Origin of the sequence: Micromonospora sp. CA-248212 (genome assembly GCF_050948405.1) — a bacterium.
Taxonomy (GTDB): domain Bacteria; phylum Actinomycetota; class Actinomycetes; order Mycobacteriales; family Micromonosporaceae; genus Micromonospora.
Window position 1 is genome coordinate 2,822,672 of record NZ_CP192023.1, and the last position, 57,030, is coordinate 2,879,701.

A 57,030-nucleotide genomic window follows, 5' to 3' on the forward strand; every position below is an offset into this window, starting at 1 on the left:
CCGCCGGTCCTGGCCGCCGGCCCGCGCCTGCCGGCCGGGCACACCGAGGTATGCCGGCTCGCCCAGGTCCTGCCCGGGGCGCGGCGGCTCACCGGGCCCGACGCCACCGCCGCGGCGTTGACCGCCGCGCTGGACGGGGCGGGGCTGGTGCACATCGCCGCCCACGGCACGTTCCGCGCGGACAACCCACAGTTCTCCACCCTGGAACTGGCCGACGGGCCGCTGTTCGCTTACGAGTGGGAGGCGGTCGCCCGGCCGCCCGGCTGCGTGGTGCTCTCCGCCTGTGACTCCGGCCTGACCGGGCTGCGCCCCGGCGACGAGGTCATGGGGTTCACCGCGGTGCTCCTGGCGCTCGGCACCCGGTGCCTGATCGCGACCGTGTTGCCCGTGCCGGCCGAGCCCACCACGGCACTGATGCTGGACCTGCACGCGCGGATGCGGGCGGGTGCCGGCCCGGCGCGAGCCCTCGCCGACGCGCAGTGGGCGTTCGGTGCGGCGGGCGACGGTCCGGCCCGGGCCACCGCGGCGGCGTTCGTCTGCTTCGGGGCTGGCTGACCGGAGCGGGAGCGGTCGCTCAGCCGGCCATGACCAGCCGCAGCGCGGCGGTGCGCGGTGCGGGCAGACGCAGCGGGCCGGCGCCGGGCACGATGGCGCCGAGCACCCGGACCCCGACCTGTACTGTGCCGGAACTCGTTCAACGCAACACTTAATGGCAGACCGCGCGCCAGGCGGGAGAGCGCAGGGTGCGCCGTTCACCGCGATACTCGCCGTCGACGGCCGGGACATTGGGGCGTCGCCGAGGCTGACCTGGTCCCCCTCGGAGGAGGGATCGCAACTGGCGACCGTTCCGGGCGCCCGGCGGGAGAGACGATGACAACACCACCAACGCCCCCGAAATCTGGCCGGCAACGTCGCTTGTGGCGGGCTCTGGCCGTGCTCATCACCGTCGTGGTGGTGGTTTGCGCCGGTGCCGTTGGCTGGGTACGACAGTTCGGCGTTCCGATGATGGATACCGACAGTAGTGCGGAAACGTTCGTAGTGGAGAACCATCTGGCGAGCAAGCTGACGGTTGAGGAGACGGGTGGCGTCCCCATCACCCATAGCGTGTCTGCCACGAGCTCGGCATTGATTCCGCTGCGAAGCAGTTGCGCGCGTTCGATGCGGCTGGTGGCCCGAGATCCAGCCGGTCGAGAGATCGCCAGTCTGGATGACCCGCTGTGTGAGCCGCGTACCTGGGTGATCGAGGCCGACGGTTCGACGCAACTGCTGCCTGAACGCCGCTGGCCCTACCCTGGATAGTGCGCGCTCAACCCGGCCGCGCTGGCCGCGAGTTCCGTCTGGAGCGATTGATGATGTGCCGTGGGCTCGCAGGGCTTCACGGGTTGTCGCCGACGAAACCTGGCTGTAGATCTCCGTCGTGATCAAGGCGGCCCGCTTCGCAGGCCGCCCGCGCCGCCGACCAGGGGCCGACCGACCGGTCGCCGATCGGGGACCCCGCGCCTCTTAGCGCAATCGCACGAGGCGCACCCCGAACGGTTGCAGCCCCGCTGGCGACGCGACATACGAAGAAGCCCCGGGCCGCCATGGTGAGTGGCAGATCCGGGGCTCCGATGTTGAAGGCGACGACCAGGGCGAGCCTCCGGCGGGGTCCTCAGGCACTCCAGGATGGTTGGCGCCATCCCGACACCGTCCGTCCGGGCAGGCCCCACCCACTCCACCAAGGTGCGGCCGAAGGCCGACGGGCTGGCTAGCAGGCGGAACTTGCCTCGGTGTGCCAACATCGGGGTCCGTCGGAGCAGTGTTGCAGGACTTAACCGCCGGGGTTTGGGGCTAATGACGTCGTCTTGGTGGGCGGTGCCGGCGTTATCCGGTGCTATGGCTCTTGCCGGTGTCCTCGTCGGCCAGGTTGTGGTCACGGCCAACGAACGGTGGAAGGCGAAACGCGAGGATCTGCATCGCTGGCACGCCGAACGCCTCAAGCTCTACTTAGAGTTCACAGACGCATTCGAGACGTTCCGGAATGAGCTTTCCGACTTCCTGAAGTACGGGCCTAAACAGGTGGATCTAGGTTTCGAGCATGGCAGGCCCATGTATGACATGACCAACAGGACAAGGCTGATCTCGACCACGCTCGTGCATGATGCCGCCGTGGGCGCATGGGCGGCCGCATTTTGTTGTCTTGGTGATGTCCTCAAAGAGTTTAGTGCACATGTCGAGTCACTTGACGCGGAGGACCGCGAAGCCTTTGTTGCATCACTGGAGGACGAACCCGAAGAGGCGCTGGCTTTTTTGAGAGAGGTCGTTTCTGCTCACAGCGATGCCTTGAGCAAGGCCAGTGTGATCTTCAACGACGCGGTGCGGGCTGAGCTCGGTGTGCCCGGGCGCACGGCACCGCGCGAGTGGAAACAGCGCAAGAGGCCTGCACTGAAACGCATCCTCCCTAGGAGTGCGAGAGGTGTTTGAGCGCGCGCCGGGGCGTAGCCCCTACGGCGCCAGCGTCCAGCAGGAGGGTCCGGCTGACCCAAGCGGCATATTCGTCCGAACTCATCACGATCGGCACGGCCGCGATCACGAGTTTCTGCCAAGGGTGATGGTCTTGGAGGAAGGCTCGTAGATCCTCGAAGCGCTGGGCGTGCGTCTTCAGGAGGAGCTGCCACTCTTCGCCGGTGAAGGGACTGTCCAGGGCTGCCCGCTGCCAACGTCAGCGGCGCGACTTCCGAGCCGGGGCCGACCCTCATGCCAGGACGTAATCGTTCGCGGACGCCACAGATGGGTCCGGCCGAGGGTCTTGTCAGGCTCCGGCATCTGGCGCGGTTCCGGTAGGAACTCACGGTGCCGACTTGGACGCCGAGGTACTCAGCGACCTCCGACGTCGTCCACCACTCCGCGTCTGGATCAGGGTTCGTCACGTAAGCCATTCTGCCTGCGTTGAACGAGCGCACCTCACCATCCCTCAGCCTCAGGACGTCGATGGCATGCCAGACGATCGCCGGAGGATGCACATCGCCAGCACCCGTGCACGGGTTGGCACGGGCTATCCAGCCGAGAAGATTTGGCTACGATGCCGTCGTGGATGACGATTCGATTGGCACCGTAGCGAACAAGCGCCGAAAAGAGCTTGCCAAGTTCGGCCGTGATGTTTTGGTCAATGTCCTAGGCGGCATTATTGCAGCGCCTGCGATTTACCTTGCTGGCGCGGCTGTGGGTCTCTTTCGCCGAACGCCAGCCGCCCTAACTCTATCGGCATCGATACTCGCGGCGGTGCTCACGGCGACGTCCTTTGTGGCAATGTTCTTTGCTTCCCGGACGTCGGGTTTTGCCAGGAAGGTTCCTAGAGTCTTCTTTGCTGCGGGCATGTCCGCGCTCGCTCCAGGCATCCTATTCTTGACGCTCGGCTTGGATAGAATTCATCGCACGCCTGTTGGTGCAACAATCTTTATAATCCCCGGCGTTTCCTTTGTGGTGATTGCGGCCGGGCTGCTGCATTCTGGTTTAAGAAATCGCCAAAACCCCGTTGAGTAGAGTGAATGCCGCAGATCACCTGGCGGACGCGTGCCGCACATCAGCCGACGGAGGACGCGCTGCTGCGTTTTGCCTGGTCTCCCACGATGGTTGACGAAGCGGCGTCGCAGGACCCTTCACGCAGGGCCTTGATCGAATAGGTCTGGTGCCTGCTGTCGACGGTAAGGCTGGTCAGCGCCGGGAGGCAGAAAGGCTAGGTTTTGCGTGTGCCTGAGGAACCTGACGGAGACCTACTGATGCACGAGGAGTCGGTGTTGGCCGGTTTGGTCGAGCTGTCCGGCGTCGAGATTCTGTGGTGCGACGACTTCTACGACGGAGCGATCGACGGGCTGGCCCGGTGGGATGGGCGGGAGTTCTGGTTCGCGGGGGTCTATCCACTCGACCGTCGTCCCCGGCGGTATGTCCTGCACGAGATCAGCGCAATGGACGTCGAGGCGGCGTCGGCGCTGCACCGCTTGCTGGGCGAAAACGCTGACGCCGCCCGGCACGGACGTCTCGACTCGACGCAGGAGCGAGCGTGGAGCCAGGCGTGGGCGAGCCGGCCGGATTACCGCCGCGCCTCGGCCGTGGGGTGGTTCTCCGCCTAACCTCAGGCTCATGTCTCAGCCAGTCGGGTGATGTGGTGGTGCGCCTTGGTGCGGTTCAGGTTGGTGGTGCTGCGGCGGGGGACGGCCGCGACCGGAGTGTTGGCGTCGTAGACGGTGATGGTGTGCCCGTCGAGGGCGACGGATACCAACTTGCGGGCGTGGACCTTGCCGACCTAGATGCGTTGCCCCGCGACCTGGATGCTGCCGTTGCTGGACACGACCCGTTCCACCTCAGGGATGGCCGCTGGCGGCGGGACTGCGGACGCTGGGCGGGCGTCGCGGATGCGGCCGAGCGCGGTGGGCGGTAGTGGACAGCGCAAGGTGCGGCGCAGCTGCCCGGCCTCGTCGATGACGTGCAGGAGTATGCCGTCGAGGCGGATCCGGACCCGTTGACCGGCGAGTGGCATGCCGACGCTGATCTGCCGGCCGGCGATGCTGATGCCGCCGCAGGCGTTGACGATCCGGTCGACCTCGACGGCGGTGGTCCGTGGTTCGGGCTGCGGCAACGGAGGCGGTCCGGCCGGTGCACCGCCCTCGGCCAGGAGCCGGGCGAGATCGCGTTGGGACAGCCTTGATGGGCTGGACTTGATGCGGGCGCCGTCGGCGGTCAGGACGTGCAGCCGGTCGGTGTCGACCCAGATTGTGACCGGGGTGCCGGCGAGGGTGGGACCGAGCCACACCTGCTGCTGGGCCACGGTCAGGTTGCCCGACGGTGGCACAACCCGGACCAGCTGCACCGGCCGGGAGTCACAGGCCGGCGAGGAACAGTGCGCCGGCGGCGAGTAGCCCGATTTCTACCAATAGGACGAACAGCCGATCGCTGATGCGGCCGACGACCTTCTTGCCGACCCAGGCGCCGGCGAGGGTGGCGGGGATGAGGGCGGCACCGTAGAGCAGCACGGTGCGGGTGAGCAGGTCGCTGGCGCCATAGGCGGCGATTTTGGAGAGGTGCATGGTGAGTGCGCTGGCGGCTTCGGTGCCGATGTAAGTGGCGCGGGTGAGGCCGTAGGCGAGAAAGAACGGGGCGGTCAGCGGGCCGACTGAGCCGAGGAGGGCGGATCCCAGGCCGGAGGCCGCGCCCACGGCGGCGAATGTCCGGTCGCGGGGTTTGCGGGGGTGTGGGGTGAGGCCCCGCCAGATGACCACGCCGATGAGGAACACGCCGAGCAGGCGCTTGAGGGGGCCGAGGGGGGCGTGGGCCAGCAGCAGCCCGCCGGCGATGGACAAGGGGACGGTGCCGACGGCGAACCAGCCGATCAAGGGCCAGCGCAGGTGGTGGCGGTTGAGCCAGACCCGGGAGGCGTTGCTGGACAGTTGGGTGAGGGTCAGCATCGGCACGGCCACGCGCAGCCCGAACAGGGCGGTGAACACCGGTAACAGCAGCACCCCACCGCCGAAACCGGCCACCGCGGACAGCACGGCCAGGATGAACGCGGCGGCGGACGCGGTGGTCAGGACCAACAGCTCGTGCACCAGCTGAGCCTGCCATCCTCATCGTCGTCGGCTATGGCTCCTGCATCTGGGCGTGGAGTCTGGCCATCGCGAGGGATCGGCCCGGTGCCCGCCTGTACCGCGCCAAAACCCGCACTGGCCCGGGCGGCCCGGTCGCCGGCCGGCGGGAATAGGCGTTGCCGGGGTCGGCGGGGCGCGTCACGGTGCCGAGGCCGGCGCACGCTTCGCCCGCTGGATCTGCGCGTAGACGTGGGTCCGCAGCTCGGTGAAGCGGGGCAGCGCCCGGGTGGTGAGCTGATCGCGCTCTGGCGGGAGGTCGATCACGAGGTCTTCCTGCACCCGGGTCGGCGAGTGGGACAGGACGAGCACGCGCTGGCCCAGATACACGGACTCGTCGATGTCGTGCGTCACGAAGACAGTGGAGATGCGGCGGTTCAGGTGCAGGTCGCGTACGAGGTCCTCCAGGTCCGCGCGGGTCTGTGCGTCCACCGCCGCGAACGGCTCGTCCATGATCAGCACTTCGGGTCGGTACGCGATGGCGCGCGCGATGGCCACCCGTTGCTGCATCCCGCCGGAGAGCTGCCACGGATGGCTGCGTGCCGACTGCGGCAGTCCGACCGCGTCAAGGGCGTCGGCGACCCTCCGGTCGCGTTCGGCGCGGGAGAGCTTCTGGTGTCGAAGGGGAAGCTCCACATTGCCCCGGACCGTGAGCCAGGGATAGAGGCTGCGGCCGTACTCCTGGAACACCACTGCCATCGCCGGGCTCGGGCCCGTCACCGGAGATCCCTCCATCGTGACGAGGCCGCTGGTGGGCCGGAGCAGTCCGGCGAGGCATTTCAGGAGGGTGGTCTTTCCGCAGCCCGACGGGCCGACGACGCACAGCAGTTCGCCGGGCATCATGGTGAAACTGAGATCCCCGATCGCCTCGACCTCGCCCCGGCCGGAGGCGTAGACCTTGCGCAGGTGCTCGACCCGCAGCAGCGGACTCGCGTCAGGCACGGGTGACCTCCCTCATTCCGTGGTACCAGCGCAGGACGCGGCGTTCGACGACGCCGAAGGCCACGGCGAGGAGGACGCCGATGAGGCCGAGCAGGAGGATGCCGCTCCACATCTCGGCGATGAGGTAGTTCCGCTGGAAGTAGGCGATCCGGTAGCCGAGGCCGGCCGAGGACGCGAACATCTCCGAGATGACCATGAGGATCAGGGCCACCGAGAGCGCCTGCCGTACGCCGGTCATGATGCGCGGACTCGCCGCCGGGAGGATCAGCAGCCACACCCGCTCCCACCGGGAGATCCGGTACGAGTCGGCGGTCTCCAGCAGCACGCTGTCGGTCGCCCGGACGCCCTCGATCGTGTTCAGCAGGATCGGCCAGATCGCGCCGGAGGAGATGACGACGACCTTCATGGTGTCGGTGATGCCGAGCAGGAGCATCGCGACCGGAATCAGCACCGGTGGCGGAATCGCGCGGAAGAACTCCAGCAGCGGTTCGAGGATCTCGCGTAGCGGGCGGAACCGGCCGATGAGGACACCCCCGGCGACGCCGAGCACGATCGACGCGAGCAGGCCGGCCAGCAGCCGGTACACGCTCGGCAGCACGTCGTCGACGAACGCCGGGCCGATCCAGGTCTGCCGGAACGCGTCGAGGAGCGGGCGGGGGCCGACGAGGAACCGGTTGGCCGACCGGGTGGACCAGACGGCCCAGAGCCCCACGGCCAGGACGGGAAGCCCGACCGCGTACAGGACGTCCTCGGCGACCCGGACGCCGAGGCCGCGCCGGGCGGCCCTGCCCGCCCCGAGGGCGGTCATCGGGTTGCCTCGTCCGCGAGCACCGACTGGTGCCAGGCCAACGAGCGGCGTTCGGCGAAGCGGAACACGACGTTCACCACCACGCCGAGAAGCCCGGTGACCACGACGAGGCCGTAGAGGCCGACGGCGTCCCCGGCGGAGCGCGACAGCTCGATCATGCGTCCGAGGCCGGGGTTACCGATCACCATCTCCGCGGTGACGGCCAGGATGAGCGCGACCGTCGCGGCGAGGCGCAGGCCGGTCATCAGGTACGGCAGAGCGGTCGGAAGGACGAGATACCGCAGCCGCTCGTAGCGGGTGAGGCCGAAGCTCCGCGCGGTGTCCCGGGCGACCGTGTCGACGTCGGCGACGCCGTAGATCACCTGCACGAACACCTGCCAGAACGCCGCGTAGACGATGATGACGAGTGCGGCGCGCATCTGCAGGCCGAACATCAGCACGGCGAGGGGGATCAGCGCGACCGACGGCACCGGCCGCAGGAACTCGACTGTCGTGTGCGTGGCGCGACGCAGGAACGGCACCATCCCGACCACGGTCCCCAGCGCGACGGCGGCGAGCGTCGCCACCGTCAGGCCGATTGCCCAGGACGTCATGGTGAGCCGGAGCCGCCGCCAGAACGCCAGGTCTCGGACCTCCTGGAACAGCCACCCGAACACGTCCGTCGCGTACGGCAGGTCGTGCGGGTCGGCCAGTCCCAGTGTCGGGATCAGTTGCCAGACGACGAGGAACCCCAGCAGACCCACGGCGCCCAGCAGGATCTTGCGCATCGGTCGGCTACTGCTGCTGAATGAGGCGGTCGAAGTCGGGTCGCCGGTCGAGGACGCGGTACTTCTGGGCCAGCGTCGCCAGCTGCTCCAGGCCGGCCCGGTCGAGCTCCCACCCGAATGCCGGGAGCCGTACCGAGTCCGCCACCGGCTCCGGCAGTTCGAGGTTGTCCTTGATGGCCTGGCGGAGGTCCTTCTCGTTCGCCGGATCCTTGGCCCAGGTGAGCGTCTTTTTCATCGCCGCCGAGAAGTCCGCGATCAGCTCGGCGTCGGAGTCCTTCAGTTTGTTCGACGTGATCGTGGTCAGGGTGGTGAGCCCGGGAACGGTGGCCTGGTACGGAGCGACCACGAGGACGTCACCGCGCTTGCGCATCTGGGTGATGAACGGTTCGGTCACCCAGGCGGCGTCGATGGTGCCGGCGGCGAGCTGGGCCGGTGCGTCCGGGAAAGCCACCTCGACGAACTTGACCTTGGTGGGATCGCCGCCGTCCTTCTCGACCGCTGCCATGATCGTGACATCGCCGGCGGCGCCCAGGCTGTTCACCGACACCTTGCGTCCGGCGAGCTGGGCCGGCCGGGTGATACCGGACTTCGCGGACGCCACCACGGCGTTGATGTCGTCGCCGTCGGCGTAGGACGACGCGTAGTTCCCGATGATCACCACGCCGAGGTTCTGCAGATCGGCGCGGAACGGGCCGAACGGCTGGCCGATGGCGAAGTCGATGTCGCCGTTGATCAGGGCCGGGATGGCCTGGGCGCCGCCCTGTGCCGGCACCACCTCCACGTCGAGGCCCTGCTCCCGGAAGATGCCCGCCTTGATGCCGCCCCACAGCGCGGCGGTCTCGCTGATCGGCAGCGCCGCCACGCGGACCTTCCGCAGGTCGCCGCTCGCCCCGGGGGACGGATCGGTGGCATCGGAATCCGTGCAGCCGGTCAGGGCGATCACGACGCCGGCGAGAACAGCGAGGGCGGTGACCTTCTTCATGGACGGGCCCTTCCGTGCGCAGCGCTTGTGCAGCCTGACAAGTGGGGTCGACGGAGTGCCGGAAGCATCCGACCGCGTCGATCAGCGTCATGCAGCAGCGATTGATTGTCAAGAATTCTTAAAGGCCGAATCGCAGAGCGGTGCGAGTGGTCCGATGGCGATGTGAACACGTCTTGACGGCCGACGATTTTGTCACCAAACTGTGCGGTTGGTGGCGTGGGGCGGAGAGGGCGACGACGTGGCAATCGTGATCGTGGGAGCTGGCATCGGAGGCCTCGCCACCGCGCTCAGCCTGCACCGGGCCGGCTTCCGTGAGATCACCGTCTACGAGCGCGCCGCCGCGCTGCGCCCACTCGGCGTCGGAATCAATCTGCTCCCGCACGCCGTCCGCGAGCTGGCCGAATTGGGTCTCGGGGAACGCATGGAAAGGCTGGGCGCCGCACCCGGCACGCTTGCCTACTACAACCGCTACGGTCAGCAGATCTGGAGCGAGCCACGCGGACTGGACGCCGGATATCGCTGGCCGCAGCTTTCCGTGCACCGCGGCCGGTTCCAGATGGAACTGCTCGCCGTGGTACGGGAACGGCTGGGCGCCGACGCGGTGCGCACCGGGCACCGGCTCGTCGGCGTCCGCGACGGCGTCGCGCACTTCGAGACGGCGGCGGGGGAGGTGGGCGTCGCTGGTGACCTGATCGTCGGAGCGGACGGCATCCACTCCGCGCTGCGCCGCCACCATCGGCCCGGCGAGGGGGCGCCACTGTGGAACGGGCTGACCCTGTGGCGGGGGACGGCACGGGCACCCGGATTCCTGGACGGGCGAACCATGATCATGGCCGGGGACGCGGAGCAGAAGTTCGTGGCGTACCCGATCGGCTCCGGTCTTATCAACGTCGTCGCCGAGCGGCGCGGGCCCGGTTTCGCCGGGCCCAACGCGGACTGGAACCGGACGGTCGACCCCGCGCCGGTCGTCTCGCTCTTCGCGGACTGGCGTTTCGCGTGGCTCAACGTGCCGGAACTGCTGGCCGCCGCCGACGAGATCCTCGAATACCCCATGGTGGACCGCAATCCGATCGACACGTGGACCCACGGCAACACCACGCTGCTCGGCGACGCGGCCCACCCGATGTATCCGAACGGTTCCAACGGGGCGTCGCAGGCGATCCTGGACGCACGTACCCTCGCCTTCCACCTCGCCACCGCGCCGACGGTCCGGGCGGCGCTCGACGCCTACGAGGCGGCCCGGCGGCCCGCGACCACCGCGCTGGTGCTGAGCAACCGGCGGCAGGGCCCGGAACAGGTGATGGTGCTCGCCCACGAGCGCGCGCCGGACGGGTTCACGCACATCCACGACGTCATCCCGCCGGAGGAGCTCACCGCCATCGCCACCGGCTACAAGAAGGCGGCCGGTTTCCTCCCCGCCGACCTCAACGAACGAGCCTCCCTGACGCCGACGGCCGTCCCGGGCGTCCTGTCGTGACCGGCCCGGAGCCGACCGAACTGGACGCGGCGCGACTGGCGTCGGTGATCTCGCCGCTGCGCCGCACGCTGCTGGCCGCAGCCCGGGCCGCCGAGCACCTGCCGGAGATCCCGGACGCGCAGATCGAGATCGTGCGGGCCCTGCCCCGAGGCACCGTGGCCGGCCCCGGTGAACTGGCCGAGCGGCTGCGCCTGAGCCGATCCACGGTCAGCAACCTGCTCACCGCGATGGAGGGCAACGGTCTCGTCGAGCGTCGCCCCCGTCCCGGCAACCACCGCCACGTCGACGTCCTCGCCACCGCGAAGGCCCGCGACCTGTTCGACCGCTTCGACCTCGCGAGCGGAGACCTGGTCGCCCGCGCCGCGGCGACCCTGCCGGCGGCGGACCGCGCGGCCCTCGCCGCGGCGGTGCCCGCGCTGGAACGCCTCCGCGACGCCCTCGCGCACGTCAAGGACACTCCATGAGTACGCGCCGATCCGCCGGTCGGGACCCCGTGACCGCCCCGCCGGTTCCCGGGCTCGAGTCCGCGTTCGAGGTGGAGGTGCGCCTCGGCGCGCTGGAGGACCACGGGATGACCCGTGCCGGTCACCGTCGCGTGGTGCCTGTTGTCGGCGGCCGGGTCACCGGTCTCTTCGAGGCCGACATCCTGCCCGGCGGCGCCGACTGGCAGGTCGTTCGCCCCGACGGCGCGATCGAGATCGACACGCGCTACTCGGCGCGTACCGCCGACGGCGGTCACGTCTACCTGCGGACGTTCGGCGTCCGCAGCGGCCGCGCGGAGGTCCTCGAGGCGTTGCTGCGCGGCGACGCCGTCGAGGTGTCCGAGTACTACTTCCGCCTGGGCGTACGACTGGAGACGTCCGTGCCCGCGCTGGCCGTCCTGGAGCAGTCCGTCTTCGTGGCATCGGCGATCCGCGAGGCCGACCAGGTCCGCTACACCGCCTACCGCGTCACGTAGCTGTTCCCGCCCGGCCGTGCCCGAGTACTGACGCTGCACCCGGCGGACTTGATCCCCTTCTTCAGCAAGCCGGTCTCGTCGACGATGAGCACCCCGTCGTCGTCGCCGAGGTGCTCGGCCACGTAGACGAACAGGTCATCGCGGACCGCGTCCATTTCCCACGCGGACCGGTTGAGCAGCCGCTGCATCCGATCCGGGGTGGTGTCGCCGGCGCTTCGGCCAGGGTCCAGCCATTCTTGCTCGCCAGCGGCGCTGCCGCAGCCCGCCTCCGAACCGTGAGAGAACGGCGGGGCCCCGTGGCACCCGCCGTTCTCACCGTGATCGTCCTCGTGTTGGGGCTAGTTACCCGCGACCGGGTAGCCGTGCCAAGCGCCGTAGTAGTTGGTGCTGCTGGCGGGGTTGTCCTCGACGACCCTGAGGTTCGTCAGCACGCTGTCGAAGTAGTACTGGCCGCACTGGTTGAAGCCATTGACCGATTCCGTCGAGCGCATGCTGGTCGACGCGTCGGTGTAGTAGTTGACCCACACCGAGTGGCCGTCGGACTCGTAGTCGCAGTACTCCAAGAAGGTTCCGTCGTAGGAGTGCGTCGCCTCGTCGCTCCCCTGATTGACCGGATGCGCGCTCGCCGGCGCGGCCCACAGCCCCGTGAAGACTGCGCTGATGGCCAGGGCTCCAAGCCCGGCCTTGAGGATACGTCGCATGTCAGGTCCTCTCTTCCCTCGCGGATGGTGCTGTCTTGTTCTGTTGCTCTCACGCGGAGCTATCCCGCTGGCCTTCCGCCTGGTGAAGGGTCCATCGGTTCCGCGGAGAGCGCTTCGGCGACGTTCCGTGCCCGGGTGTCCTCCGAGTGCTTCAGTCGGCCGAGTTCGGTGGCGTGGCGGCTGATCAGCTCGCGCTGGTGCTCAGCCGTCACGTCGATGAGAGTGGGCAGGTAGCCGGTCTTGTTCTGGCATCGGACGTCTGCCAGCGCCACGGCGCGCTCCGCCTCGGTGGGGTTGCCGGTGCCTGTCCACCGGGGGTCGTTGGCGGCAGTCCTGGGCGAGGCGTAGCGGTGGCCGGCGAGCTCCATACACGACGCCCAGGCAGCTATGGCCGGAGCAAGCCGGGGATCCCGGGTGCTCGCCGCCGCTGCTTGCTGCTCCAACTGGACCGGAAGGTTCCGGTCTGCCCTGGGCGCTCCCGTCATCAGCCGGGCGGCCGCCTCGGCTCGGCACCCGCCCGTAGGGACGCGCTTACCGCCGTACTGGGACGCGAGGCCGTAGAGCACCTCGTTCAGCTCGCTTGGCGTGTCGTGGTGGTGCTCGGTCAGGGCCGCGCGTACCTCGGGGTCGTGGGTGCTCCAGGGCGGCGCCTCGTATCCGCGCTGCGCGGCCTGGTCCTCGTCGACCACCCCGAACCGCGCGGCACGCTCCGACGCGATCGACCGTTGGCCGAAGTCCAACTCGGACTCGTCTGGTCCTTCCCAACGCAGCCCGAACTGGATCAGACAGGTGCGCTCCAGCGCCGCTTGGGCGCGGTCCGACCGAGCCTGCTCGTCGGGCGATGGCAGGTACTCGTCCAGGGGCAGTGCGGTCCCCGGCCTGGGCGGCGGTATGGCGGGCAGGGAACGCGGTGCGGCCGCTGGCTTCTGCTGGGTACCGCACCCCGCGACCAGACACAGCAGGATCACCGCCGTCCCCGCCACGCCGACACTGATTCGTCGCATGACGTCCCCTCTCTTGTCCGTCGGAATCCGTGGCGCCGGCCCTACCGCACGAGCGTCGGCCCTACCGCACGAGCGATGGCCGTGTCGCCGATCCCGCCGTCGGACCGCTGCTCGCCACCGACCGGGTCCGACACCGCGACCCGGAGGGCCGGTCTGCAATCGATGGTGAGGGCCGGGTTGTCCGGTGCGGTCCAGACTGGATGGAGTTGCAAACTGGACGGAGCTGGAAATCGGACATACGAATCATGGTTGGGTGGTTTCGGTACACGTTGTTCTTGTGGTCCTGTGAAGGACGTGACAAGCGACGATGGTGTTGGCGGTGGCCCGGTCGAAGCGTTCCGGGCAGATCTTCAACAGCTGTTCTTCCTGGTCCGCCGGCCCACGTACCGGGCGCTGGTCGCTCACGCAGACCGGGCGGGTCTGGTGTTGCGGACCTCGACGGTCGGCAATCTGTTGAATGGGCCGGGTGTCCCGCGGTGGGCAACTGTCGAGGCGTTCGTGAGCGCCTGTGCCCGCCAGGCTCAGGTGCATCGGATCGACGTACCCGCTGAGTCGTTCGATCTCGACAGGTGGCACGCCCGCTACCAGCGCCTGGAGCGGCCGGTCGTCGTGCGGCGCGCCGATGCCGAGCACGACGATGAGGCGGACCCGGAGGAGGCGTCCGCTCGTCAGGGCCGGGGTGGGCGGGCGGTCGTGCCTGCGCAGCTACCCGCCGACGTCACCGTCTTCGCCGGCCGCCGCCACGACCTCGACCAGTTGGACAGGCTTCTCTCCGTGCCCTCGTCTGCTGCGCCCGCCGGCTCTGTGCCCGTGGACCACGCCAACGCGCTCCCTGACGGCCTGAGCAGGGGCGCGGGCGCAGAGCCGTCCGCGGTGGTGATCGCCGCGGTGTCCGGCACCGCCGGGGTCGGGAAGACCGCCCTCGCGGTGCACTGGGCGCATACCGTCGCGCATCGCTTCCCCGACGGGCAGCTCTACGTCAACCTGCGCGGCTTCGATCCGAGCGGGCAGGTGATGGACCCGGCCGAGGCGATCCGCGGGATCGTCGACGCCCTTGGCGTGCCCGGCGAACGCATCCCACAGGGGTTGGACGCCCAGGCCGGGCTGTACCGCAGCCTGATCGCCGACAAGAACCTGTTGATCGTGCTCGACAATGCCCGCGACGTCGAGCAGGTCCGCCTGCTGCTGCCAGCCGCCGGCAGTTGCCTGGCCCTCGTGACGAGCCGTAACCCGCTGACCGGCCTGATCGCCGCCCATGGCGCACACCCGCTGATGCTCGATGTGCTGACCTACGACGAAGCCCGTGAGATCCTCGTCCGCCGCATCGGCGCCGACCGGGTCAACGCCGACCCGACCGCCACCGACCACATCATCACCGCGTGCGCCCGGCTACCGCTGGCATTGGCGATCGCCGCGGCCCGCGCCCAACAGACCCGCTTCCCACTCGCCGCGTTGGCCGCCGAGCTACGCGACGCCGAACAACGCCTCGACACCCTCGACACCGGAGACCCCACCCACCAGGTCCGGGCGGTGTTCTCCTGGTCCTACGCCACCCTCACCCCGGACGCCGCCCGACTCTTCCGCCTGCTCGGCCTGCACCCCGGCCCCGACACCGACGCCACCGCGGCGGCCAACCTCGCCGGGCACACCACCGCGCAGACCCGCCGGCTGCTGGCCGAGCTGATCCGGGCGAGCCTGCTCACCGAACACGCCCCCGGCCGATACACCTTCCACGACCTGCTACGCGCCTACGCCACCGAACAGACCCACACCCTCGACACCGACCAGCATCGCCGCAGTGCCACCGCCCGACTCCTGGACCACTATCTGCATACCGCGCACGCCGGTGACCGGCTGCTGTATTCGACCCGGCACCCGATCGACCTCATCCCGGCGGATCCGCAGGTCTCCCCGCATCTGCTCACCGACGACCGGCAGGCGATGCACTGGTTCAGCGTCGAACGCCTGGTGCTGCTCGCCGCCATCGAACACGCCGCGACCACCGGCTTCGACGCCCACGCCTGGCAACTCACGTGGACCCTGCGCACCTTCCTCCTCCGCCGGGGCCACTGGCACGACCTGGCTGCCGCCGGACGCACCGCGGTCGCCGCCGCCCGCCGACTCGGCGATCCGGTCGCACGGCTGAACACCCACAGCCTGCTCGCCGACACCTATATCGCTCTGCGACGTTTCGACGACGCTCATTCCCAGCTACGACACGCGCTCGAGATGGGCGTCCAGACCGGCGACCGTGCCGGGCAGGGGCACACCCACCTCAGCCTGGGGCGGATGTGGGATCGGCAGGGAGATGCCCGCCAAGCCCTCCACCACGCCAGCCTCGCCCTCGCCCTGTTCCAGGCAGCCGGGGACCTGGTCGGAGAGGGCAGGGCACTTAACGGAATCGGTTGGTGCCACACCCTGCTCGGCGAGAATGAGCAGGCCCTCACCGCCGCCCGCCAAGCCCTCACCCTGAACCAGAAGCTGGACAACCAGACCGGACAGGCCAACACCTGGGACACCCTCGGCCACGCCCACCACCAACTGGGGCACCACACCGAGGCCATCACCTGCTACCACAACGCCCGCACCCTGTTCCACGACCTCGGCAACCGTCTCCACGAGGCCCAGACCCTCACCCGCCTCGGCGACACCCACCACACCATCGGCGACACCGCTGCCGCCCACGAAGCCTGGCAACACGCCCTGGCCATCCTCGACGAACTCCAGCACCCCGACGCCGCCGCCATCCGCACCAGACTCGGCCCTCAAGCCGAACCCCGCGCCTCGACGAGGTGAGGAGCGCCGTCCGGATCTCATCGCAGGGACATCCTCAACGCTTCCTGACGGGTTCCTGACACTCGATCCGTAGGTTGTCGCGCATGACGACACCAGAACGCCGCCGGCTGGGCGCGGGCCGACGCGCCCCGATCATGCTCACGTCGGCCATGCTTGTCCTCGGCACCGCCATCTCCGTACCGAGCGCGGCCGCCGCCGCGCCTGTCTCATCGACGGTTGCCAAGGCGACGAGCGTGGCGACCCACGAGCAGGCGATGACCGTCGCCGAGCGACAGGCGGTCCTCGACTACTGGACGTCGGAGCGGCTCGCGGCGCTGAACGAGCCGCTGTCGGGCAGTCCTTCGACGAGTGGACCGGACGGTGCTCCCTGGACCCGGTCCAACGCCGTGGTGCCGACGGTGGGCCGGCTCTTCTTCACCAGCCAGGGCGAAGACTCCAGTTGCACGGCGACCGTTGTCGACAGCGCCAACCGGAGCGCCGTCGTGACGGCGGGGCACTGCGTCCACAGCACCGACCTCCTCGGCGAGAACGGCGAGTGGGCGACGCATGTGATGTTCGTACCCGGCTATCGGGAGGGCCGGGCACCGTACGGCAGGTTCGTCGGGCGCGTCGGGGTCGTCGACTCAGCCTGGACGCAGAACGATGGCCAGGACCCGAGATTCGACTCGTACGACCAGGCCTTCGTGGTCCTCAACAAGGACGAGCGTGGCCGGCGCGTGCAGGACGTGGTCGGGGTCGCGCAGAGCGTCGGCTTCGACCTGCCCGGCGGGCAGGTCGTTTACCAGTTCGGCTACCCACGCTCCGCCTCGGACCCGGCCAGGAAGGGTCTTGCGGAGTACACCGGTCGGCGGCTCGCCTACTGCACGGGTCCGGCGTGGGAGCATCCCGGTACCGCCGACTGGCCCACTCCGAAGGGCCAGTGGGGTGCTGCCTGCGTGATGGGCGGCGGCTCCAGTGGCGGTCCTCGCCTGGCGAGATTCGATCCCCTGTCCGGCCTGGGGGCCGTCGTGGGCGTCAACACCTGGGCCGACTACTTCGACGCCGCACACCAGGCGTGCGAGTTCGATGACGAGGGATGCACCCGCCATCTGATCGGCCCCCAGTTCACCTCGGCGATCACCAAGCCGCTCTACGACCGTGCCCAGCGGGCCCAGGTCAACGCCTGAATCTCCCGGTTGTGCCGACTCCGGGCAGGTCGATCGTCGAGACGGATCGACCTGCCCGGAGTCGGCACGTACGGCCGAGCCTTCCGGCATATCGCCCCGGGGACCCTCCACATACGGAGATGCTCGTGGCGCACGACAAGTTCGGTGCTGACGCGATGATCCGGATCACCTTCGGTGTCGCACCCGCCGATGCCCCGTGACGACCGCCCAGCGCCGGCTCCGGCCGTCGACGATCCTCGTACTCTTAAGGTTCTTTGAAGTTCTTCCGCTCCGCTTGATGCTCGGCAAACCGGCTCACTAACCTCATCTCGTCCGGATCACCCTCAGCTCCACGATCCGGGCGAAACGTCCCCTGAGGAAAGTGGCCACTGTCATGAGGCTGTCCCGCCGTACCCTGCTCGGCTCCGCGATGGCCGGCACCGCGGCCACCGTCGCCGGCGTCTCGCTCGACGCCCTGACGGCCGGTCCCGCCGCCGCCGCGGTCAGCCCGCCCGGCGACGTGGTCGGAAAGATCACCGTCGGCTACCAGGGGTGGTTCACCGGGGCCGGCGACGGAAGCCCGCTGTCGGGCTGGTGGCACTACGGCCAGGACTGGCAGAAGACCCCCTCGCCCGTCAACGAGGCGCTCAAGTCGTGGCCGGACGTGCGCGACTACGACCGGGTGTACAAGACCGGATACCAGAACCTGGGCAACGGGCAGCCCGCCTCGCTGTTCTCGTCCTACGACCAGCAGACCGTGGACACCCACTTCCGCTGGATGCGGGAGAACGGGCTGGACACCGCCGCGCTGCAGCGCTTCAACCCGGTCGGCGGAGAGGGCCCGATCCGCGACGCCGTCACGATCAAGGTCCGCAACGCGGCCGAGGAGTTCGGCCGCAAGTTCTACATCATGTACGACGTCAGCGGCTGGACGGACATGCAGCAGCAGATCAAGGACGACTGGACGAGCAAGATGAAGGCGTACACGGTCTCCCCGGCGTACGCCAGGCAGAACGGCAAGCCCGTCGTCGGCATCTGGGGATTCGGCTTCAACGACAGCAACCATCCGTGGAGCGCCCCGGTCTGCCTGGACGTCATCAACTGGTTCAAGGCGCAGGGCGTGTACGTCATGGGTGGTACGCCGACGCACTGGCGCAGCGGCGACAGCAACGGCGACTCGCGGTCCGGCTTCTCCGACGTCTACCACGCGTACGACATGATCTCGCCGTGGATGGTGGGCCGGATCGGCGACGTGGCCGGGTCGGACTGGTTCTACACGAACGTCACGCTGCCCGACGTGCAGGACTGCGTGGCGCACGGCATCGACTACCAGCCCTGCGTGCTCCCCGGTGACCTGCAGGAGCGTCAGCGTGCGCACGGCGACTTCATGTGGCGGCAGTTCTACAACGTGATCAGGGCCGGCGCGCCGGCGATCTACATCTCGATGTTCGACGAGTACAACGAGGGCAACCAGATCGCCAAGACGGCCGAGACCGCCGCGTTCGTCCCGGTCGGCTCGAAGTTCCTGCCGTTGGACGAGGACGGCACGAAGTGCTCGGCGGACTACTACCTGCGGCTCAGCGGTGACGGTGGTCGGATGCTCAAGGGCGCGATCGCGCTGACCCCCACCCGGCCGACCGCACCGGTGCTCGGCTCCACTCCGACCGCGCCCGCCGCCGTCGGCATCCGGTCCCGGGCCAACGGCCGCTTCGTCGGGGGCTCGCCGTTGGTCGCCTCGCTGACCTCGGCGTCGGAGACGTTCACCGTCGTCGACGCCGGTGGCGGACTGGTGGCCCTTCGATCCAGCAGGACCGGCAGGTACGTCTGCGCGGAGCAGGCCGGCGCGGCGGCGTTGGTGGCCGACCGCGACGCGATCGGCGGCTGGGAGACGTTCACGAAGGTGACGAACCCGGACGGCAGCGTCAGTTTCCGCAGCGCCGCGAACGGCAGGTACGTCTGCGCGGAGGACGCCGGCGCCGGGGCGCTGATCGCGAATCGCACGGCGATCGGCCCGTGGGAGTCCTTCGACCTCGTCTAGGGGCGCGGTCCTGGCCTGTGGCAGAGCGGGTGTCGCGGGCCAGGACCGTCGTTACGGCTGCCTCGTCAGGCTGGCACGTGTCCGGCCGTCCAGCACGCCGAGTGTGCAGGCCTTCGGCGAACGCCGTGGATCTGTCGGGGCATGGATGGTCCGGGAGCCCGGGGTGGGCGGCACCCGGCCCGCCGTCCGGGAGGACTGTTCCGGAACACCAAAGTGCCACGGCTCGGGCCCGGTTGTCGCGGACGGTAACGCTCAGGTTCGTATCAGTTGACATCCGGATTCATGATGACCCGGATGCGACGAGTAGCGAAAGCGATGATCAACCGTCATTGGGGCCTGACGGAGATGGTCGGCGCCGTGCTCGGGTCGATGGTTGGTGGCGTGGCCGGTTGGGTGTTCGGCAGCGGCGCGGGCTATGCCGGCTGGGTCGGCGTCACGCTCGCCGCGTACTTTCTGGGACTGGGGCCCGTCGTCGTCGCGATCGAGCACGAGCGGGGCGTTCTACGTGGCCTGGGGGTCGCTGTCTCGCGCGTCGCCTGGTCTGTCGCCGGCGCGGCGGTGGTGGCGGTGCTCATGACAATCGTCGCCATGCCGCTGGCCGCGATCCTGGTCGCCCCGGTGGGCGGTTGGCTACTGGAGCGCTTTCCCAACGCAACGGACGCTCTGGTCCAGGGGGTGCTCGTGGCGGTCAGCGTCGCCATCGTCGGACTGCTGGTCAAGACGAAGATCGGGTCTGTGGTCCTGGGCTTCGCGTTCCGCGGAATGGGCAACGGCGCTTTCATGATCGTTCCAGTGGTGTGGCTGGTGTTCATGGCGCTGCCGACCTACCCGATCGTCCTGTTGATCGTCTGGCTGCACGGGTGGATCGGAGGGCTCTTCGGTCTGACGCTGGGCGCCGCAGTCGGTGGCTTCCACGGATATCGGTCCGCGGGCGACATATCCATCGAGGCGGGGCAGGACTGGTGACGGCGTCGCGATGCCAGGGGCGGCGATCCCGCGCAACCGGGCCGTGATCACCGTTCGCGAAACGCCATCTGTGCTTCTCACTGCTTGATACTCCGGGCGCGCAGTGTCTGCTCATCCCCCCGGGCGACCAAGGTCGGGCTCGAACCACCTACTTCCGTCCACGATGGACCGGCCCGGTCGAATCCGCTGGGTGGTTGAACCTCCCGGACGCCGCTGCGTAGAAGGGGGCCGGGACGGAAGGATGGCGATGATGCGAGGGCGTGGAGGGCAGCGGTGTTGATGCGGAAAGCGCTGGCGACGGTGCTGCTGATGGTCGGTCTGGTGCTGACCGCGCCGACGGTACCGGCGGTTGCGGCACCGGACGAGACAGGAAGGTACTACGTGGTCGGACCGCCGGTGAACGGCCAGCGGGAGTACCTGTACGACATCGCCCTGCGTACCCTTGGTAACGGCAACCGGTTCCGGGAGATCACGCAGCTCAACATCGGCAGAAAGCAGCCCGACGGCGGCACCTTCACCGACGGCGTCGAGTTGCGACCCGGCTGGCTTCTCGTGCTGCCGCGCGACGCCAGGGGATCCGGGGTGCGCAGTGGAGCGCTGCCGACGATCGGGGTGAAGTCCTCGCCACCCGGCGGGAGCGCTGCGGCGCCCAAGCCGAGCACCACTGCGGTGAAACCCAGTTCTACGGCGTCCAGCGCCGTCGCCCGGTCCCCGACGCCGGCCCCGGCGGTGACGGAGAGCGCCGCCGCCCCACGGGCCTCCGGCAACCCCGACGCTGGTCGGTTCGCGCCCCTCCTGGTCAGGGGTGGTGCCGGCATCCTCGCGATAGTGCTCGCCATGTTCGCCGTGCTGACGCTGCGTCGGGGCGGGTACCGGTTGCGCACGGCTGCCCTCGACGACACCGGCCCGTGGCCGCCGGAGCGACACCACACCCCGGCCCCCGCCGAGGTCGCTACCGACACCGTTGACGGCGCGACTGCCGCAGCCCTGCTACCGCAGGAAACGCCCGCGCCGCCTCGTGCGTCCCCGCCGTCCAGCCCGTCGTGGCCCCTGCCGCCATCGCGAACCGTGCCGCCGCCACGTACTCCGACGCCAACCGCCTTGCCGTCAGAGCCGCAGGCACTGGAGCCGCTGCCGGCAGAGTCGCTGCCGGCAGAGCCGCGGGCAGCGGGGTCGCGGGCAGCAGAGCCGCTACGAGCAGAGCCGCTGCCAGCAGAGCCGCTACGAGCAGAGCCGCTGCCGGCAGAGCCGCGGGCGGTGGGGTCGCGGCCGGCGGCTCTGGCCCCGGGCGAGGTGCCCTATCTGCGGGCCGATCTGCTCAGCGAGGAAGGTCCCGTGCACGTCCGACTGGTCGGAGCAGCGAAGCGTCGGGAGACACCCGCCTACGCCTGGCTCGGCGAAACGGAACCGGCGCCCCCGGCAACCGTGCCGCTGGTGCTGGGCAGGCAGGGCCCGTGGCGGCTCCACGTCGATCTCGGCCAGGTGCCCGACGTCCTCACGGTTGTCGGGGCCCTCGACGTTTGCCAGCGGCTGGCCACCGCACTCGCCCGACGACTCCACTCCGAGGGCGTCCGGGTCGCCGTGGTCGGTGAAGCGCTCGGCGCGGTGGACCTGAACGGCTACGAGACGCTGCCCGGCCTGCCGTCACCGCCACCTCCGGGCGAGGGGCCGCCGGATCCGTGCGTGATCTTCGTCGCTGGCCTGCCGGCAGGCGCGGCGGACGACATGCGCGGGCTCGCCGCAGCGACAGGCGGTCGCTACGTGCCGGTCGTGGTCGGTCCGATCCCCGGCGGCCGGTGGTCGGTTCGGGTGGGGGACGGAGGCTGAACCTGGCTGAGTACGGCCGGGAGCGGCCCGGTCACGGTCCCCGGCACGCGCCGCCAGGCGTGCTCCTCTGCGCGGTACACGCGGCGGACCTGGACACGCTCGTACGAGCGGCTGCCCACGATCAGCTCCACCCCGGCGGCCCGGAGCCGCTCGGCCTGGCTCCGCAGCCGGGTGAGCGGGGCGAGCATCTCGGCCGTCGACGTGACGTCGATCGTGCGGCCCCGGGGCACCCGGACCTCCAGCAGGAGCCGGCCCGGCCGGGCCGGCGGGGCCTTGCGGTGCAGACGCAGCCAGCCGCGTGGCAGGCGGTTGCCCGACGCCGGTACGAGGGCGTACGCCCGCCGGCTGCCGACACCGGGCCAGCGGCGGACATCGTTGGGCAGGCCGGCGATCGTCCGGTACCGGGAAGAGCAGTGGATTCGCAGCGGTCCGTCTGCGCAGTCGGTCGTTGGAAGGAGCCGGCCGAACCGGTAGGTGCGGAATCCGCTGAGCGGGGACACCCGGTCCAGCCGTCCCGCCGGCAGCAGATAGGCGTCGTTGACTCCGCGCAGATGCTGCAGACGCGCGGGTATGTGCGAGCGGAGCGTCGTCATGGGGATCGCGCCTCCGGGCGCGACGCGTACCCGCAGCAGGTAGGTGTCGGTCGGCACGGCACCCGGGTCCAGGAGGGCGGTCAGGAAGAGCTCGGCGCTCTGCACGCCCTCGGCGACCGCGCGGGCGGGGTCCACGGGGCAGACGACGAACGCCTCGAACTCTTCGGCGTTGACCTGCTGCCCGGGTGGAAGCCACGCGGGGCCGTACACCGGGGCCCGACGACTCTCGGTGATCAGGGCGGGGCGATCAAGGGCCGTGGCCGGTACGGTGACCGGATCGTGCGCCGAAACCGGCTGATCCGCCGGCGTGGAGGCGGGCAGCGCGAGCCGCGGGGACACCGTGATGCGGACGCGGGCCAGCGCCGGCACGAGGAGACCGTCCGGCGTCGCACGCAGTGCCAACGGGCCGGCGGCGGATCCGGGCCGGTACGCGTGCCACTCACCGGCGTTTCCGGCGGGGTCGAGCGCGCGGAGGTCGCGGCCACCGTCGACCAGCTCGGCGCTGCCGCCCGGCGCCGGTGTCCAGACCGTGGCGCCGGTCTGCTCGGCGAGGTCCCGTGCCTGCTCGGCGAGGCCCCGCTGCTCCTGCGGATCTGACGGCCAGGTGACCCAGAGCCGCAGGTCACTGCCGTACAGCGGAAGGTCGCCGAGGAGGGCGGCGAGTTGCTCACCACCGTGCACCGTCTGGGTCCCGCCGTAATCCCCGACGAGGAATCCCTCTGCCCGCGCCGTGACGGCGACGGTGACCAGTCCGTCCGATGTGGCAGTGAGCTGGTGTGCGATGGCGCGACGGGTCACGAAGTCGGCCCGGGTGGCGAGGGCGAGTCCGGCCGGCAGCGGGAGGCCGACCAGACCGGTACGGGGACGGACCACACCCCGGTCGACTGCGAACCAGCCGGGCAGCGGGGTGGCGAGGTCCGGCGGTTGGATCACGACCCAGTCCATGCTGCGGCGGGTGACCCGGTCCAGCGGTACCGCGTGCAGCGGGCCACCCTCCGCGTTCTCCTGGCGCCGGTACCGGTGTCGGACGTCGGCGCCGTCGGGGCTCACGAGCACGTCATGTCCGAGCAGGCCGGCGACCTCGCTGAACAGGTCCCTGTTGCCGGTGCCGTCGCTGGTCAGGATCCGGACGTCGTGCGCGGCCTCACCGGATCGTCGGACCAGGTCGGTGATGCCTCGCGCATTGAGCGGCACGCTGGGCTCGGTCGGCACCACCAGCCCGCCTTCGGGCCCCGGCTCCAGCCAGAGGTCGAACAGGCCGGCGATCCGCAGGTGTCTGCGCGGGTCAAACCGTCGGGTGGCCGGCAGCTCGTCGATGCCCGCGTCGATCGTCGGTGTCACCGGGTTCATGCGCTCACCACCATCCATCCACTCTGCCTTCGTGCCCGCCGGGATCGGGGCGGCCAGCCGCGATCCACCGCACACCGCGCTCTCGGTACCCTCGGTCCGCCGACACCAGATCTGCCCACACCACGAAGTTGATGAAACTTCGGTTCAGATTGATTTGAACCAACCGGCCGCTGATCCGCAATAGACGGTGACAGCCGAGGCGATCGGGCTCGGCGATTGAAGGAGGACATCAGTGCTAGCGAAGCGTCCAACCCTTGCACGCCTGATGGCGGTCGTTGCGACTGCCTGCTGCGTGCTCGTGGCGGCGGCGGGAGCGGCTGCGGCTCAGGCGCCCACCCCGGACCCGCAGGCATATGTCAAGTTCTACGTGGTCGCGGCGGAGCACCAGGGGCAGCCGGAGAACCTGACCGAGATCTCGGTGCGCTTCCTCGGTAGCGGCGAACGGTCGGCGGAGATCTACAACCTGAACGCGGGGCGTGTCCAGGCCGACGGCGCGGGGCTGACCGATCCGGCCAAGCTCAACCCCGGCTGGCGCCTGGTGCTTCCGTGGGACGCAGCAGGTGAGGGCGTGCAGTATGGCCAGCTCCCGCCCGGCCCGAAGCCCTCCCGGCCCGGCCCGAAGCCGTCCCGGACCGCCCCGAAGCCGCCGGTCACCACGTCGCCCTCGGCCGGACCCGGCCCGGGCGCTTCGCCGAGCGGGCCACCGAACGGCAGCGGCGCGCCTTCCGGGTGCACCGCCACCGCCGGGTCGAGCAGCCGATCCAACTGGGCCCAGCTGCGGCTGGCGGCCGACGGCGCCTGGGATATGAGCCGGGGCAACGGTGTCATGGTTGCCGTGGTCGACTCCGGTGTGGACGGCAAGCTCCCGCAGCTCAATGGTCGGGTTGCCGTCGGCGCGGACGTCACCGCCGGGAACGGCCGGGGTGATACCGACTGCCTCGGTACCGGCACCGCGATGGCGTCCATCATCGCCGCGAGCGCTTCCACCAGCGCCGACAAGACTCCCGTCGGCATCGCGCCCGACGCCACGATCCTGCCCATCCGGATGCTGGGGCCCTCCGCGAGCAGTCGGGCCATGGACGCCTCGAACGCCATCGAGGTGGCGGTCAGCGCCGGCGCCTCGGTCGTCGCGCTGGGCGCCGACGTCGACCTCGGAGCCCCCACGGTGGCGGCGTCCATCACCACGGCGTTGAACCACGACGTGGTCGTGGTGGCGGGGGCGCCGACGAAACCGGTCACCGCCCCATCGGGCTCTGAGCGGTCCGCGACCGGTGCGCTGCTCCTGGCCGGTGGTGTCGGCGCCGATGGGCAGCTCGCCGAGGAGTACCAGCAGGGGACAGTGGAGGTCGTCGCTCCGGGGGTCGAGGTGGCGAGTCTCGGGATCAGTGGCACCGGGGTGATGAGCAACACGGGTACCCGGTTCGCGGTGGCGTTCGTGGCCGGTCAAGCGGCGCTCGTCCGGGCGGCCTACCCCGACCTGACTGCCGTTCAGGTGAAGGAACGCATTCGGAGTACGGCCGACGCGATGGAGAACGGGGACGCCCGATATGGCGCCGGAATGATCAATCCGGCTGCCTCCGTGGCCAAGAAGCTCGACGAGGAGCGGCAGGTGTCCGGCGAGCAGAACGCGGGGGGCGGCGGTGGGACCGCGCTCGCCGTCCTCCTCGGCCTCGGGCTGGTCGCCGCGATCGGTCTTGTCTTCGCGATCCGCTTCCGGCGCCGCGCGATCGGATAGCGGAGCAGGCACGGCCCGGGTACGCGGACGAGCCGCGTACCCGGGCCGTTCGTCAGCGCCAGGCCCACTGCTGCTCGCGGTTCTCCACGAAGGTCCAGACGAGCAGCGGCTTGTTCGGCACGTTCACGTTCGCATCCAGCGCCTTGAGGATGTGCAGGTTGAGAACGCCGCCCTTGCTGTTCATCCGCCACACCTGGGTGGGGCTTCCGTTGCAGGTGGCGGCCATGACGGCCGCCCCGTCCTTATTGGCGCCCTCCTGCACGTCCATGCAGAGGCCCGAGGCGCGGAACGTTCCGTCGGCGAGTACCACCCACCACTGGGTCGGGTCGTCGTTGTCGCACGTCTTCAAGGTCAGCCGGGTCCCCCCGACGGTCCCGCCGGTGCTGACGCAGAGCTTGCTCATCGGGTGGTAGAGCTGCTTTGCGCCGACGGGACGGACGGGCCGCTTGGAGGGCGTCGGCGGGGCCGGCGGATCGCCGGCCGTCGGGGTCGGCGTGCCCGGACCGGCCGGCGTCGGCGCGGCAGGGGTCACCGACGGTGGCGCGGGCGTGGACGGGGCCGGCTTGACGCCGACCACCAGCCGCCCGTCGAGCGCGTAGAAGTCGGTGAGTGACTTGACCGACTTCAGGAAGGCCTTGGTGTCGCCGTCGAGGACGCCGCCGCTCTGCCGCACCGCGGTCGGGCCGCTGCGGTAGGCGGCGAGCGCGAGCAGGTAGGGGTCGCCCTCAAGGGGGGACAGTTCGCCGGCCATCGCGCACATGGCGGTGCCGACGGCCGGGATCGCGACGGCGGGCTCCCAGGCGGAGGCGTCGCTTGGCCCGTACGCCTGCCACACCTCGGGAAGGAACTGTGCGATTCCCCGCTGGCCGGCGGGCCCGAGCAGGTTCGGGTCGAACCTGGAGAGCGCCATCAGCTGCGCCGCGACCGCCGGGGGAGTCACGGCCGGGCAGACCGAGCCGGCCCGCAGGAGCAGATCGACGTACTCGTTCGGGACTCCCTTGGCGTCCACCTCCGGCCCGGTCGGCGCGACGCCACCGGGCCCGCCGAGATGGGTCCGCTTCCCGTAGTACGCGGCGTAGCCGCTGACCTGGTCGACGTAGTCGACCGCGTCCGGCGGCACCGCGCCGGCCGTGGTCACCGACTCCAGGCCGCTGTGGAAGGCGGCGACCGACAGCCGCCACGAGTCACCGGAGACGTTGGCGAGGCGCAGCTTGCCGCTGTAGTCGCACACCTGGTGAGCCAGTGCGACGATGTTCGCGGCCCCGTCGGAGCGTTCCGCGTCCGGCCACGGCTTCCAGAGTTTCCAGTCCTGGTTGTCGAGTCCGGCGATGCCCGTGCCTCCGGAGGCGGTCTCCGTCGCGCTCCAGGCCAGTTTCGACTCGGCCATGAGCTGGCCGGCGAGCCGGGCCGGGCTCAGCATCGGGCAGGAACGGGCGGCGGCCACGATGACCGCGGCCTGTTCATCGGAGACCGGTCCGCCGATCATCTGGTCGCGGGCCGAGGCGACGCCCCAGCCGATCGCGGCGATCGCCGCGCAGACGACGGCCAGGGCAGCTGCGGCGACGGCCACGATTCGGCGCGGTGTCCGGCCGAACCAGGGCCGGATGGTGCGGGGGTCGGTTGTCACGGGGCCATCCCTTTCGGCGGGGCGACATCACTGTCGTGACGGATCAGCTGCCGCATATGTTCACCGCACGACCACGAATCCATCAAATTTTGTCTCCTCGGCGATTGAACCGGAGGGGGGTCGGGACCGTGGACGTGGCTGTCTTCGACGGTTCGCGCCTCGCTGCGCCCCACCGTCCAGCATGCCGATCGATGGAGGTGTGTCCGTTGCTGACCAGACGAAAGATGCTCGGACTGGGGGTCGCCGGTGCGGCGGTGGTGGGTGTGCCGCTGGTGGCGACACCGTTACTGGCGCGAGCCAGGGCCGAAGGTGGACTGCCGCTGACCGTGGTCAACAGTACCGGTCGCTACGCGAACTCCTCGATCCACATGTACATCACCGGGTACGACCCCGTCACCAGGGAGATGGGCTACGTCAGGAGCCCGGGAAGGTTCACCCCCGCCTCGTTCGCGGACAACGGCACGGACGGGTTCCTGGACATCGCCGTCCCCCTCGCCGAGGAGGGCGCCACTCCGTTCGTCCTGCCGATGCTCGACGGTGGACGGATCTACTTTTCGATCGACGGGCGGCTGCGATTCAAGGTGGTCGACGGCGGCGGAAGGCCGATGTTGCAGGAGCCGGCGGGGTCCGTCGAGAGCGATCCGAACTTCGGGGTGCTCTGGGATTTCTGGGAGTTCACCTACAACCCGAACGGCATGCACTGCAACACCACGATGGTCGACATGTTCAGCATCCCGATCGCGACGCGGCTGGTCGGCGCGGGAGAACACACCGCCGGGAAGCTCACCGACGGCGGCCGAGACGCGATCTTCGCGGAGGTGGCACGGCAACCCGGGTATGAGCGGCTGATCATCGGAGACGGGCTTCGCGTCATCGCGCCGGGTCACGGCATCGTCGCGGGTCGCTTCTCGCCCACCTACTTCGACGGCTACATCGCCGAGGTGTGGGATCGGTACCGTGGCACCGACCTGCGTGTCTCCAACGAGTTCGGCGCCTTCACCGGTCGGGTGGGCGACGACGGGAGGATGCACTTCGACGGCGGGATCGGCGCCTTCGACCGGCCGACCACGATGGACGTGCTCATGTGCAACGGCACGTTCAGCAGGCCCAATGACGCGAGCGGAAAGGTGGCCGCGGCGCTGGCCGCCGGGTTCAACCGGTCGGTGCTGGACCGGCCGTTCCAACCCGTCGACGACCGAGCGGCCTTCTACCAGCACTCGGTGACCAACCACTACTCCCGGATCCTGCACAACCACTCCGCGAACGGTCGGGTGTACGGCTTCCCGTACGACGACATCGTCGGGGACGCCTCGTACATCCAGGATTCGACGCCCCGGGAGGTGACCGTCACCCTCACCCCGTTCGCCGGCGGCGAGGCGTCGTACCCGATCGCGCAGCCCCCGCCCGCAGCGGTGCCGGCCCCGGCCCCGACGGCCGCGGCGGGAGTGGCCGTCGCGGCCGGGACCGCCGGTGGTCAGGTCCGCGTCGCCGATCAGGAGATCGCCGCGTCCGGTTTCGACCGCGAGCAGGGTGTACGCCGAGAGCCCTGCGGCGAGGGCGGCGAGAACCTCTGTTCCATCGCCAACGGTGACTGGGTCGCCTACCACGGGGTCGAGTTCGGCGACCGGCCGATGACGCAGTTCGTCGTCCGGGTCGCCTCTGGCGCCGACCTGGGGCTCTCCGGGCTGATCCAGGTACGCCTGGACAGCGAGACGAGTCCGCCGATCGGAACCATCGCGGTGGCCAGCACCGGTGGTTGGCAGCGGTGGTTGACCATCCCGGGGAACATGGCGGCGGTCACCGGCCGGCACGACGTGTTCCTCACCTTCGCCAGCGGGCAGCCCCAGGAGTACCTGAACATCAGGTGGTTGCGCTTCGGACGGTGACACGGACAATCCTCTGTGGATCCCCACCGGCGGCCGGTCGCTCTCAATCGTCTCGTAGCCGAAACACGCCGACTGGCGGGTACGGCTATCCTCCCCGGAGAGCGTCCGGTCGAAAGCGGGCGAGGCGCCGGTGTGGTCGTGCGGGTCCTACCCGTGCGTCAGGGGAGGCGGTCTGTGTCGGCGGTGCACAACGAAGCGCTCGGTCCGTGGGCTGGGGACTCCGCCGCCAGTGGCCCTTCCGCCGCCGAAGCCCTGATGCGGCAGATCTTCGAGGAGCACCGGGTCCCGCTGTTGCGGTTCCTCACCCGGCTCGTCCTCGGCCAGCGGGAACTGGCCGAGGATCTGGTGCAGGAGACGTTTCTGCGTACCTGGCGGAACCTGGACATGCTCGCCACCGACCCGCAGAGGATCGCCCCGTGGTTGTACACGGTCGCCCGGCACGTGGCCATCGACGCGATCCGGTCGCGGCAGTCACGTCCGCAGGAGATCAACCTGCCGGACCTCAACCGGGTCTCCTCGGCCGAGGACGTGATGGATCGCGTGGTGAGCAACCACACCGTGCAGGTGGCCCTGAAGCAGATCAGTCCGGAGCATCGGCAGGTGCTGATCGAGATGTACTACAAGGGGGCTTCCATCGCCGAGGCGGCGGAGCGCCTCGGGATACCCGAGGGTACGGTAAAATCCCGGACGTACTATGCGGTTCGCGCGCTGCACGCGGCGATCGGCTCGACGGAGTCGTCGTGATCCCGGCCCGGCCGTTCCGAGCCTGGCCTGTCGACCAGCACGCAAGCGGTCCCGGGATGCCACCACCTGGTGCGGTGTCGACGCGTTGAGGAGAAGCGGGATGGGTCCAGGCGGTGAGCATGCCACCGACGAGCAGTCGAGGCTGGCGCTCTACCTGCTCGGCGCCCTCGACGAGGCCGACCGTGTCGCGTTCGAGGAGCATCTGGCTGGGTGTTGGCGCTGCCTGAACGAGGCGACTGAGGTCGGGGCCTCGACCAGCGGCCTGGCCGGTCTGGCGGACGTCGACTGGGAGCTGCCGGTGGCGGCGGACCCGCCGCCGAACCCCGCCGCGCGATCGGGCGGTGACCCGGCCGGGTCGGCTCGACCCACCGGCGCGCGGCCCGGCGGGGATCGGCCGGCGGGTGCCCGCCCGGATCGCGGCCCGACCAACGATCGCGGCGGCGCACGTCGTCGTCGCATCCGGATCTGGGGCGGTGCGGCCGCCGCGGTTCTGGCCCTGGCCCTGGCCGGTGGGGTCGTCGTGGTCAACGGGCGGGGCGACCCCGAGCCGACGCTGACCGCCTCGGGTGAAGCGCCCGCCTACGGCGCGAGCCTCTCCGTCCTGGTCACCGCCGACGACAGCGACCACTCCACGATCCGGATCACCGTCACGGGCCTGCGACCGGGCCTGCGCTATCGGCTCTACGCGGTGACCCGCGACGGGGTCACCCACACGGTACGGGACTGGTTGGCGTCGAACGGCCCGCAGAAGGTGACCGGCGAGACCGCGTTGCCGATCGACGAGCTGGCGTTCATCACCGTCGGGACCAGCGACGGCGTCGGCGTCGTCACCGCTCCGATCACTCGCGGCGCCGGCTCTCCCCGCTGAACGAGGTGAACCCGCGCCAGGGGTGAGCCGTAGAGCTCCGGACAACAGAACCCGAAGCTCTCCGGAGGTACCGCCATGCCCGAGGTAAACGCACCCGATCCGCGTGGCTCGCGAGCCGGTCAGCACCATGACCGGCCGCGCGACCCGATCGAGGTCGAGGTGGAAGCTCTGGCGCTCGTGACCCTCGGCAATGAGCTGCACAAGCTCTGGGCCAGGCGCGAGGCTGCTGGCCAGCCGCCGTCCGACGACGTGGTTGAGGCGATCGGGATCGTCAAGGAGCGCATGGGGCGCCTTCCATCGGAGACCCCGGCGCAGGGTGTGGCGGCGGGCGTTCCGTCCACAGTGCCGACAGCCCCGCCCGTCGGGTCGGCGGCGCACGTTCAATGGCACGACGAATTCCTCAACCTTCTCGTGCGTACCGCCCGGAAGGTGAGGCGTTGGCTGAAGGAACTGGACGCGAGATCGGACCGCTCTGACGGGCTCCCGACCGATCTGCGGAATCTGCCGGACCTGAGCAGCATCGACCCCCGCAGCGATCTCTATCGGCGTACGAGCAACCGTCTCGGTGAGCTGCTCGACCAGAGCCCGGTCCTACGGCGACTCTCGTCGAGCGGGAACCTCGACGGCGTGTCCCGGCACCTCCCGCAGCTCAGGATCGAACGTCGGGAGTACCCGATCCCATCCGCCCGGCCCGGCCCGCCGCTGGCCGACATCGCGGCCATGCCGTCGTTGCGGGCCGATCGAGCCGGCGGACCGGACCACGATTCCGGCCGGGCAGAGCCGAATAGCCCGGCACACCTGCCGCGCCAGCAACGACGGGCCACTTCAGCGGGGCTGTGAGCGCGCGTCCGGATCGCGTGGTGACTCAGGTCGGGCTGGCGGACGGGAAGGACGGCGGTGGGCCACCGAGGCCCTGGTACTGGCCGAAACGGGCCCGCACCTTTGCCAGGTAACCCTGGGCCTGGGCCGTCGCGGGGATCCCACCTGCCTCCCGCACGGCGTCCATGCCCTGGTCGTACGCGACAAGGGCCAGGTCGAGCGCGCTGCCGATCGCCTGCTTGCTGTCGATGAGGCTCTGCGCCTCGTCGGCCAGGGCGCAGAGGTACCGGCCCTGCGCCATGATCGAGTCCTTCTGGTCGAGGGCGGACGTCTTGTCGTTCTTGTCGGTGTCCTTGCCGTACCGGGTGAAGACGGCGGGTGGCAGTTGGGAGATGCCCACCTCACCGTCCGCGCCGACCTTGGCGCCATCCCAGCGCGATTCGACCTCGATCTGCGCCGCGATCACGATCGGGCCGATCGAGGTGCAGATGGCACCCGCGTCCTCGATCGTGTCGGCCAGGGACACCGGCACCTGCGTCCGGTCCAGCGTTCCCTTGCCGTCGCCCTGGAACGCGGCCAGCGACTCGTCGGCCCGGTCCCAGGCGTCGCCGCTGTCGCTGCCGCCGGGGCCGGTGAACAGGATGATCAGCACGATCAGTGGGAACAGCAGGACGCCGAGCCCGCCGATGATGAGCACCGCCCCGGCGACGACGACAACGACGACCGGGCCGCCCATCAGACAGGTCGTGGCTGTCGCGATCGCCGCGCCGACCAGGACGGCCGTGCTCTTCTGCGAGCCACCGTCCTTCGCGCTCGAACCGCTCATGTCCCTCTCCCTCGGGGTTGTCGTGCACGAAAAATGTCGAACCCGCCTTGAACCGGGGGCTGAGGTCCGCCGTAGAGGCGTCCGTCATCCGGTCCGGGGTCGCCGGTCCAACGGGACCAAGCAGCGCCTGGTTCAACGGCGGCGGCCCGAATACCAACCGGACCGATGGCATCGGACGTCGAGAGCGGTGCGGACAGGAAGAGGGTGGTGATTCGGATGGGCGTTCCATCAGCGGTCGACGCGGCACGGCGGGTGCCGCTGGGAGCGGCCGGTCACGCGGGGGCCTACGGCGACGTCGTGACCCCGCAGTGGGCCCTTTCCGAGCAGGGGATCGGGTGGATAGCGGCGCACGGCGGCGCCGGGACCACCACGCTCACCCGGATGCTCGGCGGGATCGACCTCGGCTGCCGCTGGCCGGACGCCGCGCTCGGGGAGCCGGCGAAGGTGATGCTGGTGGCACGGACCAACGCCGAGGGGATGGGTGCCGCCGGACGGGCGCTGAACGCGTTGCGCGAGGGCCGGCATCCGGCCGCCATGCGGCTGATCGGTCTGGTGTTGGTGGCGGACGCGCCCGGTCGGCTGCCCCTTCCGCTCGCGCGCCGGATCCGGGTGCTGCGGTCGATCGCCCCGGTGCACCGGGTGCCGTGGATGCCTGCCTGGCGTCTGGGGATCCCACCCAGACAGCTGCCGAAAGAGTTGTTCGGCTTGGCCGGTGTCGTCGGTGCCGATCGTGAGCTACCCGGGCGCAAGGGGTGATCCAGGTGAACGTCGCACCGCGGGGCATGCCGGTGCCGCAGCGGGAACCGATGCCCTCGCTCGCGCCGCTGCCCCAGTACGACCCGCTGGGAAGCGGCGGGCTGGAGCCCCTGCTCAACCTGCTCGCCTGGGCGGTCACGGCCACCAGCGTCGCGGGACTGATGATCGTCGGCATCCTGATGATGCTTCAGCTGAATCGAGGCACCCCGGGTGAGGAGAGCGAACACTTCCGCGGCTTCACCATCGTCATGTTCGCCTGCCTGCTCGGGGCCAGCGCGGGGCCGCTGGTGACCTGGTTCGGCGACCTTGGACTCTGAGCCGTTTTCTACCTTTTCATACGAGTTGAGTCCCACCTATGCGGTCACATCGGTGGCCTACGCCTCAAGGAGACGCACCCCATGAACCTGATGGACCTTCCCTACGTCCTCGCCGCCTCCATCTCCGTCCGCGTGCCGGAACTCCCCAGGCCGGTCGCGGGCGTCTTCGACCCCAAGCCCGGGGCGCCGGGTCAACTGAAGGATCTCGTGGACAAGTTGCTCGGTCTGATCGCCTGGGCCGGTACCGCCGCCGGTACCGCCGGGGTGCTGATCACCGGGGTCATGATGGCCATCTCGATGAAGCGCGGCGAGAGCTCGGAGCACATGTCGCGGCTCGGCATGGTGCTCGGCGGCTGCATCCTGGTCTCCGCCGCTGGTCCACTCGCGGACTTCTTCCTCTGACGTCGACCGGCTGACACGGGAGAGACGCATCATGTTCGGTAGCGGCAGACGACGCTCCGATGAGGATCCGCCGTTCTGGCGGCAACAGGGGTGGATCCTGTCGGCCGCGTTCATCGTGGGTTCCGCCCTGCTCGCCGCGGCCATCGGCCTGACGGGCCGGGACGGGGAGTCGGTAGGGCTCGCCACGGGTGGCGAGACGACCAGGCCACCGTGCGGCTCCGGGACACCGGCGGCACCGACGTCGAGCCTGCCCCCCGAGGACCTGACCTGGCAGGTTCTGGAGAGCGGGAAACGGATACCGACCTCCGCGAGCGACGGCCCAAGAGAGGTTGACGGGCAGGTTCTGCGGTGTTTCGCGCACACCCCGATGGGGGCGGTGTTGGCGGCGCACGTGGTGCCGACCCAACTCGGCGAGCGGGGTTGGCGGGCCACCGTGGAGCACCAGGTGATGGCGGGAACTGGCCGCGACGTCCTGGCGGGACGCCTCGGCTTCGCCACGCCCGGCGCGGGCGGAGGGCACGGCAGCTATGTCGGCTACCGCGTCGTGACGTATTCGCCGGAGGCCGCGCTGGTGCGATTGCTCGTCCAGACCACGGCTGGGCAACACGTCTCGACCGACGTCGAACTGCGGTGGGATGCCGGCGACTGGAAGATCCAGCCATCCCGGGTCGGCGAGGTGCGCACGCCGTCGGAGACGGTCCTGGCGAACGCCGGTTTCACCATGTGGACGAAGTGAGGGTTGGGCGACATGGACTGCGCTCCCGGAGACGCGCTCGACAGCGGCGGCACGGGCTTCTTCGACTTTCTCGGCGACCCGATCGGGACGCTGATGCGGATCGTGGCGAACATCATCCTGGCCGCCGCGATCAAGATCTTCGGCGAGCTGAGCGAGTCGGTGCCGACCCTCGGTCCCGGCTTCAGCGAGAACAACGCCGGCGTCCCGGGGCAGATCAGTGATCAGGTCCAGTGGGTCGTCACCTACCTGGCGATCGGATCGGTGCTCTTCGCCGCGGCCAAGATGGCGCTCGACCGGCGTGGTGAAGCCGGGCGGGTCGCGATCCAGGGCTTCCTGCGGGTCATCCTGGTCGCGGGCGCCGGCACGTACGTCGCCGCCAATGCCGCGAAACTCTCCGACGACTACTCCGACCACCTCTATTCCAGCGCGGCGCTCAACCTCGTCAAGAGTGTCCCGTGTATCGGCCTGGGAACCACCATGGAGGCCTTTCTCCTGCTGTTTCTCGCCTTCCTGTTGCTCCTCTCGGCAATCGTGCACGTTCTCATGCTCTACATCCGCCTGGGCGTGGTGACCATGCTGCTCGGCACGCTGCCGATGGCGGCTGCCGCCTCCATGACGAACTGGGGCACCGGGTGGTGGCGCAAACACCTCGGCTGGCTGATCGCCTGGCTCATCTACAAGCCGGCCGTCGGTCTGATCATGTTCTCCGGCTCCGCGATGATCGCCGAAGGCAATCGGACCAGCCTCGTCCATATGCGGATCGCGGGCGTCGGCGTGCTGCTGCTGTCCGCGATCGCGATGCCCGCCCTACTGAAGATCATTGTGCCGGCCACGGCGGCCCTCGGCACCGGCGATCCGTCCGGCGCCGTCGCCTCGTCCGTCGTGGGCGGAGTCGCGTCCGGAGCGAAGAAGGTCGCCGGCTCCGCGATGTCCTACGGCGGCGAGAGCGGGCCGTCCGGCGCGCGCGGGGCAGGATCCTCCCAGGGTGGAGGCGGAGGACGAGGCCCCTCCGGTAGCCAGGGGGCCGGTGGAGCCCCCGGGTCCAACGGCGACCAGGGCCAGCGGGGTAACCAGGGCCAGCGGGGCAACCAGGGCGCTTCGGGCAGTAGCGGGAGCAGCGGGGCCAGCGCGGTCCGGGCGGCGGGCACCGTCGCCGGGGCCGCCACCGACGCGGCGGTCCGCGCCGGCCGGCACGGCAGGGCCATCGTGACGGGCGCCGTGGACGGCGCCGACGGCAACGCCGGACACAACCAGTGACGGCGCCCGAGCGTCGCAAGGGCCACCGCCGGGCGGCGTCCCCGCTGATCAAGGCAGGTAGACCGGAACGAAAGGATTCACGGTGATGTCGGTGGAAGCCGCGGTCGAACCAACGTACGGCAACTGGCGGCGACCGCGTCGGGCCGGACTCGGCCCGCTCGGGCTGGTCGGTACGGTCGGCGTCTTCGGCGGCCTGGTCGTGGTGCTGTTCGCGTCGATGATTTCGCTCGGGGCGGCGATGGTGGTCGGCGTCCCCTTCGTCGTCCTGCTGGCGCCCCTGGCGATCCGCACCCAGGACGGGCGCAATGTGTATCAGCTCATATCCCTGCGGATCGGTTGGTCACAGCGCAAGTCCCGGGGCGAGCACCTCTACGTCTCGGGCCCGCTGTCGGCGCGCCCCGGTGGTCGGTTCCGTCCGCCCGGCCTGCTCACCCGGGTGAGCGCGCTGGAGGGCCGCGACGGCTACGACCGCGCCTTCGGAGTGCTGCACCACAAGGGACGCAACCTCTACACGATCGTGCTGCGGTGTGAGCCGGACGGCGGCTCGCTGGTCGACCCGGACCAGGTCGACACCTGGGTGGCGCTCTGGGGCGAATGGCTGGCCCGGCTCGCCCACGAGCCGGCCCTGCGGGGCGCCTCGGTCATCGTCGAGACCGCCCCGGACCCGGGAACCCGGCTGGCGAACGAGATCCTGCCCCGCCTCGCCCCGGACGCGCCGGCCGCCGCTCGGGCCGTTATGGAGGAGGTGGTCGGCGACTATCCGTCAGCCTCGTCCGAGATGAACTCCTACATCACGCTCACCTACGGCGCGTCGGGTGGGCCACGACGCGACCCCGAGGACGTGGTCGCGGACCTTGCCGTCCGGGTGCCGAGTCTGCTGACCGGGCTGATCAGCGCGGGCGGCGGTGTGGCCGAGCCGTTGAGCGCCGAGCAGATCGCCGAGATGGTCCGGGTCGCCTACGACCCGGCCTGCGCCGCCGAGGTGCTCAACGTACGGGCCGAGCACGGCCACACCGGTCTGGAGTGGGAGGACGCGGGCCCGGTCGCGGCGGTGGAGTCGGTCGACGCGTACCACCACGACTCGGGTGTCTCCCGGACCTGGCTGCTGACGCTCGCGCCCCGGGGCACGGTGCGGGCCAGCGTCCTGCGCACGATGCTGGACGCCTCCGACGGAACCCGCCGCAAGCGGGTCGCCCTGCTCTACCGACCGCTCGATCCGGCGACGTCCGCCCGGATCGTCGAGTCGGACCGACGTACGGCGCAGTTCATGGCGACATCCAAGCGCGGCATGGTGCAGGCCCGCGCCAGCGCCGAGGTGCGCGCCGCCGAGCAGGCCGCCGCCGAGGAGGCGACCGGGGCGGGGCTGGTGGAGTTCTCGTTGATGCTCACCATCACCGTCGACACCCCGGACCAGCTCGACGACGCGGCGGTGGTGGTCCGCAACATGACCGGTTCCAGCCGGATCGCGATGCGCCCCGCCCACCGTATGCAGGCCGCCGCGTTCAGTTGCACGCTCCCCGTCGGGATCCTGCCCTGGGAACAGACCCTGCTGCCGCACGAACTTCAGGAGGCGATGTGACAGACATCCGAGCGCGCCCTGCCGGGACCGTTACGCGTGCGGTCGACCTCGGCGCCGGCTGGCCGGCCGGCCACTCGGGTGGGCAGACCGCTCTGACCGGAGTCACCGGCGACCTGGCCGAGGGCGCCCCGGTGACCCGGAATCAGAAGCCCAGGAAACGTCCGGCCGTGCCGGAGTCGACGCGCGGTTGGGCGGGCCGGGGTGGAGGCCGGGTCGGCTATCTCGACTCGCCGACGATGTGGCGGGCGACCACCGTGCAGGCGTGCGGCCTGTGGCCGTTCTCCGCCGGCTCGGGTGCGCCGATGTCCGGCGTACCGATCGGACAGCACCTCTTCACCGGCGCCACGGTCTGCGGCGATCCGCTCTCCTGGTTCACCCGGGCCCGCTATATCTCGAACCCCTCGCTGTTCATGCTCGGCATGCCGGGCTTGGGAAAGTCCACGCTGATCAACCGGATGGCGGTCGGGCTGGCCGCCACCGGCGTGGTTCCGCTGGTGCTCGGCGACCTCAAGCCGGACTACGCGGACACGGTCCGCGCGCTCGGTGGCCAGGTCATCCCGATCGGACGCGGGGTCGGCGGCATCAACGTGCTGGACCCGGGGGCGATGGGCATCGCCGCCGAGCGGATCGGCGGTCCGGCGGGCAAGGCGCTCGCCGCCGAGACACACGGCCGGGTGCTGAACATGGTGGCGGCGCTGCTGACCATCGTGCGGGGCCGGGCGCTGGACGACCACGAGCAGGCAGTGCTCTCTGCCTGTCTGCGTCACCTGCGGGACCGTACGCCGAGCAACCGCGCACCCCTCCTGCCCGACCTGCTGCGGGTGCTGGACGAGGGGCCGGACCGGGTCCGTGCGGTGACCCTCGATCGGGGGCAGGACACCCGCTACCGGGACGCGGTGGACCCGCTGCACCGGTCGTTGCTGGGCATCCTCGACGGGGCGCTGGGGGACACCTTCGGCTCGGAGACCTCCACCCGCATCGACCCGGACGCCCCGGCCGTGTGCATCGACATCTCCCGGATCGGTGAGGCGGACACCCAGCTCACCGCGGCGGCGATGCTCGCGGCCTGGTCCGACGGCCTGGGTACGGTGGCCGCCTCGCACGCCCTGGCCGACGCGGGGTTGGCGCCGCGCCGCTGGTTCTTCACCATCCTCGACGAGCTGTGGCGTCCGCTGCGGGCCGCCTCCGGGATCGTCGACCGGATCGATGCCCTGACCCGGCTCAACCGCTCGCTGGGCCTCGGCGACGCGAAGATCACCCATACCCTCAAGGACGCCGAGGCGCTGGGCACCGACGCGGACCGGGCGAAGGCGCGCGGCTTCGTGGAGCGGGCCGGGATCGTCGCCTGCGCCGGCCTGCCGATGGCCGAGATGCAGGAGCTGGGTCGGGTGGTGGGCATGTCCCGGCGGGAGATCGAGCTGGTCTCGTCGTGGTCGTCCCCGCCCGGCTGGGCGAGCACCGGCTCGAACGAGGAACCCCCCGGTCGCGGCCGTTTTCTGATCAAGGTCGGTGGACGTCCGGGCATCCCGATCCGGGTCACGATCACCGAGACCGAGCGGCGGCTGCACGACACGAACCTGCGCTGGGTGCAGAACGGGTACGCGCAGGAGCAGGCCGCCGAGCGCGCGGCGGCCCGGATGGTGGCCTTCGAGGCCGAGGCCGAACTGGGCAACCTGGCCATCCGTCCCGAGTTGGTGTCCGACGCCGAGGGGTGGTCGTCGTGAGCCGCTCACCCGGTGGCCGTCCGCACGGCGCCGACCTGTTCTTCTGGGCCTTCACCGTGATGGTGCTCGCCAACGCGGGGATCTTCCTGGTGGCCTGGTTCGGCGGCACCCTCGGCGCTGTCGTGACCCTGCACGGTTGGCACCCGCCACCGGTGACGCTGGACTCGTACGTCCTGCTGGTCTCCGGGCGGATCGAGGTGCTCTGGCCGGGGGTCTCACCGTTCGCCGTCTACAGCGGCATGGTGGTGTCGTTCGTGCTGCTCGCCCTGTCCGCCGCGCTGGGCGTCCGCAAGGTCCTGGAGCTGCGGGCCCGTGGCAAGGGACTGGCCGGTACGCACGAGCTGGCGTCGCTCGCCCCCGCGGGGATCGCGGCCCGCGCCCGCGAGTTGCGGCCCTCGCTGGCGGGCATGCGGGAGCTGCCGCCGGACGAGCGGGGCAACCTCCTGGGCGACCTGATGCCGAACGGGCCGGAGCTGCGCTCCTCCTATGAGGACGTAGAACTGGACCTGATGGCGCCGCGCGCGGGTAAGTCGACCGGAATCGCCATCCCCCGGGTGCTCCGGGCCCGGGGCGCGGTGCTGCTCACCTCGAACAAGTCCGACGTGTACTCGGTGACCAGGGCCGAGCGGGAGCGGATCGGCACGGTCTGGACCTTCGACCCGCAGGGCATCGCGCACACACCCCGCGAGATGTGGTGGGACATGCTCGCCGTCTGCGTGACGATCGAGGGTGCGCGGCGGCTGGCCGGGCACTTCGTGGCCTCGGTCAACGACGACACGACCAAGAAGGACTTCTGGATAGCGGCCGCGCAGAACACGCTGACGGCGCTGTTCCTCGCCGCGGCTCGGGGCGGGGCCACCATCTCCGACCTGTTGGGCTGGCTCGCCGACCCGGCCGACCGTACGCCGATCGACCTGCTCCGCGATGCCGGGATGGGCGCGATGGCCGAGCAGTTGCAGGGAACGGTGCGCGGCGCGGTGGAGACCCGGGACGGCATCTATGAGACCGCGCGCCAGTGCGTGGCCTGCCTGCTCGACCCGGAGATCCTCGCCTGGGTGTCATACGACCCGGATCTGCCGGAGTTCCTGCCGGACCTGCACGTACTCGGTCGGGACACGCTCTACCTGCTCTCCAAGGACGGCGGCGGCTCGGCGGCCGGGGTGATCGCCGGCATCGCGGACGCCACGCTGCGGGCCGGCGTGGTCGCCGCGGAGCGGATGGGCGGGCGGTTGGACCCGCCGATGACGGCGGTGCTCGACGAGGCGGCCAACGTCTGCCGGATCTCCGACCTGCCCGACCTCTACTCGCACCTCGGCTCGCGGGGGATCAACGTGGTGACGCTGCTGCAGAGCTACCGGCAGGGGTCGCGGGTCTGGGGCGATGCGGGGATGGACGCGTTGTGGGGCGCCGCCACGATCAAGCTGCTCGGTGCGGGCCTGGACGACGCCGACTTCGTGGAGAAGGTCTCCAAGCTGGTGGGCCAGCACGACGTGAGCACGCTCAGTGTCTCGCGCAGCCGCGACGGTTCCTCGCGCTCCACCTCGTTCCGGCAGGAGAACATCCTGCCCCCGGACAGGATCCGCGCCCTGCCGAAGGGGACCGCGCTGCTGCTGGCCACCGGCATCCGCCCGGCGGTGATCCGGCTGCGCCCCTGGTACAAGGAGCCCGACGCCGCCCGCATCTCCGCCGCCGCGAAGCAGGAGGTGGCCGCGATCACCGAGCGGGCCACCCGTAAGCAGTTCCCCAGCTCATTCGCGGCGCCGTCGGACTGACGATCCTCGGAAAAACCCCAGATCCTCATGAACCCCGGCCAGGTGTGCCGCGTAGAGCGGGTATCCGGTTCCACAGATGGTAGGAGGAAGAACAGATGTCGGATCTTTACAATGAGTGGGACTACTACAACCAGGACGGCAGCTACGCCAACGCTTACAGTGGCCGGAACTCGCCGACGGCCGCCGGGTCGAACAATTATGCCCAGTACGCTCAGTCGCCGGGGGCTGGATCGGACCCGAATCTGGCTGGCTACCGGTCGGGTGACGTCGTCTCGTACGACCGACTGAGCGTTGACACGCAGTATGTGGACAGCGGTTCGCAGTATGTGGACAGCGGTTCCCAGGGTTACGCGCAGTACGCCGCCGCGCCCACGCCCTACCGGATCGACCCCGTCCCTCGGGAGCAGTTGCTGTTCTCGCAGACGGACGGGCGAACGGTAAATGACTTCTACCCGAATATCGACTACAACTACCGGCTCATGGGAGAGGGAAACTCGCCAACTTCGCCGGTAGCTGAACGGTCGGGCCTGGATCTCGATCGGAACCACAGCGAGTACCGCGGGCTGGAAGCCGGCTTCATCGCCGCCCTCGAGGGAAGGCCGGTCAGTATCGTGTCGACTGGTGATGGCAAGGTGGGTGTGGTTCCCGCTCCGGAGCCCGGGTCTTATCAGCCTTCCCTGCAGGACGGTGGGTCGAGCCTGGGGGTGGGTATGGCTTCGCAGCCCGGGTCTTATCAGCCTTCCCTGCAGAACGCCGACTCCGATGCGAGCATCAGAGGGTTGGCTCCCTCCGATCAGTATCAGATTTCGGAAACCCCAGACCGCCGCAGTCACGATCAATCAAGTGTGGTGCGGATCGATGCGGCCGGCCGAAGGCATTGGGCGACCTGGGAACAGGCCGCCCTGCTCGGGGCCGCCGTGGGATTAACGGGGGAGGCTCTGGCGAGGGCATTGGTCGCCCCTGCGGGCGTTGTCGCCGCTGTTGCCGCGACAAGCGCTCCGGATGTGGTGCACGGGCTGTGGAACGCCAAAGCTGAATTCGTGAAGTACCAGAACGGTCAGAAGCCAAACTGGGACAGGGCGTTGAGTGGCCTTTCGAAGGCCATCGCGTACGGGGCGACCGCTGGCATCCCTGCTCAGATGTACCGCGCCTACCAGCCAGGTGCGGGGGACTCGAACCAGGTCGTGTTCAATCGGGCCGAGATGCGATTGGCGGCTATTCCCGCCAGTATCGCCGCCGGAGGTGCCTTCGCGGCACTCGTGTTCGACAAGCGAGCGCGGGCGCAGCAGGAGAAGGAAACGGGGGTCAATCAGCATCACGGTTTCGCCGGCCTGGAGTCGCAGAGCGCGGAGGGCCGGGATCGAGGGCGGGAAGACAACCCGGGCCTCCACCGCCGCAAGGGTAAGGAGAAGGTGAAGGCCGCGGCCCAAGGCTCGTGATGGTCGCGCTCAGCGTTGTCGCAGAGGAATTGTGAGGACTATCCGTGACAGGCGAAACTCGGCAGTTCGAGTCGCTCCGAGATGACGTTCCCGACGTACAGTCGCCGCGGGAAGCGCCTGCGTCCGAGAAGAAGAGCGAGCCGTTCTTCATTCTCTACCTCAACGGCCCAACCTACCTGGAAGAGATGCGACGGCTGTCGCTGTGGGTGGAGAAGCTCCTGATCCCGGTGTACGGCGAGGAGGTGACATCCGGGGCGCCGTGGTGCCCGCGCTGGCACGAGCACACCGAGGCCGTCGCCTACTTTCACGGGCTGTGGCTGGCCTGGCAGGACAAGACCGGCCCAAAGGCCAGTCTCACCGGCCCCTCCGAATGGCACCGGGACCACCTCGGCCCCACCATGACCGCGCTCCGCAACCCTTCGGGTCCCTTCGCGGGTTGCAAACCCGGGGCACACCGCGCGAAGGAGCGCCCATCCGTCGAACCGGCCGGCCCCGAGAACTTCGGACCCTGACGCCGCACCCCGTACCGGCCCGCCGAGATCGAACGGCGGGCCGGCCCGGCGTGGCGGACGTGCAACGACGGCTGGGCGGATGGGCCTGGACTTCATCCGGCACTCCCACCGAGGCGTCGGCGGCGGGTGAGGTTCAACAGGTGTGGATGATCCGATCAACACCGGGCCGCGTCCCGCTCCGGCGCGCCCTGACTAGCATGCCCTCGTGATCGAAGAATTGATCAGGAGCGCTGCCGCCGAGGACGACGACGCCATCGAGAAGCTGTGCGTGATCGCCGACGCCGACCCGCAGAGCCTGACCCCGTACCTGGGCGCCCTGCTCGATGCCGACGTGCTGTGGCCCGCGAGGGTGTACCGGGCGGCGGACGACGACGTGGTACGCCGGATCATCGAGCGGATCGACGGCGGGCGCACGCCGGACCGGCTCAACCATCTGCTCGTCATCCTCGCGCACACCGCGCACCCGCTCGCCGAGAGCGCCATGCGTCGCTGGTCGACGCGACCGCCGGCCGGCGCGGACGAGCTGCACGTCAGCGTCCTGAGCTACGCGCTCGAGGGCGGCTGGACGGTCGACGTGGACGGCGGCCGCCGGGATCTCTGCGGGACCACCGCGTACCAGTGGGTCATGCGCGACGCACCGCGACGTGCGGACGGTCCCACCTGCCCGTGGTGTGCGTCGCCACGGTGGATCGCCGCGGACCTCGACACGGCGGAGCCCGCTGTCCGGGACGCGATGGCGCACACCGGCTGGTCCGGCCGGCTGGTGATCGAGACCTGCCAGTTCTGCGCCTGCTACGCCACCCTGTACAGCCAGGTCACCTCGGCCGGCGACAGCACCTGGTGGACCGGCAACACCCGCCCGAGCTACCTCGGTGATGCTCAACCGGAGGACCCGCCGGCGCTGGCGCCGGTTCTGGGCCCGGCGAGGTCGACCCCCTACCAGGCGAGCGCGTGGGACCAGGGCGGCTCGACGCTGGGCGGGCGGCCCGACTGGATCCAGGACGCCGAGCACGCGGACTGCCCCGGGTGCGGTCAACCGATGGACTACCTGGGCCTGGTCGGCGGCGCGGACCTGGACGAGTACGGCGAGGGCGCCTACTACCTGCACCTGCACCAGCCCTGTGGGTTCGCCGCGGTGAACTACCAACAGAGCTGATCGCCGTACCGGCGGAATGAGACGTTCAAGGTGGAGATTCCCGGCCGGGGCGGGAAGGATGCTCTCGTGTCACCGGACGTGCAACCCGCCACGGAGGTGCAGGCGTGGCGGCCGAAACTGTCGGGCGTCACCGAGGTGCTACACGCCCATTTCACCGATCATGCCTATCCGATGCACGCTCACGACACCTGGACGCTCCTCATCGTCGACGAGGGCGCGGTGCGCTACGACCTGCACCGGCACGAGCGCTACGCCTTCGGTGAGCTGGTAACCCTCCTGCCTCCGCACGTTCCGCACAACGGTCGCTCGGCCAGTCCGGAGGGTTTTCGGAAACGGGTGATCTACCTTGACGCGAGCAGCCACCTGTCGGCCGACCTCGCCGGTCGATCGGTCGGCATCTCCAGCTTCCCCGATCCCTGGCTGCGCGACGCCATCTCGGCATTGCACGGCGCTCTTCTGCAACCCGGGGACGAATTGCGGGCCGAGACGCTGCTGACTCTGCTCACCGACAGTGTGCGCGCCCGCCTGGGGGAGCGGATCGTCATGCCGGACGCCGATCCCACGGCGGCCTACCTGCTTCGCGACCTGATCGAGCAGCACATTGCCGACGGGGTCTCCCTGTACGAGGCCGGTCGGCTGCTGCACTTCGACCCCTCGTACCTGGTTCGGGCGTTCAGCCGCGAGTTCGGCATGTCGCCGCACCGCTACCTGACCTCCCGGCGGGTCGACGAGGCGCGACGCCTGATTCTGGACGGGCACCCCCTGGACCGGGTCGCCACGAGCAGCGGCTTCTACGATCAGCCGCATCTGGCCCGCCACTTCAAGCGGATCCTCGGCGTCAGCCCGGGGGTCTTCGCTCGCACGGCTGGGCTCGCCGCGGCGTCGACGTAGCTGCCGGGAGGTGCCGTCCTTGCCCGTGCCGAGGAGTCACGTCAACTTCGTACAAGACCCCTGAGATGCCCAGGCCACATGATCGAGCCATGCAGCCTGAACCAGCGCCCGTGCGCTTCGACACCAAGATTGCCGTGCTACTCCGCGACGACGTGCTGCCCTGGCAGCGCCTGAACATCACGGCGTTCCTGGTCAGTGGAGTGGGCACGGTGGTGCCCGAGGTGATCGGCGAGCCGTACGAGGACGCGGACGGCGCGCAGTACCTGCCCATGTTCCGCCAGCCCGTCCTGGTCTTTCAGGGCGACCGGGATGTGTTGCGGTTGGCGCACCAGCGGGCCCTGAGCCGCGACCTGCCCATGTCGGTGTTCACGGCCGAGTTGTTCGGCACGGCCCACGACCGGGACAACCGGTCCGCCGTGCGGGCGGTACCCACCGAGAAGCTCGACCTCGTCGGGCTGGCGGTCTACGGTCCGCGCAACGCGGTGGACAGGGTGTTGAAAGGCGCCGACATGCACCCCTGACCGGTGGTCGCCGGTGAAGGGGTCAGGCACTAGATCATGCGACGCCGTACCCGCCACACCACCACACCGATCAGGACCCCCGCGACCGCGACGAACAGCGCGGCCTCGATGAGCTGGAACGTCCAGAACCGGTCCGCCGGGTGGTAGACCCCGAATTGCTGGATGCCCCGCGCGTGCAGGAACTGGTTGAGGTTGGTGCCGGCCTGGTTGGCGGCGTCCTCCAGCTCGTGGTACTCGGTCGAGCTCAGCCTGCGCCCGGTGGCGTCCGCGTAGCCGCGCTCGACCACCCAGTCGGCGAACCCGGGCGCGGCCCGTTGCCCCGCCTTCGAACCGCCGACGGGGACCGGCGTCATGGTGGTGAGCGGGGTGGCGTACGCGGGACGGGCCAACAGCGCCACCGTCATCCGGGCGGCGAGGAACGCCCCGAGCGCGACGCCGAACGCGGGCAGGCTGCGGCGCAGGATCGCCCCGGCGGCGGTGGCGACGCCGAACGCGAACAGCGCGTACGCCACCGGAACAAGCCCTTCCAGGTCGAAGGCGTCGTACTGGAACCGCCCTTCCCACGCGTCGAACGGCTGACGGAACCAGGTGAGCAGCCGTGAACATCCCGGTGAGCGTGACGGTGACGCCGGCCAGCGCCACGAGTTTGGCCGCCAGCCAGCGCATCCGCGGCACGGCCTGCGTCCAGGCGAGCTGCCAGGTGCCGTCCTCCAGCTCACGCGCGAGCAGCGGCGCGCCGAGGAACGCGCCGATGACGACGGGGACCAGGTAGAAGGCCGCCAGGAGGTTCTCGACGTAGCCGTACCCCTCGTCGAGCCGGCGGAAGGACGCCGCGCAGGCCTCGTTGACACCGGCGTCTCTCGCACACCGGGCGGGACCGCCGGGGAACAGGTCGTGGGCCTGCGTTCCGAGCACGAGCAGGGCGATGCCGAACAGACCGACGAGCAGACCCAGGACGCAGACCTCGGACCGGACCGGTGCCGGTCCGATGGAAGTACGGCCTCAGTTCCAGGATCTTCCAGCCCGGGTCCACGCCTCCTGGTCCACCGGCCGAGGACCCTGTTGCAGCCACGTGATGATGCGCTGGGCGTGTTCCTCGGGGGTCTCGGCGGATGACTCCAGGCGGAGGGCCTCGTCGAAGTACGGGAACGCATCGGCCCGCTCGCGAACGAGCGCTTCGTCGAGATCCGTGGCCTGATGACGGTCCCGGAATCGGCTCACGGCCTCGTCGGGCGTCACGAAGAACTCGACGACCCAGAGCGATGCGGAGGAGCCGGCCAACGCTTTGCGGAGACTGGCACGCTGGTCACGCCGAGCGTAGGTGCACTCGAGGACGACCGTCTCTCCCTGATCCACGAACATGCGGGCGAGGAGATGCGCGGCGTCGTAGGCGCGCAGGCGATCGTCACGATTTCGATCGGATCCCGGAAACAGGAGGTCGAAGAGGGTGTCGACCTGCAGGTGGATCCGACCGCGACCCGGCCAGGACCGCCCGGCGGCCAGGACCGCCCCGGCCGTGGTCTTGCCCGAGCACGGAGGGCCCGAGAGCAGGACGATCCCGTTGCTGGTCATTCCGCTCGCGTTTCATGATCGTGGAGGACGCGTCCCCAGTTCCGAACGGACACGGTCTCGAAGCGCCCGAAAGTGTATCCACCCGGATCTGCCGCAGTTTGGTCGCCAGCCCTCGTCCAACGATCAATCATCGTGAGCAAGGGAACCGGGCCGCCGGTGCCGGTCAGCCGACGGCCGGGGCGAGCACCGATTCGCACCAGTGGCGGAACGTCGTGCCGACGCCTTCCTCGCGGGCGGGTGGGTAGACACCCGCCGTCTGCGCCTCGGCCATCTCGATCATGGCGTCGACGACGGCCGGGCTCGCTCCGGACGACGCGTACCGGGCGCGATAGTCGGCGAGGGTGGCCTGCTGGTAGGTGACCGGCCGGCCGAGGGTCTCGGAGATGATCTGCGCCATCTCGCGCGGGGTGTGGTCAACGGGTTCGCGCACGGGTACGTCCTGGTGGCCCGTCCAGGTGGTGTCGGCGAGCAGGCCGGTGGCCGTGCGGGCGATGTCGGCGGTGGCTACCGCCGCGAGCGGCGCGTCGGGGTCGGCGGTGAGCACGAACATTCCCTGGCCGCTGATCAGGTCGACCTGGTGCAGCAGGTTCTCCATGAAGAACGCCGCCTGTAGCGAACGGTAGGCGGCGCCGCTGGACTCCAGCGTGTCGTCCATCGCCCAGGCCGCCGAGAGCAGTCCGGCCGGGCCGTCGAATCCGCGGCCGAGCGAGGAGACGGCCACGACGCGGGGTACGGCGTGCGCACGTACCGCCTCCGCGATGGGGCGCGCGAAGCCGAGGTAGTGCTCGGTGACGTCCGGGGCGCCGAAGTTCGGTGGTACGAGCACGAAGAGCGCCGTGGCGTCGGTCAGCGCGGTCGTGAGCACGGCGGGGTCGGCGTGGGAGCCGACGATCACGTCGGCGTGCTCGCGAAGGGGCTCGGGCAGGCGGGAGGGGTCGCGGGCGATCAGGCGCAGCGGTGCGCCGGCGGCGCGCAGGGACTCGGCGACAGCGGCGCCGATCGTGCCCGTGGGAGTCGTGATGACGATCATGGCTCCCATCGTCGCGCGGGTGCTCGCGGGCGAGAAGGACCAGTTCGGGCGGCATTATTATCCTCAGGGTATGAATCCCGTGGAGTCCCGGCCGCTGCGTTACTTCGTGGCCGTCGCCGAGGAGCTCAACTTCAGCCGGGCCGCCGAGCGGCTCGGCATCGCCGCGCCGGCCCTGTCGCGCGCGATCTCCGGGCTCGAGGCGGACCTCGGCGTCCGTCTGCTCGACCGCACCACCCGAAGCGTCGCGCTCACCGACGTGGGCGCGGTGCTTCTCGCCGACGCGCGGGCAGCGCTCGTCGCGCTCGACGCCGCCACCCGACGCTCCCGGCGAGCCGCGGGTGTGCCCGGCGGCAAGCTGGTGGTCGCGGTGAAGGCCGACGTCGAGGGCGGCCTGCTCGAGGAGGTGCTCGCGGCGTACCAGGCGGAGCACGCCGCCGTGCCGATCGAGGTCATGTTCACCGGCTGGCGCGAGCAGCCGGCCCTGCTGCGTGCGGGCGAGGCCGACGTGGCGATCGTCATCGAGCCGTTCGATGCCGATGGTCTGGACGTCGAGCCGCTGCTGTGTGAGCCGCAGGTGCTGGCGCTACCGGCCGGGCATCCGCTCGCCGGACGGCCCCGGCTGCGGATGGCCGACATCGAGACCGGGCATCAACGGACTGTTTCCGGCGCCCACGTCTACGTACGACGCGGCGAGCAACCGCCACCGTTCGGGGACATGGTGCAGATGCTGCGTCAGATCGAACTCGGGCGGATGCTCGCCCTGCTCCCGGTCTCGCTCGCCGAGCGCAACGCCAGGCCGCAGCTCACCTGGCGGCCCGTCGACGACGCGCCGGAGGCCGCCTTCTCGGTGGCGTGGTCGCAGAACTCGCACTCGCTCGCGGTCGCCGCGTTCGTCCGGGTGGCCACCGCGATCTCGGCCAGCCGCCGGACCAGCCGGCTGCCGGACGCCGCGGAGACCGCCTGAGCACCCGTCCGGTCAACCACCGTGACGCGGCGCTAGCGGCGGCGACGGGCGTCGGCCTCGGCGTCGAGCAGGCTGTTGAGGGTCAGCGCCGTGTTGATCAGCGACAGGTGGCTGAAGGCCTGTGGGTAGTTGCCGATCTGCTCCCCGGTCGCGGCGATCTCCTCGGCGTAGAGGCCGAGGTGGTTGCTGAAGGTGAACATCTTCTCGAACGTGAGTCGGGCGTCGTCGAGGCGGCCGGACCGGGCCAGCGCCTCGACGTACCAGAAGGTGCACATGTTGAAGGTGCCCTCGTGGCCGGGCAGTCCGTCGGGGGAGTGGACCGGGTCGTACCGGTGGACGAGGCTGTCGGAGACGAGTTCGCGTTCGATCGCGTCCAGGGTGGACAGCCACAGCGGGTCGCTCGGCGTGACGAACCCGACCGCCGGCATGGCCAGCAGCGCGGCATCGAGCACGTTCTCGTCGTACGCCTGCACGAAACTGCCGCGTTCCGGGTGGTACCCGCGGGCCATGACCTGGTTGTAGATGCGGTTGCGCTGTTCGGTCCAGCAGGTCAGGTCGCCGGGGCGGCCGGTGCGGTTGGCCAGGCGGATGGCCCGGTCCAGCGCCACCCAGGACATCACCCGCCCGAACGTGTAGTTACGGGGGTGGTGCCGGCTCTCCCAGATGCCGGCGTCGCGCTGGTCCCAGTTGTGACAGAGCCAGTCGACGAGCCGGACGGTGCTCTTCCACACCTGGTGTGAGACGCGGATGCCCTGCTCGTCGGCGAGGTGCATGGCGTAGAGCGCCTCGCCGTGGATGTCGAGCTGGAGTTGGTCGGCGGCGCCGTTGCCGATGCGCACCGGCCGGGAGCCGCGGTAGCCCTCCAGGTGGTCGAGCACCTCCTCGTGCAGGTCGGAGGAGCCGTCCACCCGGTACATGATCTTCAGTGGGTCCTGGTGCTCGCTGGCCGTGCGGATGCGCTCGTCCAGCCAGTCCATGTAGCGGCTGACCTCCTCGGTGAAGCCGAGGCCGAGCAGCGCGTGCACCGAGAACGACGTGTCGCGTACCCAGGTGTAGCGGTAGTCCCAGTTGCGGCTGCCGCCGACCAGCTCGGGCAGCGCGGCGGTGGGCGCGGCGATCATCGCGCCGGTCGGCGCGTACGTCATGAGTTTCAGCGTGATGGCGGAGCGCTCGACCATCTCCCGCCAGCGGCCGGTGTAGCTGGAGCGTTCCAGCCAGCGACGCCAGTAGTCCCGGGTCCACTCGAACATGCCCTGGATCTCCTCCGGCGGAAAGATCCGTGGTTCGGTGCCGCCCGTCTCCAGGACCACGCCGCCAGTGTCGCCCTCGTTCAGGGTGCCGTACGCGACGAGGTCGCCGCCCTCGAGGTGGACGTCGCCGTGTTCGGAGATCAGCCGCCGTACCGGGTCGACCGGGTTGAACGTCAGCGTCGCCGACCGGCTGCGAAAGACGTAGCCGTTGTGGTGGCGCTCGATCTGGTGCTCCTGGCGGGCGTAGTCGAACCGTGGCCGGCACTCCACCCGGAAGCGCATGCTGCCGCGGACCATGGTGACGATCCGGACCAGGCGGTGCGCGTCGGTGACCCGCTCGCCGGTGACCGGCATGAAGTCCATCACCTCGGCCACCCCGTCGGCGCTGATGAAGCGGGTGATCAGGATGGGGGTGCCGGGCAGGTAGAGCTGCTTGGTGACGTACCGGACGTCGTCCGGCGCGATCCGGAAGTAGCCGCCCTTGTCCTTGTCGAGCAGTGCGGCGAAGATGCTCGGCGAGTCGAAGCGCGGCGCGCAGAACCAGTCGACGGTGCCGTCGCAGGTGACCAGCGCGGCGGTCTGCAGGTCACCAATGAGTCCGTGATCTTCGATCGCCGGATAGCTGTCCACGTCTCTCCCCGGTTCGGCCGCGTCCTGCGCATCGAACCTAAGGGGGTATGTGCCGAGTTACGCGGAAATGACGGTCAACCACCCTGTCGCGTACCCCCGACGGCACATCCCTCTCGGCGGGCCGCTCGTTGGTGCGACGAGGGCGGACGGAGGGGGACGATGTCGGGGAAACGGGGTGCGGACCTCCTGCGTCCTCCGGACAGCGCTGGCCGCGCCACGTTCCTGGAGCTCTTCTTCGACCTCGCCTTCGTGGTGGCGCTCACGCGGGTCTCGCAGCGCTTCGTCGAGCTGGACGGCGACGCGGGGTGGGAGCTCGTCAACGGGCTCGGTCGTACCCTGCTGCTGTTCCTGGCGCTCTGGCTGGTCTGGTCGCACACCACCTGGATCACCAGCCGCTACGAGCCGGAGATCGCGATCATCCAGGCCGTCGTGGTCGGCACCATGTTCGCCGGCCTGGTCATGGCGGTCACGCTGCCCCGGGCGATGGAGGAGCGGGCGTTCCCGTTCGCGGTCGCGTACCTGCTGGTGATGGTGGTCCGGCCGCTGGTGATCGCGGCCGCCCTGCGGGGCCATCCGCGGCGGCTGGTCGCGTTCCGGCTCGCCGCGTGGGCTGCGTTGAGCGCGCCGATCTGGCTGGTCGGCGCGCTCGGCCCGGAGCGACTGCGCCTGCCGCTGTGGGCCATCGCCGTCGGCGTCGACTACCTCGCCTGGTTCCTGGGGTGGCCGCTGCCGCGCCTGGGCTCCGCGGCGGTGGCGCACTGGCGGATCGCCGGTACGCATCTCGCCGACCGTTACCAGCAGATGTTCCTCATCGCGCTCGGCGAGTCGATCCTGGTGATCGGCGTGGTGTTCAGCGGCCAGGACTACTCCGCGGGGCGAGCGGCCGCCTTCACGGTCGCGTTCGTCACCAGCGCGCTGATCTGGCGGATCTACTTCCACCGCGCCGGGCTGCTGCTGACCGAGGCGCTGGGTGGGGCGGGCCAGCCCGCTCGCCTCGGTACGGCGTCGGAGCGGACGCACCTGCTCATCGTGCTCAGCGTGCTCCTCACCTCGGTCAGCTACGAACTGGTGATCGACGACCCGTTCGGCGCGCCCCGGCCGATGTGGCTGCTGTTCGTGGTGGGCGGGCCGGCGCTCTTCCTCGTCGCGCGGTTGCGGTTGGAGTACGAGGTGTTCGCCCGGGTCTCCCGATCACGGCTGATCGGACTGGTGATCCTGCTGCTGGGCACGCCGCTGTTGATCCGGTGGCCGCCGATGGTCGGCCTGTGTTCGGTGGCCGGGGTGCTGGCCCTGGTCGCGGTCCTCGACGCACTCGGCAGCCGGCGGTCCGCGCCGCAGGTGACCACCCGGTCGGGCGGACGGGAGACGCCCGGCGGCCGCGACTTCGAGGCGTGACGGTAAGCCTCGACCGTGCCGCGACGACGGCGCGAGGGCGGGCGCCGCGGAGGCGGGCGGTCGAGTCGACCGCCCGCCCGGTGTCGTCAGCTCAGAGTGAACGTCACGTCGTCGACGTCGAAGGCCGTGACGCCGTTGCCGGCCGTCTCGCTGCTCAGGAAACTCGCCGTCGCGGTGCGCTCGACCGCCGCCGTCCCGCTCGACATGACGTACTCCCGCCACTGCGCCCCGCCGTCGAAGGCCAGCGAGAACCTCGTCTTCGGCGGAATGCCGGTGACCGCCAGCCCGACGTTCAGGTAGTCACCGCGGGTGGTTTCCGTGGTGATGGTGCGGACCCAGAAACGGACCGTCAGGTCGCAGTTGGCCGGCACGGTGACGGTCGTGCGCAGCAGGTCGCTACGCGTCACGTCCAGGCCGGCGAAGGTGGCGTACGCGCGACCGGTGTGTGCCGGCCGGGTCTCGTCGCCGAGCACGACCATGCGCGGGCCGGCCGTCCAGCCGTTGGCGCCGCGCTCGAACGACGGGTTGGGGTGCACCTGCCCGGCGCAGGGCGCGGCGGGTGCCGGTGGTGCGTCGGATGCGTCTCGTGCGGCGGATGCGCCGCCCGTGACCAGGAGCAGCAGGGCTGCGGCGGTGGTGGCGATTGCCTTCATCGGTCCTCCTCGAATCATAGAAGGTTGCCGATATCTGACCATCCGTTACGGTGGCCGCCACGTCAAGCGGTTCCCGACCCTGGCGGCCCCGGCGCCAACCAGCCGCCGATCAGTGCGGGCCGAGGTGGCTGATCTCGTACCCCTGGGGGTAGGTCCGAGCCCTGATGCCGTCGGCGAACAGCGGCGTGGCCCGGGGCGCCCCGAACCACCGCTGCCACCGCGCGCGCGTCCGCAACGCGAGGCGCAGGCCGACCCGGACCGGCCACGGCGGTGTGTCGACCCGTGTCGCGCGCCGCAGCGGTTCGTCGTACATGGCGCTGACCAGCGCGTTCCCCAGTGGCGCGAGCGGGCGGGGGAGGCGGGCGAGCATCAGCATGCGGGTGGCCCGCTCGATGGCCGCCGCGTCCTCGTTGGGCAGCAGGTGGGCGGCGTCGTGGGCGTCGAACCAGGTCTCGAACTCCTCGAACGACCCGGGGATGTCGGTGATGCCCATCCGCCGGCCGAGCTCCCGGTAGAACAGGTAGGTGGCCTGCCGCTCGTGGCAGCAGGGCTGCCGCCAGCCGTAGGCGCGCAGCCACCGGATCGGAATCACGACGAGGCAGCCCAGGACGTAGCGGAAGTCGTCGTTGCCGATGTCGTACGGGCGATGGATCTGGTTGACCCGCCGCAGCGCGTCACGGCCCCGGGGCTGGTCGAAGCCGTTGAGGACCATCTCGTACATCAGCAGGCCGGTGTCGTCGATGCGCTTCTGGGTGCGGTCGGTCAGCTCGCCGGTGGTGGTGTGCACGGCGGCGATGGCCGGGACCGAGAAGGACCTGTTGAACGCCAGGTTGAGGCCCAGCTTCAGGTCCCAGGGGAACTCGTGGCGCAGCATCGTCTGGTAGATGTCCAGGTAGTCGCGCTGCGGGTCCAGCGTGCGGATCCGCCCCAGGTTGTCGTACCGGCCCCTCATCAGTGCGCGTCTCCTGCCGTCGGTCGCGGGGCGGCCGCGGCGAGCGTCCGGGCCACCACGGGTGATCGGGCGTAGGCGTCGGTGACGAGCGTCAGCCACGCCACCTCGCCGGCATAGCCACCATCCGGGCGGTGCAGCTCGTCGGCGGGCTGCGGGGCAGCGGCCACCAGCCCGGCCCGATGCCGCCGCAGCGCGCAGGCCAGGTGCGCGGCCTCGATCGCCGCCTGCCGCTCGGTGGCGCCGAGGCCGGCCCCGGCGGCGAACCGCTCGGCCAGCGCCGTCACCCCCACCTCGGTGTACGGGCGCAGCGCCAGGCGGCCGTCGCGGATCTCGGCGACCCGACGGGTGAGCGCGTAGTCGGTGTCGCGCAGGGCCGCGAACCGGCGGCGCAGGGTGGGGTCGAGTTCCAGCTCGGGAAGGGCCGCGACGAGGTCCCGCCAGAGCGGTTCGAGTCGCCGGTAGGAGTGGAAGTCCTCCCACCGTTGGCCGATCTTGAGGGTGGGTCCCCATGCCGGCATGGTGAGGCCGATCGTGATGAGCAACGCGCCGATGGTCACCAGCACCGCCGCGATCTGCCGCTCGCCGGTCGGCCGGTAGCCGGCCCAGTAGGCGACGAGGTAGACGATCTTGTTGGTGCTGTAGAGCAGCGCGACGGCGGCGCCCACGGCCGTGATGCGCAGGCCGCGGCGCAGCCAGGGGCGTCCGCAGATCTTCGCGAAACCCCAGCACAGCCGGGTGATGTCGAAGCAGTAGGCGAAGAAGCCGAGCAGCAGGAAGATCAGCAGGTAGGCGGTGACGACCGGGTCGGTCGCGTACTCGACGGTCAGGCGCACCGGCTTGTCGTAGGTGAGGGTGACGGCGAACAGGCCGAACATGACGAGGAACGCGCACGCGGTGACCCAGACCCAGCGGCGGGCCCGGACGGCGGCCGTCGCCGGGGGCAGCGCGAAGTGCAGCAGCATGATCTCGGCGTTGGCCGAGATGGTCAGGGCGCCGGCGTGCGCCATCACCTTGGCGAGGTTGGGCAGGCCCGACACCTCGTCGATCGCGCTCGCGACGGGCGGGATGGCGACCGTGATCCCGGCGGCGAACGCACCGAGGCCCGCGCAGATCGCGCGGCGGGCCCGGCTCGGATGCCGGCGCTGCAACCGCACCATGTACACGAACGCGACCCAACCGGAGGCCGCGCACACGGTGTAGAGGACGGTGTCCATTCCCGCGCTACCAGTGGGGGTGTTCGAGGGAGTGCCGCAGCCGGCCGTACAACTCGGCGTCCGGCCCGTCGACAGGTGCCTCGTCCGCGTCACCGCGCCCGCTGCGGACCCGCCGCAGCAGCAGCGAGCCGATCATCTCGGCTTCGCGCTCCTCGGCCGCGGCGTAGTTGCTGCGGCCGAGACTGCGCCGCACGAGTTGCGGGTCGAGGTCGGGCAGCAGCAGCCGGGACGCGTCCGCGTCCAGCACCTCGGTCGCCTGGTGCCCGGCGAGCAGGTGACCCAGCTCGTGGCCGATGATCAGCAGTTGGTGCAGCGGCGAGGTGTCCTGCTCGTAGAAGATCGCGTCGAAGTCGTTCGTCGGCACGCACATCCCGCACACCGTCTGTGCCGGCAGCGCGATCGGTACCAGGTGAATGGGCCGGCCGCGCCGCTCACCGAGGACGTCGCACAGCCTCCGGACGTCGAAGGGGTCCGGCATCTCCAGCTCGGCGACGATGCGTTCGCAGCGTCGGCGTAGGCGATGCAACCTCACGTCGGTGTTCCCCCACTCGTCGGTGTGCTCCCACCGCAGGATCTGCACGGCCACCCGCTACCGGCGATCGTCGGACGCGGTCGTGCCGGTGCCCTCTGCCACGGCCCGTAGCCGGGCCACCATCTGTTCGACGAGCCGCGTGTCGGTCGCGGAGAGGCCGTTGTCGGCGAGCACCTGCCGCAGCGCCACCCGCTTGACGTCCATCCGCCGCAGCTCGCTGAGCAACGTGATCTGGTCCTGGATTCGTCGTGCCGCCGCGTCGTCCACGAAGTAGCCCGAGTTGACACCGAAGGCGGCGGCCAGGGCGCGTACGTGCGAGGTACGGGGATCGCTCGCCACGCCACGACGCAGCTCGCCGATGTAGGCGGCGCTGATCGTCACGCCCGTCTCGGCCGCCGCTTCGTTGATCTTGTCAGCGATCTCCCGATTGGTGTACCTGCGCCCGGGCTCGTCGGAGTCGCCGAGCTCGTCAGGCGTGGGACGGATCTTGTCGAACAGATACTCCAGCCGTGCTGCCAACGTGTCGAGGGGCGGCAACTCCCGCTCCGTGCGCCGAACGTCCACCATGCTCTTCACCCTCCGGCGACCTGAACGACAGTGTCGCAGATGCGCCCCGCCGCGAAACAGACGTTGACAGGCACACGGAACGTGAGCGTAAGCTCGCTCCTGTTCGGAGCAACACCCGTTGAGCGTGAACCCGTTGTGCTCAACGCCTGTTGCGCGACGGGCCCGATCAGGGCCGTCCGGGCCGAACCTGGGGGGAAGCGGGGAGGAATCCGCTCCGCGAGGAGCACAACGGGGGATTCCTCCCACGGCCCGCCCAGGTCGTGCCGGTCCTTCTCGTCAGTACGGGTAGCCCGGAACGTTGAGCCGGACGCTGTACAGGCCGGAGTCGTTCCGTGGACCCGAGGTGATGAACAGGGTCTGCCGGTCGGAGCCACCGAAGGCGACGTTGGTCGTGCCGGTGAAGCCGGGCCGGATCGTGCCCAACTGGACGCCCGCGGGGGAGTAGACGTGGACGAGGGAGTCCCCGCCGGAGGTCCAGTACACGTTGCCGGCGCAGTCGATCGTGCCGCCGTCCGGGCCGCCGATGTAGTTCACGAAGACGCTCCGCGCGCCGGTGCTGCCATCGGGCTGGACGGCGTACTTGTAGATCTTGTTCTCGGAGTAGGCACCCACGTACAGCGTGCTTCCGTCCGGTGAGAGCGAGATGCCGTTGGGCTGACGCAGTTGGTCGTCCACCAGCGACACCTGCCCGTTGACGACGCGGAAGACGCTGGTACGCCCGTTCATCTGGTC

Annotated in this window: 56 protein-coding genes and 1 pseudogene (2 of these 57 only partly in view); 33 read left to right on the plus strand and 24 right to left on the minus strand. The window is 70.1% G+C overall.

The features are described from left to right. The 3 genes from ACQP03_RS13530 to ACQP03_RS13540 all read left to right on the plus strand — a co-directional run. Window positions 1-555, plus strand: partial view of a CHAT domain-containing protein gene (locus ACQP03_RS13530; protein WP_433460936.1) — the 3' end only. 2,061 nt of this gene lie to the left of the window's left edge; 555 of the gene's 2,616 nt are visible here — the last part of the coding sequence; its start codon lies off the left edge, out of view; it ends in the stop codon at window positions 553-555. A gap of 378 nt (window positions 556-933) precedes the next feature. Next, window positions 934-1,299, plus strand: coding sequence for a hypothetical protein (locus ACQP03_RS13535; RefSeq protein ID WP_357120909.1), 366 nt, complete (start codon window positions 934-936; stop codon window positions 1,297-1,299). Window positions 1,300-1,833: 534 nt separating this feature from the next. Then, entirely contained in the window at window positions 1,834-2,463 is a 630-nt protein-coding gene (locus ACQP03_RS13540) for a hypothetical protein (protein WP_357120912.1), read from the plus strand. Here the strand turns inward: ACQP03_RS13540 and cutA are convergent. After that, window positions 2,441-2,683, minus strand: a complete 243-nt coding sequence (gene cutA / locus ACQP03_RS13545) for a divalent cation tolerance protein CutA (protein WP_357122148.1) — start codon at window positions 2,681-2,683, stop codon at window positions 2,441-2,443. The genes ACQP03_RS13540 and cutA overlap by 23 nt on opposite strands. Before the next feature lie 386 nt (window positions 2,684-3,069). On the opposite strand from cutA, the gene ACQP03_RS13550 reads away from it, so the two are divergent. Both ACQP03_RS13550 and ACQP03_RS13555 read left to right on the plus strand, forming a co-directional pair. Beyond that, the gene (locus ACQP03_RS13550; RefSeq protein WP_357120915.1) at window positions 3,070-3,522 is read left to right on the plus strand and encodes a hypothetical protein; all 453 of its coding nucleotides are present in this window, start codon (window positions 3,070-3,072) and stop codon (window positions 3,520-3,522) included. A gap of 206 nt (window positions 3,523-3,728) precedes the next feature. Beyond that, window positions 3,729-4,109, plus strand: coding sequence for a hypothetical protein (locus ACQP03_RS13555; protein ID WP_357120918.1), 381 nt, complete (start codon window positions 3,729-3,731; stop codon window positions 4,107-4,109). Window positions 4,110-4,117: 8 nt separating this feature from the next. Here the strand turns inward: ACQP03_RS13555 and ACQP03_RS13560 are convergent, their stop codons facing one another. From ACQP03_RS13560 to ACQP03_RS13590, 7 genes are all read right to left on the minus strand, one after another. Then, window positions 4,118-4,258, minus strand: a complete 141-nt coding sequence (locus ACQP03_RS13560; RefSeq protein WP_357120921.1) for a hypothetical protein — start codon at window positions 4,256-4,258, stop codon at window positions 4,118-4,120. Between the two features lie 24 nt (window positions 4,259-4,282). Further along, a complete protein-coding gene (locus ACQP03_RS13565) occupies window positions 4,283-4,846 on the minus strand; it encodes a hypothetical protein (RefSeq protein ID WP_357120924.1) in 564 nt (187 codons plus the stop codon). Between the two features lie 10 nt (window positions 4,847-4,856). Next, entirely contained in the window at window positions 4,857-5,582 is a 726-nt protein-coding gene (locus tag ACQP03_RS13570) for a sulfite exporter TauE/SafE family protein (protein WP_357120927.1), read from the minus strand. A gap of 177 nt (window positions 5,583-5,759) precedes the next feature. Next, on the minus strand, window positions 5,760-6,560 hold the full coding sequence (locus ACQP03_RS13575; RefSeq protein WP_357120930.1) for an ABC transporter ATP-binding protein: 801 nt from the start codon (window positions 6,558-6,560) through the stop codon (window positions 5,760-5,762). Beyond that, window positions 6,553-7,368 carry an ABC transporter permease gene (locus ACQP03_RS13580; protein ID WP_357120933.1) on the minus strand — a complete coding sequence of 272 codons (816 nt, stop codon included), beginning with the start codon at window positions 7,366-7,368 and terminating at the stop codon, window positions 6,553-6,555. Before ACQP03_RS13580 ends, ACQP03_RS13575 begins: the two co-directional genes overlap by 8 nt. Next, window positions 7,365-8,135, minus strand: coding sequence for an ABC transporter permease (locus tag ACQP03_RS13585; RefSeq protein WP_357120936.1), 771 nt, complete (start codon window positions 8,133-8,135; stop codon window positions 7,365-7,367). Before ACQP03_RS13585 ends, ACQP03_RS13580 begins: the two co-directional genes overlap by 4 nt. Window positions 8,136-8,142: 7 nt before the next feature. Further along, window positions 8,143-9,117, minus strand: coding sequence for an ABC transporter substrate-binding protein (locus ACQP03_RS13590; protein ID WP_357172051.1), 975 nt, complete (start codon window positions 9,115-9,117; stop codon window positions 8,143-8,145). A gap of 247 nt (window positions 9,118-9,364) precedes the next feature. On the opposite strand from ACQP03_RS13590, the gene ACQP03_RS13595 reads away from it, so the two are divergent. Genes ACQP03_RS13595 through ACQP03_RS13605 form a run of 3 tightly spaced genes read left to right on the plus strand, consistent with a single transcriptional unit; the run spans window position 9,365 to window position 11,552 of the window. Next, window positions 9,365-10,594, plus strand: a complete 1,230-nt coding sequence (locus tag ACQP03_RS13595) for a flavin-dependent oxidoreductase (RefSeq protein WP_433460937.1) — start codon at window positions 9,365-9,367, stop codon at window positions 10,592-10,594. Next, window positions 10,591-11,058, plus strand: a complete 468-nt coding sequence (locus ACQP03_RS13600; protein WP_357120946.1) for a MarR family winged helix-turn-helix transcriptional regulator — start codon at window positions 10,591-10,593, stop codon at window positions 11,056-11,058. The genes ACQP03_RS13595 and ACQP03_RS13600 overlap by 4 nt, the downstream gene beginning before the upstream one ends. Next, the gene (locus tag ACQP03_RS13605) at window positions 11,055-11,552 is read left to right on the plus strand and encodes a DUF3237 domain-containing protein (RefSeq protein ID WP_396832779.1); all 498 of its coding nucleotides are present in this window, start codon (window positions 11,055-11,057) and stop codon (window positions 11,550-11,552) included. The genes ACQP03_RS13600 and ACQP03_RS13605 overlap by 4 nt, the downstream gene beginning before the upstream one ends. A gap of 6 nt (window positions 11,553-11,558) precedes the next feature. Here the strand turns inward: ACQP03_RS13605 and ACQP03_RS13610 are convergent. The 3 genes and pseudogenes from ACQP03_RS13610 to ACQP03_RS13620 form a co-directional block, all read right to left on the minus strand. Continuing rightward, window positions 11,559-11,868, minus strand: a pseudogene (locus ACQP03_RS13610) (transposase); the annotation flags it as partial. 22 nt (window positions 11,869-11,890) lie between these two features. Next, entirely contained in the window at window positions 11,891-12,253 is a 363-nt protein-coding gene (locus tag ACQP03_RS13615; RefSeq protein ID WP_396832778.1) for a hypothetical protein, read from the minus strand. Window positions 12,254-12,312: 59 nt separating this feature from the next. Beyond that, window positions 12,313-13,257 (minus strand): hypothetical protein, encoded by a 945-nt coding sequence (locus ACQP03_RS13620; protein ID WP_396832777.1) that lies wholly within the window; start codon window positions 13,255-13,257, stop codon window positions 12,313-12,315. Window positions 13,258-13,551: 294 nt separating this feature from the next. Here ACQP03_RS13620 and ACQP03_RS13625 point away from each other — a divergent pair, with 294 nt between their 5' ends. The 5 genes from ACQP03_RS13625 (at window position 13,552) to ACQP03_RS13645 (ending at window position 22,029) form a co-directional block, all read left to right on the plus strand. Beyond that, window positions 13,552-16,053, plus strand: a complete 2,502-nt coding sequence (locus ACQP03_RS13625; protein WP_396832776.1) for an ATP-binding protein — start codon at window positions 13,552-13,554, stop codon at window positions 16,051-16,053. Window positions 16,054-16,136: 83 nt separating this feature from the next. Further along, entirely contained in the window at window positions 16,137-17,219 is a 1,083-nt protein-coding gene (locus ACQP03_RS13630; RefSeq protein WP_357396570.1) for a trypsin-like serine peptidase, read from the plus strand. Window positions 17,220-17,592: 373 nt separating this feature from the next. Next, the gene (locus ACQP03_RS13635) at window positions 17,593-19,236 is read left to right on the plus strand and encodes a lectin (protein WP_357120964.1); all 1,644 of its coding nucleotides are present in this window, start codon (window positions 17,593-17,595) and stop codon (window positions 19,234-19,236) included. A 294-nt stretch (window positions 19,237-19,530) separates the two neighbouring features. Next, complete coding sequence (locus tag ACQP03_RS13640; RefSeq protein ID WP_357172064.1) at window positions 19,531-20,202, plus strand: hypothetical protein; 672 nt, start codon at window positions 19,531-19,533, stop codon at window positions 20,200-20,202. Between the two features lie 273 nt (window positions 20,203-20,475). Beyond that, complete coding sequence (locus tag ACQP03_RS13645) at window positions 20,476-22,029, plus strand: hypothetical protein (protein ID WP_433460938.1); 1,554 nt, start codon at window positions 20,476-20,478, stop codon at window positions 22,027-22,029. Here ACQP03_RS13645 and ACQP03_RS13650 read toward each other — a convergent pair. Continuing rightward, window positions 21,960-23,972, minus strand: a complete 2,013-nt coding sequence (locus ACQP03_RS13650; protein WP_433460939.1) for a hypothetical protein — start codon at window positions 23,970-23,972, stop codon at window positions 21,960-21,962. The two genes, ACQP03_RS13645 and ACQP03_RS13650, sit on opposite strands and share 70 nt — an antisense overlap. Before the next feature lie 265 nt (window positions 23,973-24,237). Here ACQP03_RS13650 and ACQP03_RS13655 point away from each other — a divergent pair, with 265 nt between their 5' ends. Then, window positions 24,238-25,707 carry a S8 family serine peptidase gene (locus ACQP03_RS13655; RefSeq protein ID WP_396832774.1) on the plus strand — a complete coding sequence of 490 codons (1,470 nt, stop codon included), beginning with the start codon at window positions 24,238-24,240 and terminating at the stop codon, window positions 25,705-25,707. 52 nt (window positions 25,708-25,759) lie between these two features. Here the strand turns inward: ACQP03_RS13655 and ACQP03_RS13660 are convergent, their stop codons facing one another. Continuing rightward, window positions 25,760-27,334: a ricin-type beta-trefoil lectin domain protein gene (locus tag ACQP03_RS13660; RefSeq protein ID WP_433460940.1), complete on the minus strand. Its 1,575-nt coding sequence runs from the start codon at window positions 27,332-27,334 to the stop codon at window positions 25,760-25,762. Between the two features lie 206 nt (window positions 27,335-27,540). Here ACQP03_RS13660 and ACQP03_RS13665 point away from each other — a divergent pair, with 206 nt between their 5' ends. From ACQP03_RS13665 to ACQP03_RS13680, 4 genes are all read left to right on the plus strand, one after another. Next, entirely contained in the window at window positions 27,541-29,220 is a 1,680-nt protein-coding gene (locus ACQP03_RS13665; protein ID WP_396832772.1) for a beta-1,3-glucanase family protein, read from the plus strand. 174 nt (window positions 29,221-29,394) lie between these two features. Then, window positions 29,395-29,964, plus strand: a complete 570-nt coding sequence (locus ACQP03_RS13670; RefSeq protein WP_363659841.1) for a sigma-70 family RNA polymerase sigma factor — start codon at window positions 29,395-29,397, stop codon at window positions 29,962-29,964. A gap of 100 nt (window positions 29,965-30,064) precedes the next feature. After that, a complete protein-coding gene (locus ACQP03_RS13675; protein WP_357120985.1) occupies window positions 30,065-30,832 on the plus strand; it encodes a zf-HC2 domain-containing protein in 768 nt (255 codons plus the stop codon). A 75-nt stretch (window positions 30,833-30,907) separates the two neighbouring features. Further along, window positions 30,908-31,672, plus strand: coding sequence for a hypothetical protein (locus tag ACQP03_RS13680; RefSeq protein WP_357120988.1), 765 nt, complete (start codon window positions 30,908-30,910; stop codon window positions 31,670-31,672). A 25-nt stretch (window positions 31,673-31,697) separates the two neighbouring features. Here ACQP03_RS13680 and ACQP03_RS13685 read toward each other — a convergent pair whose 3' ends face one another. Next, the gene (locus ACQP03_RS13685; RefSeq protein ID WP_357120991.1) at window positions 31,698-32,477 is read right to left on the minus strand and encodes a lytic transglycosylase domain-containing protein; all 780 of its coding nucleotides are present in this window, start codon (window positions 32,475-32,477) and stop codon (window positions 31,698-31,700) included. A gap of 216 nt (window positions 32,478-32,693) precedes the next feature. On the opposite strand from ACQP03_RS13685, the gene ACQP03_RS13690 reads away from it, so the two are divergent. The 13 genes from ACQP03_RS13690 to ACQP03_RS13750 all read left to right on the plus strand — a co-directional run bounded on the left by ACQP03_RS13690 (window position 32,694) and on the right by ACQP03_RS13750 (window position 45,539). Next, window positions 32,694-33,233, plus strand: coding sequence for a DUF6668 family protein (locus ACQP03_RS13690; RefSeq protein WP_357120994.1), 540 nt, complete (start codon window positions 32,694-32,696; stop codon window positions 33,231-33,233). A 5-nt stretch (window positions 33,234-33,238) separates the two neighbouring features. Beyond that, window positions 33,239-33,550, plus strand: coding sequence for a hypothetical protein (locus tag ACQP03_RS13695; protein ID WP_357120997.1), 312 nt, complete (start codon window positions 33,239-33,241; stop codon window positions 33,548-33,550). A gap of 81 nt (window positions 33,551-33,631) precedes the next feature. Further along, window positions 33,632-33,952, plus strand: a complete 321-nt coding sequence (locus ACQP03_RS13700; RefSeq protein WP_357121000.1) for a hypothetical protein — start codon at window positions 33,632-33,634, stop codon at window positions 33,950-33,952. Between the two features lie 31 nt (window positions 33,953-33,983). Further along, a complete protein-coding gene (locus ACQP03_RS13705) occupies window positions 33,984-34,688 on the plus strand; it encodes a hypothetical protein (protein ID WP_357121003.1) in 705 nt (234 codons plus the stop codon). 12 nt (window positions 34,689-34,700) lie between these two features. After that, a complete protein-coding gene (locus ACQP03_RS13710; protein ID WP_357121006.1) occupies window positions 34,701-35,945 on the plus strand; it encodes a hypothetical protein in 1,245 nt (414 codons plus the stop codon). 85 nt (window positions 35,946-36,030) lie between these two features. After that, window positions 36,031-37,524 (plus strand): SCO6880 family protein, encoded by a 1,494-nt coding sequence (locus ACQP03_RS13715; protein ID WP_357121009.1) that lies wholly within the window; start codon window positions 36,031-36,033, stop codon window positions 37,522-37,524. Continuing rightward, window positions 37,521-39,248: an ATP/GTP-binding protein gene (locus ACQP03_RS13720; RefSeq protein WP_433460941.1), complete on the plus strand. Its 1,728-nt coding sequence runs from the start codon at window positions 37,521-37,523 to the stop codon at window positions 39,246-39,248. Before ACQP03_RS13715 ends, ACQP03_RS13720 begins: the two co-directional genes overlap by 4 nt. Continuing rightward, window positions 39,245-41,020 carry a type IV secretory system conjugative DNA transfer family protein gene (locus ACQP03_RS13725; protein WP_357172072.1) on the plus strand — a complete coding sequence of 592 codons (1,776 nt, stop codon included), beginning with the start codon at window positions 39,245-39,247 and terminating at the stop codon, window positions 41,018-41,020. Before ACQP03_RS13720 ends, ACQP03_RS13725 begins: the two co-directional genes overlap by 4 nt. A 95-nt stretch (window positions 41,021-41,115) precedes the next feature. After that, window positions 41,116-42,459: a hypothetical protein gene (locus tag ACQP03_RS13730; protein WP_357172073.1), complete on the plus strand. Its 1,344-nt coding sequence runs from the start codon at window positions 41,116-41,118 to the stop codon at window positions 42,457-42,459. A gap of 44 nt (window positions 42,460-42,503) precedes the next feature. After that, a complete protein-coding gene (locus ACQP03_RS13735) occupies window positions 42,504-42,971 on the plus strand; it encodes a DUF4913 domain-containing protein (RefSeq protein WP_433460942.1) in 468 nt (155 codons plus the stop codon). A 205-nt stretch (window positions 42,972-43,176) separates the two neighbouring features. Beyond that, window positions 43,177-44,127: a hypothetical protein gene (locus ACQP03_RS13740; RefSeq protein ID WP_357121023.1), complete on the plus strand. Its 951-nt coding sequence runs from the start codon at window positions 43,177-43,179 to the stop codon at window positions 44,125-44,127. 36 nt (window positions 44,128-44,163) lie between these two features. Next, complete coding sequence (locus ACQP03_RS13745) at window positions 44,164-45,018, plus strand: helix-turn-helix domain-containing protein (RefSeq protein ID WP_433461159.1); 855 nt, start codon at window positions 44,164-44,166, stop codon at window positions 45,016-45,018. A gap of 89 nt (window positions 45,019-45,107) precedes the next feature. Then, window positions 45,108-45,539 carry a DUF2000 domain-containing protein gene (locus ACQP03_RS13750; RefSeq protein ID WP_357121029.1) on the plus strand — a complete coding sequence of 144 codons (432 nt, stop codon included), beginning with the start codon at window positions 45,108-45,110 and terminating at the stop codon, window positions 45,537-45,539. Window positions 45,540-45,568: 29 nt separating this feature from the next. Here ACQP03_RS13750 and ACQP03_RS13755 read toward each other — a convergent pair whose 3' ends face one another. The 3 genes from ACQP03_RS13755 to ACQP03_RS13765 all read right to left on the minus strand — a co-directional run bounded on the left by ACQP03_RS13755 (window position 45,569) and on the right by ACQP03_RS13765 (window position 48,141). After that, entirely contained in the window at window positions 45,569-46,051 is a 483-nt protein-coding gene (locus tag ACQP03_RS13755) for a hypothetical protein (protein WP_357121032.1), read from the minus strand. Window positions 46,052-46,541: 490 nt separating this feature from the next. Continuing rightward, window positions 46,542-47,111, minus strand: a complete 570-nt coding sequence (locus ACQP03_RS13760) for an AAA family ATPase (protein WP_357172077.1) — start codon at window positions 47,109-47,111, stop codon at window positions 46,542-46,544. A gap of 163 nt (window positions 47,112-47,274) precedes the next feature. Continuing rightward, window positions 47,275-48,141 carry an NAD(P)H-binding protein gene (locus tag ACQP03_RS13765; RefSeq protein ID WP_357121038.1) on the minus strand — a complete coding sequence of 289 codons (867 nt, stop codon included), beginning with the start codon at window positions 48,139-48,141 and terminating at the stop codon, window positions 47,275-47,277. 70 nt (window positions 48,142-48,211) lie between these two features. On the opposite strand from ACQP03_RS13765, the gene ACQP03_RS13770 reads away from it, so the two are divergent. Continuing rightward, window positions 48,212-49,105, plus strand: coding sequence for a LysR family transcriptional regulator (locus tag ACQP03_RS13770; protein ID WP_433460943.1), 894 nt, complete (start codon window positions 48,212-48,214; stop codon window positions 49,103-49,105). 32 nt (window positions 49,106-49,137) lie between these two features. On the opposite strand, the gene ACQP03_RS13775 is transcribed toward ACQP03_RS13770, so the two are convergent. After that, window positions 49,138-50,985 (minus strand): glycoside hydrolase family 15 protein, encoded by a 1,848-nt coding sequence (locus ACQP03_RS13775; protein ID WP_357172079.1) that lies wholly within the window; start codon window positions 50,983-50,985, stop codon window positions 49,138-49,140. 159 nt (window positions 50,986-51,144) lie between these two features. Here ACQP03_RS13775 and ACQP03_RS13780 point away from each other — a divergent pair, with 159 nt between their 5' ends. Then, window positions 51,145-52,380, plus strand: a complete 1,236-nt coding sequence (locus tag ACQP03_RS13780; RefSeq protein WP_363659832.1) for a low temperature requirement protein A — start codon at window positions 51,145-51,147, stop codon at window positions 52,378-52,380. Window positions 52,381-52,466: 86 nt separating this feature from the next. Here the strand turns inward: ACQP03_RS13780 and ACQP03_RS13785 are convergent, their stop codons facing one another. From ACQP03_RS13785 to ACQP03_RS13810, 6 genes are all read right to left on the minus strand, one after another. Further along, a complete protein-coding gene (locus ACQP03_RS13785; RefSeq protein ID WP_357121051.1) occupies window positions 52,467-53,033 on the minus strand; it encodes a hypothetical protein in 567 nt (188 codons plus the stop codon). A 109-nt stretch (window positions 53,034-53,142) separates the two neighbouring features. Further along, window positions 53,143-53,985, minus strand: coding sequence for an oxygenase MpaB family protein (locus ACQP03_RS13790; RefSeq protein WP_433460944.1), 843 nt, complete (start codon window positions 53,983-53,985; stop codon window positions 53,143-53,145). After that, entirely contained in the window at window positions 53,985-55,199 is a 1,215-nt protein-coding gene (locus tag ACQP03_RS13795) for an MAB_1171c family putative transporter (RefSeq protein WP_433460945.1), read from the minus strand. Before ACQP03_RS13795 ends, ACQP03_RS13790 begins: the two co-directional genes overlap by 1 nt. A gap of 7 nt (window positions 55,200-55,206) precedes the next feature. After that, a complete protein-coding gene (locus ACQP03_RS13800) occupies window positions 55,207-55,695 on the minus strand; it encodes a hypothetical protein (RefSeq protein ID WP_433461160.1) in 489 nt (162 codons plus the stop codon). 93 nt (window positions 55,696-55,788) lie between these two features. Beyond that, a complete protein-coding gene (locus tag ACQP03_RS13805; RefSeq protein WP_357121060.1) occupies window positions 55,789-56,298 on the minus strand; it encodes a hypothetical protein in 510 nt (169 codons plus the stop codon). A 276-nt stretch (window positions 56,299-56,574) separates the two neighbouring features. Beyond that, window positions 56,575-57,030 carry the 3' end of an SMP-30/gluconolactonase/LRE family protein gene (locus ACQP03_RS13810; protein ID WP_357121063.1) on the minus strand. The gene runs 594 nt beyond the window's last position, so only the last 456 of its 1,050 coding nucleotides appear in the window; the start codon falls outside the window, past its right edge — the gene reads right to left on this strand; its stop codon occupies window positions 56,575-56,577.

Coding starts and splice junctions, on each gene's coding strand:
- ACQP03_RS13540 (WP_357120912.1), top strand. CDS start 1,834: ATGACGTCGTCTTGGTGGGCGGTGCCGGCGTTATCCGGTGCTATGGCT.
- ACQP03_RS13580 (WP_357120933.1), bottom strand. CDS start 7,368: ATGACCGCCCTCGGGGCGGGCAGGGCCGCCCGGCGCGGCCTCGGCGTC.
- ACQP03_RS13585 (WP_357120936.1), bottom strand. CDS start 8,135: ATGCGCAAGATCCTGCTGGGCGCCGTGGGTCTGCTGGGGTTCCTCGTC.
- ACQP03_RS13590 (WP_357172051.1), bottom strand. CDS start 9,117: ATGAAGAAGGTCACCGCCCTCGCTGTTCTCGCCGGCGTCGTGATCGCC.
- ACQP03_RS13605 (WP_396832779.1), top strand. CDS start 11,055: ATGAGTACGCGCCGATCCGCCGGTCGGGACCCCGTGACCGCCCCGCCG.
- ACQP03_RS13615 (WP_396832778.1), bottom strand. CDS start 12,253: ATGCGACGTATCCTCAAGGCCGGGCTTGGAGCCCTGGCCATCAGCGCA.
- ACQP03_RS13620 (WP_396832777.1), bottom strand. CDS start 13,257: ATGCGACGAATCAGTGTCGGCGTGGCGGGGACGGCGGTGATCCTGCTG.
- ACQP03_RS13630 (WP_357396570.1), top strand. CDS start 16,137: ATGACGACACCAGAACGCCGCCGGCTGGGCGCGGGCCGACGCGCCCCG.
- ACQP03_RS13635 (WP_357120964.1), top strand. CDS start 17,593: ATGAGGCTGTCCCGCCGTACCCTGCTCGGCTCCGCGATGGCCGGCACC.
- ACQP03_RS13640 (WP_357172064.1), top strand. CDS start 19,531: ATGCGACGAGTAGCGAAAGCGATGATCAACCGTCATTGGGGCCTGACG.
- ACQP03_RS13650 (WP_433460939.1), bottom strand. CDS start 23,972: ATGAACCCGGTGACACCGACGATCGACGCGGGCATCGACGAGCTGCCG.
- ACQP03_RS13655 (WP_396832774.1), top strand. CDS start 24,238: ATGGCGGTCGTTGCGACTGCCTGCTGCGTGCTCGTGGCGGCGGCGGGA.
- ACQP03_RS13675 (WP_357120985.1), top strand. CDS start 30,065: ATGGGTCCAGGCGGTGAGCATGCCACCGACGAGCAGTCGAGGCTGGCG.
- ACQP03_RS13680 (WP_357120988.1), top strand. CDS start 30,908: ATGCCCGAGGTAAACGCACCCGATCCGCGTGGCTCGCGAGCCGGTCAG.
- ACQP03_RS13685 (WP_357120991.1), bottom strand. CDS start 32,477: ATGAGCGGTTCGAGCGCGAAGGACGGTGGCTCGCAGAAGAGCACGGCC.
- ACQP03_RS13690 (WP_357120994.1), top strand. CDS start 32,694: ATGGGCGTTCCATCAGCGGTCGACGCGGCACGGCGGGTGCCGCTGGGA.
- ACQP03_RS13700 (WP_357121000.1), top strand. CDS start 33,632: ATGAACCTGATGGACCTTCCCTACGTCCTCGCCGCCTCCATCTCCGTC.
- ACQP03_RS13705 (WP_357121003.1), top strand. CDS start 33,984: ATGTTCGGTAGCGGCAGACGACGCTCCGATGAGGATCCGCCGTTCTGG.
- ACQP03_RS13710 (WP_357121006.1), top strand. CDS start 34,701: ATGGACTGCGCTCCCGGAGACGCGCTCGACAGCGGCGGCACGGGCTTC.
- ACQP03_RS13715 (WP_357121009.1), top strand. CDS start 36,031: ATGTCGGTGGAAGCCGCGGTCGAACCAACGTACGGCAACTGGCGGCGA.
- ACQP03_RS13730 (WP_357172073.1), top strand. CDS start 41,116: ATGTCGGATCTTTACAATGAGTGGGACTACTACAACCAGGACGGCAGC.
- ACQP03_RS13750 (WP_357121029.1), top strand. CDS start 45,108: ATGCAGCCTGAACCAGCGCCCGTGCGCTTCGACACCAAGATTGCCGTG.
- ACQP03_RS13760 (WP_357172077.1), bottom strand. CDS start 47,111: ATGACCAGCAACGGGATCGTCCTGCTCTCGGGCCCTCCGTGCTCGGGC.
- ACQP03_RS13765 (WP_357121038.1), bottom strand. CDS start 48,141: ATGATCGTCATCACGACTCCCACGGGCACGATCGGCGCCGCTGTCGCC.
- ACQP03_RS13770 (WP_433460943.1), top strand. CDS start 48,212: ATGAATCCCGTGGAGTCCCGGCCGCTGCGTTACTTCGTGGCCGTCGCC.
- ACQP03_RS13780 (WP_363659832.1), top strand. CDS start 51,145: ATGTCGGGGAAACGGGGTGCGGACCTCCTGCGTCCTCCGGACAGCGCT.
- ACQP03_RS13785 (WP_357121051.1), bottom strand. CDS start 53,033: ATGAAGGCAATCGCCACCACCGCCGCAGCCCTGCTGCTCCTGGTCACG.
- ACQP03_RS13790 (WP_433460944.1), bottom strand. CDS start 53,985: ATGAGGGGCCGGTACGACAACCTGGGGCGGATCCGCACGCTGGACCCG.
- ACQP03_RS13795 (WP_433460945.1), bottom strand. CDS start 55,199: ATGGACACCGTCCTCTACACCGTGTGCGCGGCCTCCGGTTGGGTCGCG.
- ACQP03_RS13805 (WP_357121060.1), bottom strand. CDS start 56,298: ATGGTGGACGTTCGGCGCACGGAGCGGGAGTTGCCGCCCCTCGACACG.